Origin of the sequence: Ensifer sp. NPDC090286, from assembly GCF_044769565.1 — a bacterium.
Lineage (GTDB): Bacteria > Pseudomonadota > Alphaproteobacteria > Rhizobiales > Rhizobiaceae > Ensifer.
The window spans coordinates 1-56,067 of sequence record NZ_JBIVYF010000011.1 but is presented as its reverse complement, the minus strand read 5'-3'; the positions used below and the strand labels follow the sequence as shown (position 1 = coordinate 56,067).

Here is a 56,067-nt window from a genome sequence, read left to right as displayed (position 1 = left end):
CGATGATCGTACATGACCCGAGCGCTTCAACAGCCGGCATACGGCGAACGATGACGTGCTTCCTGGCCATCCGACGCATGCTGATCGCCAAGGCGACCGAGATCGCGATCGGGAGGCCCTCTGGGATTGCGCTCACGGCCAGGCCGACCGCCATCATGAAGAGATCACTCGGTGCCATCTCGCGGGCGATGCCGACAAATATCAGCAAGACGACGACGATTGCGACGACCAAGGCAATGAGTTTCGAAAAGCCCTCCAGCCGGATCAGCAAGGGCGATTTGGCAAGCGGCGCCTTTGCTATGTCGCTTGCGATCTTGCCTATTTCACTGTTTTTGCCAGTCGCTGAGACTATGCCACGTGCGCGGCCGCGTGTGACCAGCGCACCGGCATAGGCGACGAAGCTTCGTTGCTTTTTGCCTGTGGTTGAGACCGGGGTTGGCGACTTTCGAACTGGCGACGACTCGCCTGTTAACAAAGACTCGTCGCAAAACAGACCGTCGACTTCGATCAATTGCATGTCTGCCGGCACGCGGCCGCCGGATTCCAGTGCGACGAGATCGCCCGGCACGACCAGTCGTGTGTCGAGCTCAACCAGATGCCCGTCTCGCACGACGCTGGCTTTGGGCTGCTCGAGTTTTCGCAGCGCCAATGCCGCCTGGCCGGCAGAGTGTTCCTGAATGGTTCCGACCGCAGCGTTTGCAACAAGGACGATCCCAATGAAGGAAGCATCCCTGACATCGCCCAGAAGGAACGACACCAGCACCGCTGCAAGCAGAATATAGATGAGCGGGCTGCGGAACTGGCGGATGAAGGTAGAAGCCACCGACCCCGCCCGCGGTTCGGGCAGGGCGTTTGAACCGGTCTCGGCAAGCCGAATGCGCGCTTCTTCGCTCGTCAGCCCGGCATAGCCGCTATCGTCCTCATTGTGCCGGGCGAGGCTGCAGATCATCGTATCGGACATCGTGAGCCCCTTGTGGCAAAGGACTAAAGGGGCCTATTTGTTGGAAACAGTCAGATAGTCCGTAACCCCGCTCACTCCTTTTGCGGACCAGGCAGCCTGCTCTGCCGTGATACGTTCACGCTGACTTTGGACCTTGCCGCGCAAGGTCACGTGACTACCGGAGACTTCGACCTCGATGTCCTCGGCCTCGATTTCGGCATTGCGCCTCAAGGCCTGTTTGATGCCGTGGCGGATATCGACGACATCCATCCGGGGTCGGATCCTTAGCTGATTGTCTATCCCTGTGACGCCGGAAAGTTGCCGCACGGAGTATTCAGCCGCAGAGCGCTGGAAATACCAGTCAACGGTACCGACGAGGGTGACGAACCCTTGTTCCACCTTGACATGGATATCGCTCGGCTCGGAAATAGCCGCCCCCCAGTCGAGGATCTTCAGGACACGGCTTGCGATTTCGTCATCGGCTGCCTTCTTGTGCGCGGGCAGCCGCACTACAATTTCCTCCGCAATCGCGCGTACGCCCTTAACCCGTTGAGCAACCCGCTCGGCGGCGTGCTTTTCGGCAAAGCTGTGGACGTGGCCGGTCAGGGTCACGATGCCATTCTCCACCGCCACGCCGATGTTTGCGGCGTCGATGCTGGGCTCGAATTCGAGTTCGTCGAGAATATCCTGTCTTAGACTGATGTCGCTCATGGTGGTCTCCAAACGTGTCATCATCCAGTTTGCGCCAAAAGTATGCGCCATCGCCAGGCATCGGTCTTTGAGGGGCGTCAAAGCGTCAGGACGCTTGTGGACCTAATTTTGAGGTATTCGTAGAAGGAGGTGGATCATGCTTGTTAAGGAAATGTCCCGCCACGATTGCAGCAGTGTTATTCAGGAAGGCCATGTGGCGCGCCTTGCCTGTTGTCTGGACGACAAGCCCTACGTCGTGCCAATCACCTACGCCTACGCTGGAAATTGTCTCTACGCATTTTCCATGCCTGGGCAGAAGATCGACTGGATGCGCAAGAACCCAAATGTCTGCCTGCAGGTAGACGCAGCCTCGGGAAACGAGTGGAAGAGTGTCGTGATCTATGGGCGCTATCAGGAACTTGCCCCGACCGGTCAGTGGCATCGCGAGTATATCCACGCCTGGTCCCTACTCGAAAAGAGAGCGAATTGGTGGGAACCTGGTGGGTTGAAGCCGGCTCCGCAAGAAGTATCCGGCCATTACCCGCACCTCTTCTTCAGTATCGATGTGCTGGAAATGACCGGGCGCGCATCCTATGCTGCCGAGACGTGATGCTAAAAAAAGTGCGCCGCTTGAACGAAAGCGGCGCACTATTCTTACGACTGGTGATTACGACCGGTCCAGCCGGCAGGTCAGTGTATCATCAACACCGGCACCGACGGTGCCTCGATCATGGCTTTGGTCACGCCGCCGAACATTCGTTCGCGCAGCCGTGAGTGGCCGTAGGCCCCCATGACAATGAGGTCTGCCGCGGTGTCGAGCGCATGCTGCGAAAGGACTTCGTGAACTTGACGCCCAGCGCTCGAAAGCCTGTCTACGGTGACCTTGATGCCATGTCTTGCGAGATAGGTCGCAACATCCGCTCCTGGTTCTTCGCCGTTTCTTGCCGGCGCCGCCTTGGGATCGACAAGCACGACGTTAACGCCGTCAGCGTTCTTCATCATTTCGAGCGCCTCGCGGGCCGCTCGTGTCGCTTCAATGGTGGAGTTCCAGGCAAGGAGGATCTTTTTCGGTGCCAGTGTCACCGATTGGCGGTTTCCAGACAGAAGGACTGGCCGAGCGGAACGAAAGAGCGCGCCTTCAATCGCATGCGCGCGAAGCCGCGAACTCGCCTTGAGGCTTGTCCCGACCAATGTCACGTCGGCGTAACGGGCCCGCTCTCCGATCTCATCCTCCACCCACGCTTCCTCAGGGTAGCTCCCATGGACATCAAACGAGACGCCAAGGTCCTCAAGGACTGAGCGGGACTTCATGACGGCGTCTCCGAGTTTCTCGGTGTCGCCTTGGCGCACGTCCAGCCACGCAACCGACATCGCGGCGTAGTCACCGAGGGGCACGGGGGCGGCAAGCTTCGCGAGAAAGACGGAGAGATGCGCGTTCCCGGCCACGCAAAGATCTGCCGCGGTTCTCAGATCGACATCGTAGTTTTCGGCATCGGCAACGAGTAGAACCGTTTTGTACGTCATGGTTTGGCCTCCAGAAACAAGTTGGGCTGGTTTCCAGTCTACGCAACGGGCCGCCCATGACATTGACGGCCGTCAAAGAACAAAAACCTAAACAGTGCACAGGCGCCAATCGCCACAGGAACGGACCTCGTGAAACGACTGAGATTTCCAACGCAAAGTGGTAGACGACAGCATCACGGAAGGGCCGTGGCGGTGGATCGCACGAAGCCGGTCAGTCGAGCAATTGCCGAAGCTGCCGGGCAAGTTCGGCGGCCGTATAGGGTTTCAGCAACCATGCCGAGCCGTCCGGAAGGTCCGTGTCGGTGACATTCGCCGCGGCATATCCCGAAGTGAGAAGGATCTTTATCCCTGGGCGGAATTTGCGAACATGGTGGGCGAGCTCGGCGCCGGTCATGCCGCCCGGCATGACCATATCCGTGAACACCAGAGATACTTCCTGGTTATCGGCGAGAAGCTGGAGCGCCTGCGTGCCGGTTTCGGCCTCCAAAACGCTATAGCCGGCGTCCAGAAGTCGCGCCACGACGATGCGCCGAACGCGCGCGTCGTCCTCGACGACGAGGATGGTTTCGTGCCCGTGAGGCAGCTCGGCGGTTGAATGATCCAGCACCGTTCCGGGCTTCTCGTCCCGAGACTTTCCCGTCCCTGCCGGCAAAAAGAGTCGCACGCTCGTGCCTCTGCCCGGCTCGCTGTAGAGTTGAACGTGCCCGCCAGACTGCTTGACGAATCCATACACCATGCTGAGACCGAGCCCCGTACCGGCCCCAGTGACCTTGGTGGTGAAGAACGGCTCAAACGCGCGCCGGCGGACATCTTCCGACATACCGACGCCCGTATCGCTGACGGTGATGAGGACATATTGTCCCATGCGGACGTCCGGATACATGAGGACGTAGTCTTGATCCAGGCTCGCCTTGCAGATCTCGATTGAGAGACGGCCGCCCGATCGCATTGCATCACGCGCGTTCAATGCCAGGTTTAACAGCGCATTTTGAAGTTGCGAGACGTCGACAAGGACGACGTTGTCAGCGCCGCGGACCATTGTGGACAACTCTATCGTCTCACCAAGCGTTCGCCCCAAGAGGTTGGCAAAGCCGCTTATGAGCTCACCAACGTCAACCAGCTTCGGAGCAAGCGGCTGGCGTCGGCCAAAGGCCAGAAGTTGCGCCGTGAGCTTTGCGCCGTCGTCGGCTGCCGCCTGGGCTTCCCGTAATAGAGGCGCCAGGTTTTGATCGGTAAGACGAGCTTCAATCATCTCCAGGTTACCGATGATGACCGTAAGCAGATTGTTGAAGTCGTGTGCAAGGCCACCGGTAAGTTGTCCGACGGCTTCCATTTTCTGTGCCTGTCGCAACTCCTCTTCGATGCGTTGACGGCTGGTCAGATCCCGTATGAAACCGGTGAAGATACGGCCTCCGGGGGAACGGGCCTCGCCAACCGACAATTCCATAGGGAAGGTCGTGCCGTCTTTGCGCATGCCGGTGACCACCCTGCCAATGCCGATAATTCGTCGCTCGCCGGTGCGCAGGTAGTTCTCGAGGTAACGGTCATGAGCCTCGCGATCGGGTGTCGGCATGAGCATCTTGACGTTCGACCCACGCACCTCGGTTTCCGAGTATCCAAAAAGCCGTTCGGCCGCCGCGCTGAAGGATGCTATCAACCCCTTCTCGTCGATCACCACCATCGCTTCGGGAACGGTGTCCAGGATAGACTTGAGATGAAGTTCTCTCGACGCGAGATCGGCCTGTGCGTGCTTCAAGTTGGTGATGTCACTATCAAACTGAGCAATGGAGCTGCTTTGACCGTTGGGAATGCTGGCCCAAAGGCTCGCAACGAAGACCGTTCTGCCATCCTTGCACTTTTGCGCCAGTTCGCCGGACCAGGAGCCGTTTCGTCTAAGATGCGCATGGATATCGGCGGACGGCTCGGGAAATGCGGTCGCAAGCAAGTCGTGGACCACCTCGCCCTCGGCCTCATCCCGTGACCAGCCGTAAAGCTGCTCGCAACCCCGGCTCCAATGCCTGATCTTCCCATCGGCTTCGAGCACGATCAGGTTCGCCCCCTCCAGGAGGCTGACGACTTTCCCGACCGTTGTTTGCGTCATCGCCAACCGCCACGTTATCGAGCCAGACCTGCTCGCTGCATCTTGCCGTCCATTGGAGCCAAAGCGAAATCGGTGTCGTCGCCGTCTGCAATCGATTGAAGCAAATGCCATTTCAAAACTATGATCGAGCGCCGGTCGGGGGCAATGATAATGCCCTTGCTCGCAAATTTCGTTATGGTTCGAGATACCGTCTCGATCGTCATATTCAAGTAGTCGGCTATATCGAGCCGCGTCATTGGAAGATCGATGAAGGCGGTCCGCTCACCCTCGCTGTCTCTGGCCATAAGAAGCAGGAAGTTTGCAACTTTCTCGTCAGCACTGCGGCGAGACAACAACACCGCCTGGTCCTGCGCCGCCGTCATTTCGTCGCAGAGCTTGGAAAAAAGCTGCGCGCGCAGGTGCGGTTGGCGCGCGACCTCGTCTTCGAAGCGGCGACGGGGGTATCGACGCAATCTCACCTCGGTTATTGCCTCGACCGTATAGAGGTAGCGGTCCTTCTGAGAGACCCCCAGGAGATCACCGGGGTGCAAGAACCCCACGATGACCCTGCGGCCATCCGCAAGCAGGCGTAACGAGCGCAAAAGACCGTCTTCCACCTGGAATACGTACCTGGCATCGTCCCCTTCCCAGAAAAGTGCCTGGCCCGGCGCAGCTTCAACGACAGGCTGCAGACTGAAGACGGAAGACAAATCCGGGGGAGCAAAGGAGCAGTCCAAGGTGCCTGGCCCGCCTTGCTTAACAACTGACTGAAGGGTCATCGCGCATCCTCCACCTGACGCTGAGTGAGGAGGATTTCAACATCCTCGCGTGAACCGATATCGACGCGCCTGCAACAATTGGTGTTATAGTGTGACAGATTGTAATAGCGTTTCGGGGCTTATCAAATTCGGTGACGGTCATGGCAAACGCTCGAAAGGAGCCGGAGCAAGTACTCGTCGTGGACGACGATCCACGCATAAGACAGATGCTGGCACGCTATTTCGAGGGAGAAGGCTTTAGAGTGAGCCTGGCCGGCGACGGCAGCGAAATGCGTAACAGGCTTGAAAAAACGCAAGTCGACATAATTTTGCTCGACCTGGGGCTTCCCGGCGAGGACGGATTGTCACTCGCCCGAGAACTTCGCATCCATTCCGATGTCCCCATCATCATGCTGACTGGCCGCGACGATGTCGTTGATCGCGTGGTGGGCCTTGAACTCGGCGCTGACGACTATGTCACGAAGCCCTTTCATCTTCGCGAAGTCCTTGCGCGGGTCAGAGGGGCGCTTCGCCGTCGACGCCCTCCGGCCGCGATTGTCCCGGAGGTCCAGGCGGGTGAGACCTTCTGCTTCGAAGGGTTCCGTCTCGACGTGAGCTACCGTCGGTTGACGTCGCACGACGGCCGCGAGATCGCCTTGACGACGGGTGAGTTCGACATGCTCTGCACGTTGGTGAGACATGCCGGTCGCGTGCTCAACCGGGAGATATTGATGGACCTGACGCGGGGCCGGACGCTTGAAGCTTTCGACCGTGTGATTGACGCCCAGATTGCCAGGCTGCGCCGAAAGATCGAGAAGGACCCTCGTCGCCCGGAACTCATCAAATCTGTGAGGGGGGTCGGCTACGTGTTCAGCGCGCGGGCAGTTAGACAAAACGCTTAGCAAGTCGCCTAACCAATACCCCTCGCAATGCGCAAGCATACCTAGCGAAGCGGGATAACGATCCCGTCGAACGCCATTTCAAGTTCCTCAGGCCCGACCGGCCACCGGTCCGTTCGCAGACTGGCGATGTGAATGGCGTTACAGTGTTTCTCGCGTGCTGCCGTTCTTATATATCGAAGCAGTGTCTCGCAGACCCCGCGCGCATCGGCGGCAGTGACGATGGCAAAGACCGGGACGGAGAGGTATCGGCCATATCGCCCACTGTGTCTGGCGCGAAGAATGGCAATCCCCCTGACGTAACCGCGCGGATCCTCGGCAACGGCAATGTCTTCGACATAAGGAGACGGATAATTCCGCAGAAGCGTTCTTGCACAAAGCTGTCGCCACGCTACGACATCGATGTCGTAGCCGACGGCAGCGACCAGGCAGTACGCCCGCTCGACCTGCGAAGCGTCGATTGGGCCGACGACATAAGCGGGAGCCATGATGTTCTTCCCCGGCAACTGGCCGTTCCTTTCCTCAAGAGTTTTCCCACTGGCTCGATCCCGTCATTGACGAGCGTCAATGCCAGCGGCGGTGATCTGGATTTTATTTTATGTCAACAGTTCTGCGCTCAGGAGTATGCGCCATGCCGGTTGATCTGCGCGGTCGTAGCGTGCTCACCCTTGATGAGTTGAGTTCGGATGAGCTTCGCTTCCTGCTGCAGCTCGTTGCAGATCTCAAGGATGCGAAGCGGAACGGGGCCGAGGCGCGGCGATTAAGCGGGAAAAACATCGCCCTGGTGCTTGAGCGCGACTCGGTCCATGCACGTGCTGCCCTCGATGTTGCCGCTCATGACCAAGGGGCAAATGTTACGGTGCTTGGACCCTGGAGCGGCTACGGGCGCCGTCGAGAGCCGATCAAGGACCTGGCTCGCTTCCTCGACCGGCTTTATGATGCGATCGAGTACGTCGGACATTCCCATGAAGCGGCGGAAGAGCTTGTCGAGTGGGCTTGCGTGCCTGTGTTGAATGGAATGACGGACCAGTCCAATCCTACGCAGGCACTGGCCGACCTCGTGACGATGCAGCAATCGAGCGACAAGCGTCTCGACGATATGATCGTGGCCTTCCTTGGGGACGGAAGCAGCAACGCGGCAAGATCGCTGGCTTTGGCAACGTCGAAGCTTGGCATCGACCTTCGTATCGTGTCACCGCGAACTTATTGGCCAGAGGCGCCTTTTGTCGAGCATGTGACGTCAATGGCAAAGGACAGTGGGGGCCAGATCATGGTGCTGGAGCACGTGGGGGCCGGAGTGCTTGGCGCCGACTTTATTTGTACGGCTCCCTGGTTTGGCGAGGGAGATGTGCGTTGGGCCGAGCGGGTGAGGCATCTTGCGCCCTTTGCCGTCAGAGAGAATGTGATGGAAGCAACGGACAATCCGCACACAAAGCTGATGCACAGTCTGCCCGCCTGGCACTGCCGCGAAGATGCGGGTGGAGCCCGTATAGCCAAGCGTTTCGGGGTCGAGTGCATGGAGGTGTGTGATAGTGTCTTTGAATCCAAGTCGTCGATCGTCTTCGATCAGGCGGAGAACCTCATGCCCGCAACCAAGGCGCTCCTTGTCGCCACGCTTGCCGATTGATCGCGCAGCAGCTGCGAGCGTCTGTGATCCCTGAACCAGGGGCCTGGAAACAGGTCGTATCCGGGTTCTCAAGCTGGCGAGAAGAACGAGGTTTATGCAGATGATCGCTCAACCACTCCTCCATTTTCACGGAGCCGCAGGCACCGTTACCGGTTCTTGCCAGCTCATAGAGTTTGGCGAAACGAGAATTCTGATCGATTGCGGGCTGTTCCAAGGATCCAAGACGGAAAAGGAACTCAACTATCGACCGTTCCCCTTCGATGTCGATCGGATCGACGCGGTCATCCTGACGCATGCCCATATCGACCACTCCGGTCTCTTGCCGAAGCTCGTCAAACTTGGCTATGGGGGGCCGATCTTCGCAACGCCAGGAACCACCGATCTGTGTTCTGTCATGCTTGCGGACTCCGCTCATATCCAGGAAAGCGAAGTCGAGCAACTTAATCGCCGTAACCTGAGGCGCGGGCGCGGCACGGTCACGCCGATATATACCGCGCGTGACGCAGCCCTGGCGGTCACCCTGTTCAGACAAGTACGTCTCGGTGTTTGGGAGAGCGCGGCCCATGGCGTGCGCTTTCGGTTCTGGAATGCGGGCCACCTGCTCGGCTCGGCGTCGGTTGAAGTCGAGCTTGCAACCTCTCCATCGCCCTTGAGACTGCTTTTTTCGGGGGACATCGGCCCCCGACACAAGCTTCTCCAGTATGACGCGATCGCACCGACCGGCTGGGACTATGTCGTGTGCGAAAGCACCTACGGGGACGTCGAGCGGGAAGATGCCACCGACGAGATCAGGCGGCGAATTTTGCAATTGGAAGTGCTGGAAGCCACTCATCCAAACGGCGCGTTGATTGTGCCATCCTTCGCGGTGGAACGAACCCAGGAACTTCTCACCGATCTCGTCTACCTGATGGACGCGAACAAGATCGAAAAATGTCCGATCATCATCGACTCGCCCCTGGCGACACGCGCGAGCGAGATCTTTCGAAGGCACGCACGTGAACTCGAGAATGGGGCCCTGCTTGCAAAGGCTCTGCAAGCAAGGAACGTGCGCTTCACCGAGACGCCCGAGCAGTCGAAAGCAATCGATCTGATGAAAGGCTTCCACATCGTCATTGCCGCCAGCGGAATGTGCGAAGCAGGCCGGATAAGGCATCGTCTGAAGAATTGGCTTTGGCGAGACGAAGGCACTGTGCTGCTCGTCGGCTACCAGGCCGCAGGCACCTTAGGACGTATCCTTGAGGATGGCGCCGGCGTGGTACGGATTCAAGGCGAGGACATCCGCGTGCGTGCACGCATCAGAAAACTGGACATCTATAGCGGGCATGCCGACGGCAGGGAGCTTGCGCAATGGGTGAAGTCGCGCGAGCCGATCGGCGCGGGTGTTTTCCTGGTTCACGGCGAGGATGAGGCTCTGGAAGGACTGAGGCAAAGGCTCGAAACGTTCTTGCCGCAGGAGAAGGTGGTTCGTCCGCGGTTGGACGCTGTGTTCCGCCTGGAAGCGAAGGGAGCCGTCGAAATATCCGAAGACGTCGTCCCGCCACGCATCGATCCACTTCGCATCGGGCGAACGGACTGGAACAACGATTTGCAATCGCTGGTGCTCGACTTGCAAGCGGAACTGGCCAAGGCAGCCGACGACAAAGCCCGAGGCGTGGTCATTCGCCGCGTCCGGCGGGCACTGAATGAGGACGCTTGAGCCGCGGCGCGGGCCAGCGACCAAGTGAAACGACTTGGAGCAGGCACGTTGGACACGATATCATCAACCGGCGAGCGCCATACGATCCTGATCCGCATCGATCAGTTGGCGCGCCTGTTCAACTCGCTTGATCCAACACCCTTTCACGAGCGGGATCTGGACGAAGACGCGGAGCGCTTCATCGTCGAGTGGGCAGAGGAGGCCCCTAAGGAGCGACAAATCTCGATTGTTGTGCAGCTGCCTCTAGGGGAGGCAGACGCGACGATGTCACGTGTCGTCAAGGACGCGATGCGGTATAATTTTGAAAGCCGTGCCAGGCAGGCAAGCCGCGAATTGCGGCAGCTTCTGAGGGAGGGTCGGCGCGCCCTGTTCATCGGCGTTCCGATCCTTGCGTTCAGCTTGATCGCAAGCCAGCTCCTGGCCAATCTGTTGGGTGGGAGCGCATTCTCGCGTGTCGCCAGCGAAAGTCTGGTTATTTTCGGTTGGGTGGCAAATTGGCGTGCGCTGGAGATATTTCTTTACGACTGGTGGCCAATCACCCGTCGCGGCCAACTCTATCGTCGTCTGGCTGAAGCTGATGTTCAAGTGTTAGCCTACTGAGAGCGGTCGTCCTTGATGCTCGTCAATGCGCAAGCTGACACAGATGAGATCCTGACACCGTCAGTCAGGAGTGCAGGATATGCAGAATTTGCCAAGGTTCCTGTTTGCGACCGTGATCTTTGCATTCACAGCTTCGTCGGCACCTGCAAGTGGAATGAACGCTCAGTTCTCCGATGCGTTGGTGCGGGTAAGGCCGGCGGTCGTTGGAATCACCACCACCGCCAGCCGCGTTTTGACGAACGATTTGTTGAACGATGCCAAGGTTCGCCAGATTCTGGGTCTGCCTGATGATGTCCTCATCGTACAGAGCGGCGCAATCGTTACCGGCTCCGGCGTGATCATCGATAGCGAGCAGGGTTACGTCGTCACAAACAGCCACGTGATCGCCGACGCCGACGACATCGCCGTCACGTTGGAAGACGGGCGCGTACTGCCGGCCGAAGTTGTAGGCAGCGATGTGCCAACCGATCTTGCCGTAATCAAGATTGAAGCACCGGGTCTTACCGCCCTGGACTGGGGCCGATCGTCCGTTCTGAAGGTTGGTGACTTCGTGGTCGCGGTCGGCAGTCCTCTTGGTTTGGAGCAAACGGCAACCTTCGGGATCGTAAGTGGTCTGGGGCGCTCTGGTCTGGGTATCGACGAGCACGAGGACTATATTCAGACTGATGCAGCTCTCAATCCCGGAAACTCGGGTGGTGCGCTCGTCAATGCAGCAGGCGAGCTTGTGGGCGTGGTACGCGGGGCGCTGCCGCCAGATGAAGGTGCCCAAAGCATCGGTTTTGTCATTCCATCCGAGTTCGCCTCCAGGATCGTCAGCGCTCTCGTCAAGGACGGGGAAGTCCGGCGCGGATGGCTGGGTATTTCAGTCACCCTTTCACAGGGCGGCGACCAAGCGGGGCAAGATCTGGTCGTTGACCGGCTCGCCTGCAATTCGCCCGCCGAGAGGCGGGGGGTGAAGCTCGGCGATACCGTTACAGTGGTCAACGGCCATCCGGTCTTAACGCAGGCCGCATTCAAGAATGCAGTCAGGCTGCTGGCGCCGGGCGCACGGGTCGCTCTTGCTCTTGGGCGCGACGGGAAGACGCTGAAATTGGAAATGACGCTTGCCGATCCTAAGGATGTGCAAAGCGCTCCGATCCATCGCTCTTTAGACTCCGTCACCCTTGCCTTGCCGGGGCCATCGCCTTCGCACGCATGCCTGCCCAATGGGCCGGTGCTCCTGGAGGTGCCACCCGACAGCGTGGCATATGCAGCCGGGCTTAGAGCGGGTGACTACCTGACATCTATCAACGGTGAGCCGACGATCTCGTCGCTTCGCATTGAAGACCTGTTGGATGCCGCAGACGACAAGGCTTCTTTCGATGTCCTGCGCGCAGGCACAGCCTATAGAATTGCGGTTCCGTAAGCGCGCTTCTTCGACGAAGGGCTTCGTAAGACGTGTGAGAGCGGGAGAGAGTCATGCAATGGTCCGTCAAGATTGGATCCGTCGGGGGAACGGAAATCCGCGTGCACCTGACCTTTTGGCTGCTGCTCATCTGGATCTGGGTGATGCACTACCGGATCGGCGGCCCGCCTGCCGCCTGGGAAGGCGTTGCCTTCGTCATCAGCGTCTTCCTCTGTGTGGTGCTTCATGAATTCGGGCATATCGCAGCCGCGCGAAGTTTTGGCATCAAGACACCAGACATCACTCTCCTACCGATTGGGGGTCTTGCACGCTTAGAGCGGAACCCGGCCGGCCCGTTCGAAGAGTTCGTGATTGCCATTGCAGGACCGCTCGTCAATGTCGTGATTGCTGGCCTCCTTGTTATTTTCATCGGAGGCGCCGTTGGCTGGGAGCAGCTGTTGGCTCCGCAGGATCCGCGCATCGATTTCCTGGCGAGGCTTGCGGGCGTCAACATCTTCCTGGTCGTATTCAACATGATCCCGGCCTTTCCGATGGATGGCGGGCGGGTCTTGAGGGCAGTTCTCGCCTGGCGGCTGTCGTGGGCGCGTGCGACGACGATTGCCGCTCGCATTGGACAAACCATCGCCGTGGCGATGGGAATATTCGGTATCTTCTTCAACCCACTGCTGATCCTCATTGCCATCTTCGTCTATTTCGCCGCCGAGACAGAAGCTCAGAGCAGCGAACTCGAGGCCATCTCCGAAGGCACGCGCGTCTCTGACGTCATGATCACCAGGTTCGCGACACTTGGATCTCAAGCCCGTGTCGGCGAGGCGGTAGAGCTCCTTCTTTCGACCAGCCAGAGCGAGTTTCCCGTTGTTGACGAAGCCGGCCGGTTTGAGGGGTTGATGACGCGTGAAGGCATCGTCCGGGCGATGAGGGAAAGAGGCGCGGGCGCGTCGGTGATGGACGGGATGCGTCGCGACGTCCCCACGCTCGATGAACAATCCCCGATAGACGCAAGTTTGAAGCTCATGCAGGAGGCAAGCGTGCCAGCCGTGCCGATAGTCGATCGCAACCGGCGCGTTGTCGGGCTCATGAACTATGAAACCATTGGGGAATTGTTGATGCTTCGCAACGCCGATGAGCGTTTTCGGCCGCGCGGACGCGATCGCCGGTCGCCCTAGCCATACCGGTTGCTTACCATCGCTCGACGTCTGCCCCCGCCCACGCTGTCTCTAGGTACCAAGCCAGCCGCGTAATATCACTTCCAATCAGTTAGGACACCACAACCTTCTATTCAGCAATACCGAGCATCGAGACTGTCAACTGGCCCATTGTTCTCCCGCATTGCGCATAAGAAGGGCCCCCGTCGCATGCCAAAATCCAGCAATCGCGTGGAATTCCCGGCTTCATCGCTGTTCCTTTCTCTGCGATAGGGCGCCCAATCGCTCAATGTGCCATCAGAATCGGCAAATTTGCTTCCTTGAGCATGGATTTCGTGACGCCTCCGAGGATGAGCTCGAGCAATTTGGAATGCCCGTAGGCACCCATGACAATCATGTCGGCGTTGATGTCCACTGCGTGCCTTAACAGGGTATCGGTCACGAAATGACCTGAACTTGGCAGGGTTTCGACCGACACGTCGATATCATGGCGCGCGAGATAGGTCGCGATATCAGCTCCCGGCTCATCGCCGCTTACTCTCGACGCAGCGACCGGATCGACCATGGTGACATGAACCGACTGCGCCATCTGCATCAGTTCGAGCGCCTCTCTTGCCGCGTGTGCTGCGCTTGGACGTGAATCCCACGCCAGAAGGACTGTCTTTGGCCTAAGGGTCACGTTCACGTCAGGCGGAACGAACAGGACAGGGCGCCCCGCATGAAAGAGCCCGCCGCTGATGACCTGCGGCTTCAATTCGTCATCCGCAAAGATGCCGGGGCCGGCCACAACCAGGTCCGCGTAGATGGCTCTTTCGCCGATATCGTAGGCTGGGCCGGCGATTTCAGCATAGAGGCTGTCGACGTCAAACGACAGCCCGGCTGCGATGAAACGTTCGCGAACCTTGGCGACGCGATCGTCAAGCTTATTAAGCTTGCGCTCGCGCACTTCCAGCCAGCTCGGCGACAGCGTCTCGTAGCGCCCCGTTGGTACACGCGCCAGGGCGACGAGAAGGGCTATGATGTGAGCATCCACCTCGCTACCAAGCTTCATCGCTATCTGAAGATCTTCCTCCTTGGGCTCTTCGCCCAACAAGTTCAATATCGTCTTGAATGCCATCACTGCCTCCTTTCGCGTGCCGCTTCGCAAAGCTTTTCCCCTGCGAAGCGGGACGCTCGTTTGCTAAGCGGTTTTCACCTGGATCTTGCGATCGTTCTGTTGGGCCTCTTTGGTCTTCGGTATGGTGACGGTGAGCACACCTTTCGAGAAGATCGCCGCAATGTCGTCGGCCTTAACGCCGTCAGGCATCTTGAAGGTGCGCTGGAACGAACCGTACCGCCGCTCGGAGAGCACGTATTCCTTGTCCTTTTCTTCCTTCACTTCCTGCTTTTCGCCGCGGATTGTGAGGTTCCCGTTGGAAACCTTCACCTCGATATCCTTCTCCTCGATACCCGGAAGCTCGGCGGTAATCTCGTAGCTGGCCTCCTTTTCGACGAGATCCACGGCCGGCGCGACAGCCCAGGTCGACAAAAGCGAGGTCCGCGGGAAATGGACCGGTTCAAAAGGCCGGCGCCAGAAGGTCGGGGCGAAGTCATCAAACAGGCGGTCGATTTCGGAGCGAAGACCTTCAAATGGCAACCACGATTCCGAGCGGGAACGGGGCGCCTTCTCTTCTTGCTTGATGGGAAGTTTGGTTGCTGTCTCAGCCATGGCTGCATTCTCCTTTCGCGTACACATTGGACGTGACCGGCGACATGGCGCGGGCGGATTTTCATCTCCTACCGTCCCCTGACGCTAGGCGTCGCCGACCAGCAGACATGACGATTAGAGCGCGTTCTCGGACGCGGCGCATTGACGGCCGTCAAAAGGCACCGGCCCGGCGGTTTGATGAAGCGCAATGCAGGGCACTCGTCACCGTGTCGTTATTGCACGAATGATCGTTTTCCGGGATATCGAGATGACCAAGCGAACCAGACTGCAAATGATACAGGCAGCCTTCTTGAATTGGCTGATGCTGATCCTGCTCGTTCTCATGATCGCGTCAGTCTGTAGCGTCCTTGTGATAAAGGGAATTCTTCTCAAGGAGCGGCAAGTGAGCCTCGGGGCACCGCAAGCCTTGGCGACCGCCTTCCTTGCGCGACAGTCACCGGATCGAGCCGCTACCGCCCACAACGTATGAGGGTCTATGCGTCGGATGTATGTCGTGTGGCGGCTCTCAACCGAGGCGCCGTGCCAGAGCGACCGCCGCACCTTTCAAAATCGCGTCGTCGCTGCGGATGAGGAATATCGGAACCTGTGCCAGCCAGGAAGAGCGTCGGCCCTTCGCCTCGAACGCGGCTCGAAACACTTCAAGCTTCAGCCGCCGTTCCATTCTTCGTGGATTGGCGCCCCAGAGGTAGATGCCACCGCGGGCATCGTAAAGGAGAGCGACGTCGCCAGCGAACCTGGCCAGCCACGTGGCGAAGTAGTCCACCGCCTTTGCTGCCACCCTGTCACTCCCGTTTAAGGCCGCGTCGATGATGCTGAGCGCCGGCAAGCCGCGGACGGCCTGACCCGCACTTTCGAGCAACAGTTCGTAGACATGGCAAAGGCCGGCGTCGGATAGAAGGTTTTCAACGGAGACGTAGTCCGTATCGCAACGGATCCGCTCCAGGAGGTCAAATTCGCCGCGCGTGTGAGGGGCGAACGAGATTCCTCCCGCGTAAGTGCGATGGGCGCTCCATGTGGCGTCGGTCGAGGTCAGCGATGTCACGCCCAACGCCTGTCCCATGCTGATGATTGCCCTCGGAGCGGCTGCGTCCCCCTGTTGTCCGCTAATGACTCTGATATCGTGCGAAGTCAGGTGGGGGAGGGCCAACGCCAGCGCGTCGAGGGTCTCGACCGTTACAACCGGCGTTCGAGAACGGCCCCAGTCGAGTTCTTTCGCCAAGACATACTGAAGGTCCTCTTCGTGGGAGATGGGGCCGCCGTTGATAACCGCTACTCCGATTGCGCAAGCGGCGACTGGCGTCGATCGGATGTACGCGGCAAGCGCATCGGTCACGCAGGAAAAGGCCTGATTGTCGAACTGGACGTAGTGGTCAATCGAGAGCCGATCGTAATCCGTCACCGCAAGGCGCGTATGTGTCTCGCCGATCTCCGCGACGATTGCTTGGCGTGCGAGTTTTCCCACAATAGTCCCTCCACAGTTGTTCGCATAAAATATGAGGGAATTCGACCAAGTGTGCTTTGACGGCCGTCAAGGCCGGTATCAGCCGTGGCGCCTAAAATTCACCAGCTGTGAATCGAGGAGGCGCAGATGGCATCCGTGATTTGGTTCGAAGATGTAGGACGGGATGATATCGGCGACGTCGGCGGCAAGAACGCCTCGCTAGGCGAGTTGATCCGCAGCTTTTCCGGGACTGGTATCAAAGTTCCCGGCGGGTTTGCCACGACGGCGCAAACCTATTGGCGCTTCATCGATTTCAACAACTTGCGCGAGCCCATCCGCGCGCGCTTGGAGGCCTGGGAATCCGGTAGCGAGACCCTCGGCCGGGCCGGCGCGGCAATTCGCGAACTTATCCTGGAAGGTCGCTGGCCGGCCGAAGTGGAAGCCGACGTGGTATCAGCCTACCGAAAACTGTCCGAAAGGACAGGTCGCGGGTCTGCGTCGGTCGCGGTGCGCTCGAGCGCCACTGCCGAAGATCTTCCGACGGCGAGTTTCGCCGGGCAACAGGAGACCTACCTCAACATCGCCGGCGAACAGGAACTCATGGATGCCTGCCGTCGCTGTTACGCTTCCCTTTTCACGGACCGCGCCATCAGTTATCGCCAATTGAATGGTTTCGATCAGATGAAAGTTGCGCTGTCGATTGGTATCCAGCAGATGGTCCGCTCGGACCTCGGCAGTGCCGGCGTCATGTTCTCGATCGAGACGGAGACCGGCTTCGACAAAGTTGCTGTCATCAACGCCAGCTGGGGCCTTGGCGAGTACGTCGTCAAGGGGAGCGTCGATCCGGATGAGTATCGTGTCTTCAAGCCGCTGCTCGGCCTCACGGACCTCGTGCCGATATTGGAAAGACGGCGCGGTTCCAAGGAACGAAAGCTCGCCTACGGTGACGTGGCATCACCGACGCAAGACGTTTTGACGGGCAGCGAGGAGAGGGCACGGCTCGTCTTAAGCGACGAGGAAATCGTGAAACTGGCCAGCTGGGCCGTCGCCATTGAGGCGCACTATGGATGTCCGATGGACATCGAATGGGCGAAGGACGGTCAGACTGAGGAGATTTGGGTTGTCCAGGCCCGGCCGGAGACCGTGCAATCGCAGGCGGCGACCAATCTTCTTTCGACCTACCGCGTCAATTCCAAGGGCCGAACAATCACCAGGGGGCTTGCGATTGGCAACGCCATGGCGGCGGGGCCCGTATGCTTTATTGATCATTCGAGCGACGCTGATCGCTTTGTCGATGGCGCCGTGTTGGTTGCAACGACCACAGACCCCGATTGGGTTCCGCTGATGAAGCGTGCTTGCGCCATCGTCACAGACCACGGGGGCCGAACGTCGCATGCTGCGATCGTCAGCAGGGAACTTGGCCTTCCTGCCATCGTGGGTGCCGGAAACGCAACGCAGTTATTGCGTCCGGGCGAGACAGTTACTGTATGCTGCGCGGAGGGAGATGAGGGCACGGTCTACGAGGGGCGGGCGGACTTTGCGGCGGAACAGATACTCCTTTCCGACATACCTCAGACGCGCACAAAGGTGATGTTGAACCTTGCTGATCCGCAGGCTGCATCCAGGTGGTGGAGATTGCCGGCCGACGGCATCGGGCTTGCGCGAATGGAGTTCGTGATTTCGAATTCCATTCAGGTCCACCCGATGGCACTCGTGCATTTTGACGACTTGCGGGACCAGGCCGCCAGAGAAATGATATCCGATCTGACGCGGGGATACGCAGACAAGACCGACTACTTCGTGGACAGGCTTTCAACCGGCCTGGCGCGGCTTGCCGCCGTCGCATTTCCAAAGCCCATCATTATCCGCCTGAGCGATTTCAAGACCAACGAATATGCTGGCCTTTGCGGCGGGTCGCAGTTCGAACCGCAAGAAGAAAATCCGATGATCGGCTTTCGCGGAGCCTCCCGCTATCATTCACCCCGATATCGGGAAGGGTTCGTGCTGGAATGCCGTGCCATAAAGCGCCTTCGAGAGACTATGGGCTTTCGAAATGTCGCGCTCATGATCCCCTTCTGCCGCTCTCCGCAGGAAGCAGAAAGAGTGCTCGACACAATGGCAGAGAACGGATTGAAGCGCGGCAATGGGCTTGAAATTTACGTAATGTGCGAAATCCCTTCCAACGTCATTCTGGCCGCGGAATTCGCCCGGTATTTCGACGGTTTTTCCATCGGGTCAAATGATCTCACGCAACTGACGCTTGGAATCGACAGGGATGCCGAGGAGCTTTCGTCTCTCTTCGACGAACAAGATCCGGCAGTAAAATGGATGATACGCAAGGTCATCGTGGAGGCAAAGGCGGCTGGAGCCAAGATCGGGCTATGCGGACAGGCACCCAGCGATCATCCCGCATTCGCGGCCTTCCTCGTAGACTGCGGAATTGACTCGATCTCGGTCACGCCCGACAGTTTCGTTGCTGTGAAGCGGACTGTTGCGGCTGCGGAAGAAATTCGGAAACGAGGCTTAGAGGATCGAGGCCAATGATGCCTGCCCCTTCATTCCTCAGCTTCGAGTTGTTCGGCTGCCACAAAGAGGAGCGCGCGCATTTTCTCTAGCATCATCGCCTTGTCGACCGGCACGTTGGCAGCATGCAGGTCGCCGAGCACCTTCGCCAAGATGTCATCATCGCCAGGTTCGGCATAACCAGCCTTGACCACCTCTTCCACATAGTCGGATGTATCCGCGCGCCCGATAACCTGAGCTGCCCATTTCGCCAAGATACGATTGCGTCGATCGCGGACCCGGATCGCCATTTCGAAATCCAGCAAATACTTCTCTTCGAGAGCCTTTTGCCGTTCGTTCAATGCGCTCATCACGATGCTCCGATCTTCGGGGGGCTAGGCTTGCATGCCGGCTTCGACAAGGCCGTTCTTTGCCGGCTCCGGCAGCTCCGTCATAGTGGCTTCGGTTAACAATAAAACGCTTGCGACCGAGACCGCATTTTCAAGGGCTACGCGGACGACCTTGGTGGGATCGATTATGCCGGCAGACATCAGATCGACATATTCCTTCCGTCCCGCGTCGAAGCCGTAGTTGCCTTCCCCCTCCATCATCTTCGCCACGACAACGCCGCCATCGGTGGAGGAATTCTCGGCGATCTGGCGCGCCGGAAGCTCAAGCGCGCGTTTGAGAATCTGGACGCCCGTGCGCTCGTCACCTTCACACGTTCCTTCCTCTACGGCTAAAGCATTGATGCATCGCAGGAGAGCGAGCCCGCCGCCAGGCAGAATGCCTTCGGCGACAGCTGCTTTAGTCGCGCTGATAGCATCATCGAGCGCTTCCTTCTTCGACTTGAGTTCGGCTTCCGTGGCCGCACCCACCTTGATGACGGCAACGCCGCCCGAGAGCTTTGCCAGTCGCTCCTCAAGTTTCTCTCGGTCGTAGTCGCTCGTCGTCGTTGAAATCTCCCGCCTTAGCTGTTCGGTGCGGGCGTGAATTGCCTTCTCGTCTCCCGCTCCACCTATGATGGTTGTTGTATCCTTTGTAATGACCACCCGTTCGGCACGACCAAGCTGATCAGCGGTGACGGTTTCCAGCTTGATCCCCAGTTCCTCCGAGATCAACTGACCGCCAGTGAGTATGGCTATGTCCTGAAGCAGCGCCTTTCTTCGATCGCCGAAGCCGGGTGTCTTCACCGCGCAGTTGCGAAGCGTTCCCCGCATCTGGTTGACGATCAATGTGGCCAGCGCTTCCGTCTCGACGTCCTCTGCGAGGATCAGCAAAGGGGTCCCGGATTTGGCAATGCCCTCCAGTAGGCCGACACAATCTTTCAGCGACGTGATCTTTCGATCGAAAAGCAGAATGACAGGATTTTCGAGCGCCACTTCCATCCGCTCCATGTCGGTGACGAAGTAGGGCGAAAGGTAGCCGCGATCAAACTGCATGCCTTCGAGTACATCGAGGACCGTCTCCGTTGATTTTGATTCCTCGACGCTGATCACCCCTTCGTCGCCGACTTTCTCCATCGCTTCTCCAATGAGTGCGCCGATGTGCGTGTCGTTGTGCGCCGAGATGGTTGCGACCTGCTCCTTTTCAAGCTTTGAAGAAACCGGCCGCGAATTCCGCTTCAGTTCTGCGATGGCGCACTTGAGCGCACGGTCGAGACCTCGCTTGATATCGATCGCGCTTGCGCCGGCCACGACGTTACGCAGGCCGTCAGCGAAGATCGCATGGGCAAGAATGGTCGATGTGGTCGTGCCGTCACCCACGATTTCACCGGTCTTTTCCGCCGCCTGCCTTAACATCCGCGCGCCGAGATTTTCCTCTGGGTCCTTGAGATCGAATTCCTTGGCAATTGTGACGCCATCGTTGCAAACGATCGGTGAACCCCACTTTCTCTCAATCAGTACGGACTTGGACCGAGGTCCAAGTGTGACCCGAACCGCATCGGCAAGCTGAGCTGTCCCCTTCAGGATCTTCTCGCGCGCGGCTGAGTGGAAAAGGACTTGTTTGTGCGCCATGGCTCCAATCCTCCCTTTGCCTGTGTCTAGCACGCGGGAGGTCAGCCAACCTTGATGGGCGTCAAAGACATCGACGCTGGCGATGCCGGGCCTTTGACGGTGGTCAAGGCGAGACCCATCGATCAGTGTTTTCATAAACCGACCGGGTTTCCAAATTGGGGGTCGTAGCAATGATTTACAACACGATACTGGTAAGCTTGAGCGTGCACGAAAGTGTTGCCAGACAGCTGAAATTTGCCCGTGACGTCGCGTCGCACTTCGAAGCAACACTCGTCGGTTTCGCTGCCGGCGACATTCGCATCATAACGGCGGCCCCTCCCGGAGTGGTGATGGATGATGAATTCATGCGTCTCGAAGCGATCGATATCGAGCGCCACCTGGAGACGCTGAAAAAAGAATTCGAGGCGGAAGGCGGAGACGTGGATTTCTTGCGGACGAGCGTTGGTGATCCGACGAAGGAACTCGCGGCTGCTGCTCGATTGGCCGACCTCGTTATCGCGGGCACACCGCAAGTCGGTAACGAGCAGGTTGATATCGGTGAACTGATCCATTCGGCGGGTCGCCCTGTCCTCATCCCGAGAGCCGATCTTGAGCCGCTCGCTGCCCATAAGGTCGTCGTGGCCTGGAAGGATACGCGTGAGGCCAGGCGCGCCGTGGTCGATGCAATGCCTTTCCTCGTTCATGCTCGCGAGGTGCTTGTCGCCTCAGTCGAAGATCAGGCAAAGCATCACGCCTTGGAGACACTCAATGATGTTGTCCGCCACCTGATCCATCACGGTGCACGAGCCCGCGGAGAGATCTTCAGCTGCGATGCTCCTTCAGATGGCGAGGCCCTGATCGGCATTACCAAGCAATTTGGTGCGGACCTGATCGTTTCGGGAGCATATGGCCACAGTCGTCTGCGCGAGTGGCTGGTCGGAGGCGTCACCCGGTCGCTGCTACGCGAAACCAATCTCAATCGCCTGATGTCATCCTGATTGAGCAGGCGGCTCGCACGGTATTCATTCGAGGTGTGCGGGGATCGATCCCGCACTGACCGGGAGCTCACGAGGAGGACTATTGATCCGCGTCAACGCCAGATCGACGCGCGGCGCGCATAATAATCAAAGTCTTTTACGTCCGACAGCGCGGCGCACAATCGGCGCTGCCTTTCGCCATTCAAGCGAGGCAACATGCTCGTTCAAGACCAGACCGATGCCACGGCATTCTTAGGCGACCGGCGCACACACGGAGGCGATGTGGTCGAACACATCGAAACTCATATCTCGCATGTCTTTCTCGCTCACGACCGCGCCTTCAAGATGAAACGCGCCGTCAAGCTGCCCTACGTCGATTTTTCAACGCCGGAGCTTCGGCTGAAAGCCTGCGAACGGGAGGTCAAGCTCAACGGGCCCGCAGCTCCGGGTCTTTATCTTGGCGTCCGAAAGATCGCGCGCGACCGCGCGGGCAGGCTTCACTTTGGCGACGGCGAACTTGTCGAGCCGGTCGTCGAGATGGTTCGCTTTGACCAGAACGCACTGTTCGATCGGATGGCCATGGAGGGACGGCTGACCGCGAGACTGCTGTCTGAAGCGGCGCGCATGATCGCCCGCTACCATCATGTTGCACCTGTAGTTCATCGAGGTTCGGGGTCTGCAAACATTGGTGCGGTGCTTGCCATCAATACGGCTGGCTTCGGTACCAGTCAGGTCTTCGAAGAAACCGAAGTCACCGCTGTTACACAGCGTTTTGAAGCAGTGCTTCGAGAGTTTGGGCCGATTCTGGATCGCCGAGAGGCGTCCGGTAAAGTCAGGCTATGCCATGGGGACTTACACTTGCGCAACATTTGCCTCATTGACGGACAGCCTCGCTTGTTCGATTGCATCGAGTTCAACGATCAGATCGCCACGATCGACACACTTTATGACCTCGCCTTTCTGTTGATGGACCTGTGGCACAGGGGGCTCCCGCAGTTCGCGAACCTGGTGATGAACCGCTACCTTGATGTATCCGATGACGAGGATGGATTTGCACTGCTGCCATTCTTCATGGCAATCAGGGCTGCCGTCAGGGCTCACGTGACCGCTACCCAGGTCGCAGAAGACGCCAGTGCGGTGCATCTTGTGTCAGAGGCGCGTTCCTACTTTGAGCTCGCGCACGCGCTTCTCACCAAGGTTCAGCCGCGCCTCATCGTGATCGGAGGCTTCAGTGGCTCCGGCAAGACGACCGTAGCGGACGCTCTGGCCGCTGAGCTCGGCGCACCTCCGGGCGCGCGCATCATCGAGAGTGACCGCGTTCGCAAGGCTTTCTACGGAGTTTCAGCAGAGACACGCCTCGGTGCGGACGCCTACAAGCCAGATGTATCGGACAATGTCTATTCCGAAGTGGTTCGCCGCAGCCTGACGGTATTGAAGGCAGGCGGCTCGGTTGTAGCGGACGCAGTGTTCGATCGCGCGCGTAACCGCAGCCTCATTGAGGTTGCAGCGAGAGCCGAAGGCATCCCGTGCGAGGCTGTCTGGCTGGAGGCCAGCGCGTCCATGCTGCGACAGCGCGTGGCTACGAGAAACAAGGGTCCTTCGGACGCGGATCTTAGCGTTCTGGCTCAGCAATTGTCTGGCGAGGGGAAGCCGCTCAACTGGCGCGTCGTCAATGCGGAACAGCCGGTCAGCGACATTGTTCGCGACATCCTCGAGCCTGGAAAGGTCTCGCAAGCTTCCGGACGCATCACCTGAACTGGACTTGAAATGCGACAACCGTTTCACCGCGCAGCGACGACACACGCTTAAGTCCATCCTAAACGATGGGACCGACCTCACGCTGAGCGTCAGGCATTGCCATGTCTGTCGGTAGCAGCAGAACGCTCAAGCCCTCACGCCGCCCAACGAGCGCCTTCTAACCCGAAGCACCCGCTGTTGTCGCTAATCGCGGCCGCTAAGGCTTCAACGCTGTTGCGATTTGATGTAAGCGACGAGATCTGCGATTTCGGCGCGTGTAAGCGACAGATCTGGCATACGCGAATGCTGCGGCGCCGACAGGAAAAACCGCAGACGCGCTTCATCCAGGCGTTCGGACTTCCTGATTTGCGAAAATGGCGGAACAGAATCCGATCCGGCTACCTGCCGCGGTGCAACCACGTGGCATTCGTCGCACCATCGGGCGGCGATGGCGCGCCCGCGGGCAAGATCTGCTGCAATGCTTGGGCTCCACAGCAGCAATGTAACAACCGCAGCAAGTTTCAAGGTTCGCGCTGTCAGCAAGCCCGTCGTCATCACATTGTCGCCTGTGCGGCCATGTTTTCGACGACGCGCCTTTCTTCTTCTTGCAGGCGCTTCGCCGTTTTCCGCATCGAGGTCGTGCCGATGTCCGCAAGCCGCGCTCCTTCCTTGAAGTAATCGAGAAATGTCTGTTGCCAGAAGCCGGACCAGACATCGAACAGATCAGGTTCCCGGTCATACGATTGGCAATGCTGAAGCAAGTGCAAATCGCTCTCCAGACGGTTCTGCAGGAACTGCAACGCCTCGATCTGATAGCGAAGAGTGGCTTCGACAGTCGCCGCCTGCATATGCCCCAATGATCCTAGCGCGCCCCAAAGCTCGATAGAGAGGGCTGACGATGACGGGAGGAACCAGGAAGGTGCTTTCAACGGCTGCCAATTTGCTTGTCGCATGGATGTTTCTCCAAAACTGTCACAATCTCGGTTAACGGCACTCACTCGTTGCCATGGCCGCGGGGGCCGAAACGCTCTGCAGTTCATGGCACGCTAATAGAGCGGGATGTGCGCGTCCTTGATGCGGGTCAAAATACCCTCATTCAAATGCGACCCGGAAATGCTCGGGTCTGGCTGGTTCGTGCATTGATCGGCGTCAATCTCCCGCGCCGGCTTTTCGGATATGGTTTATAGCGTCTTCGCCTTTGATCGGAGTCTGAAATGCACGCTGCCGACATCATGACCAGAAAGGTTACTTTCGTAAGCCCTGACCATGGTGTGCGGCACGCTGTGACGCTCATGCTCGACAGGGGAGTCAGCGGCTTGCCGGTATGCGATGACAGTGGGAACCTCGTCGGCATGCTGTCCGAGGGCGATCTCATCCAGCGCTCCGAATTGGGACCGGCTGTGCTGGGAGGGAGATATTTGCAAAGGGATCCCGAAACTTACATACACAGGCATAGCTGGCGCGTCGGTGACGTGATGTCGTTTCCCGTCGTGGCAGTGGAGGCGGATACATCGGTGGACCAGATTGCCGCCTTGATGGAAGCCCATTCCATAAAACGCGTACCAGTCGTCCATCAGGGCCGCTTGGTTGGCATAGTCAGCCGTCGTGATATTCTTAAGGTGATCGTCGCGGAAAAACCCGAGAAATCCGTAGCTGGCGACGAAGCCATGAAGCGCGCAGTGCTGACGCGCCTGTCTTGCGACCTCGGCATGGAGCAGGGCGCCATCGAGGTGAAAGTCGAGGCCGGTGTCGTGGCCCTGACCGGCTTTGTCGAAAGCGGCGTTCAGCGGCTGGCTGCTCGGGTTGCGGCCGAGACGGTGTGCGGCGCCGGATGGGTGCGAAATGAATGGCGCGTTGCCAACGGAGCTGACTGCAAGACCGTTGATCAGGCTCGTTGAACGATGTCCATTCTTGCGATCGCGCTTAACCCTACCATTGATGTTTCGAGCCAAGCGAGGCGCATTCATCCAACTGTCAAGGTTCGAACTCACGATGTGCTTCAACGGCCTGGCGGGGGCGGGGTCAATGTCGCTAGCGTCATCTCCAGGCTTGGCGGCAACGTGGAATTGGTGCTGCTGGCGGGCGGCGCCACCGGGGCGATACTCACGGACGCCTTGGCGACAACGGCTATCCGCCTTCATCCGATCACGATAGACGGCCCCACGCGCATTGCCTTCATGGTCCATGAAGAAGAGACTGGGCTTGAGTACCGCTTTGTGCCGGACGGCCCCGAAATTTCCGCAGGCGACGTAAACTCGGTCCTGAAGGCGGTTGGCCAGTTCCAGGGAAATTATCTCGTGGCGAGCGGAAGCCTCCCGCGCAACGCTCCCGCCGATCTCTATGCGGAAATTGCCAGACGTGCCGCGAAAAAAGGTACGAAGGTGATCCTAGATTGTCCGGGAATGACATTGCGCGACACATTGGGCAAGGCTCCGTTCTTCCTTATCAAGCCGAGCCTTGAGGAGTTGGAAGTTCTGGCCGCGTGCCGACTGGACGAAGATGGGGTCACGAAAGCTGCATCGGCTTTGGTCAGGGATGGTGTCTCAGAGTTCGTCGCGGTGACCCTGGGCCGTGAGGGTGCACTGCTCGCCGGCGCTTTCGGCACCCTAAGAGCGCCATCGAAACATGTCATCGCCAAGTCCACAGTGGGCGCGGGCGATAGCTTCATCGGCGGACTTGTCTGGTTCCTGGACGCGGGTGGGCCGGTCGAACATGCATTTCGGTTCGGTATCGCTGCGGGCGCGGCGGCGGTTATGGCTGCGGGAAGCGAACTTTGCAGGCGCGAGGACGTGTTTGCCAACTATGGTGAGGCCTGGTTGCCAAACAGGCCCGGCTAGGCCAGCCGATTTGATCGGCGACAAAGCGGGGCATCCTCAAGTGAGCTACCTTGATACTCGGTCGCTCGATCAGTCGGGCGATTGCTTGCGCGGGCAGCGGCGCTGGAGGAACCGGAAGGACATTTTTTCGGCCGCTGCAGCGCCGTAAAAGGCAGATATGCAGAGGTCGGGAGCAGCCGGTTCGCTCGCGTTTCGACCGCTGATCAAGAGGAGTGACAAAAATGACCAGTCGCGTCCTAGTTCGGTCCGAATGGCAGTTCTTTTTTGATCGCATGGCAAAGGCCCTTCGAGGAAAACGGGCGCATGTCGAGATTACCGGCGCTCGACTGGGTGACCAGATCCAGGCGAAATCGGTCCCCTTGGTCGGCATCACGTACGATCCCAAGGGAGATCTCCTTGAGATTGCCATGGAAGGGCTTGATCATCTCATTCACAAGCCGGCCAGCATAGCAGTTCTCGAAGGGGTCGACGGGCTCAGTGGCGTGGAGATTGTGGATTCAGATCAACATCGCCAAATCATCACGTTGACGAGCCCGCTCAGGCTTTCCGCTCCGAACGATTGACACCAAAGCCGCGCGAATGAGTTTCGAAGCGCGGCAGTCACTTTCGCCTATATCGTGGGAGTTGAGGTGTGTGATGAAGGCGATGGTGCTCGAACAACCCGGGAGGCCATTGGTCCTGAAAACCCTTGCCGACGTGCCACCTGGCCCTGGTGAGATGCGAATACGCGTGGAGGCCTGCGCGGTCTGTCGCACTGATTTGCACGTAATAGACGGAGAACTCGAGCATCCCAAACTTCCGCTGGTGCCTGGCCACGAAATTGTCGGGGTCGTCGAAACGCTGGGTGACGACGCCGATCCGTCTCTTCTTGGAAGCCGTGTTGGCGTGCCATGGCTTGGCTTCACTTGCGGCCACTGCATCTATTGTCGTGCCGGCCTGGAGAACCTGTGTGATCAACCGCTCTTCACGGGCTATACGCGCGATGGCGGGTTTCCCACCCACGTCGTTGCCGATCAACGCTTTTCCTTTGGCCTTGAGCTCGCAGACGACCCAGTGGCTGTTGCTCCACTTCTCTGTGCCGGCCTCATTGGCTGGCGGGCGCTGAAGAAGACAGGAAATGCAAAGCGCATCGGTCTCTTTGGCTTCGGCGCCGCGGCCCACATCATTGCCCAGATCTCTGTATGGCAAGGGCGTGAAATCTATGCCTTCACCCGGCCCGGTGACATTCAAGCCCAGCGCTTCGCAATCGGTCTGGGCGCAAGCTGGGCGGGTGGATCGGACGAGGCGCCGGACGTATTGCTTGATGCCGCCATAATCTTTGCGCCAGTGGGTCCACTCGTCCCAACGGCGCTACGCGCAGTGCGCAAAGGCGCGCGCGTCGTGTGCGGCGGCATACACATGAGCGACATTCCTCAGATGCCCTATTCGATCCTCTGGGGAGAACGCGAAGTCGTTTCGATAGCAAATCTCACGCGGGCCGATGCCCGCGAATTCTTCCCTATCGCCCGGAACGCCAAGGTCAAAACGCACACGGTTGTCTATCCGCTCGAAGGAGCGAACGAAGCCCTTGAGGATCTCCGCCATGGCAGATTGAACGGGGCTGCCGTCCTCGTTCCCTGATCGGGAACGAGGATGTTGACCAAATCGATGCTGCAGAACCCAGTGCGCCGGCAAATTCGCATTCGGGCCGCCGACGATTGGCGGGCGCCTCTGAGAGGTGCGTTGGACGTGGTTGCATTTGAGTCAGCGCACCGCAACCGACGAGAACCCGTATGTCGGAACGACGCAGCTTCAACCTGGTGCCGACTTGTGGCCGGAGCGTTGGAACCGAAATCTTGGCCATCGTGCCTTCCAGATGATCGCATGACGGTCGCGGCGCCTTTTGCGGGGACACTATTCGAGGAGGCAAGGGACTCCGACGCGACGACCTTTAAATGTCGCAAATTGCCTTCAAATCCCAGCGTTTGCTCAATTCGCGACAATCTCGAAGAGACTGCGGTACAGCATGTATACGGCAACGATGAAGATCATCAGGGCAAACAGAGTATTCAACACGCCCTTGTACACGGCAAGTCGGCTCGCCGCGGCGGTGCCCATCACGCCACCAACCACGCCGCCGGAGATGAAGGCGGCGGCAAGCGTCCAGTCGACGTAACCCGATGCAGCGTAACTTAGGGCCGTCGTCAAGCCGAATGCGGAGACAGCCACGAGGGAGGAGCCGACGGCGAACAGAATAGGCATGCCGGTAGAGGCCATCAGGCCCGGCACGATCAAAAAGCCGCCCCCGATCCCGAAAAAGCCTGAAAACATCCCCGTAAGCCCACCGAAAGCGATGACTTTCGGCGCGTTTTCACGCGAACAACGCGCCCCCGGATCGCCCTGCGCCTCTCGGCGTTTGAGCATCAGCCCTCCGACCCCGATCATGAGCAAAGCAAACAAGGCGAGCAAATGCTGCCCTTCCACCAATTTTCCAAGGAACGAGCCGACATAGGCTCCGACTATTCCCGATAGGCTGTACATGATGGCGCAGCGCCATTTGACATGACCGAGGCGCGCGTGGCCGATCAGGTTGGCGAAGGCATTGACAGCAACGGCGAGGGCACTGGTGCCGATCGCAAGGTGCGGGCTCGACACTCCGACCAAATAGACCATCAGTGGAACAGCAAGGATGGATCCGCCACCGCCAAACAGGCCGAGCGCCAATCCGACCAGTCCGCCGGACAGCCCCCCCAGCCCGTATTGGATAGGTTCGAGAGACATTTCGAAGACCTAACATGAATTGCGATGGTCTGGCCGAGCCGTTCGAGTCAAGCTTTCGGGACCATCTTTACAGGTTATCGGGCGCTTCCCCTGGACAGCGACGCTGTCGCCTCGAAGGTGAAGCGATAGAGGATCATTCCGGCGACCATCGCCAGGACGAACAGCCCTGCCTGCCATCGGCCCGTAGACAAAGCGGCGATCGCAGGGCCTGGGCAGAGACCAACCAGTCCCCACCCGACACCAAAGAGTGCCGCGCCGGCCACGAGGCGGAGATCCAGCGCACGCTTCGTCGGAACATGAAACGTCTCGTCAAGCAGTGGCGCGCGCCGGCGATTGCGGACAATGTAGGCGAGCGCCGAAGGGATGAGGGCGCCGCCCATTACAAAACCAAGCGATGGATCCCAGTCGCCGGCGATATCGAGAAAGGCAAGAACGCGTGCGGGATTGATCATGTCGGAGACAACAAGCCCGGCGCCAAAAAGCAAACCACAACAAATGGCGGCAAACACTCTCGCAATCATCAGGCACTGGCTCCTAAAACTAGACGCATCGCAAACACCGTGGCCGCAGCGACGGTCATGAAGATCAATGTTGCGACGATCGAGCGCGGCGACAGCCGTGCAAGTCCGCAAACACCGTGGCCGCTGGTGCAACCCGAACCAAGGCGTGTGCCGAAGCCAACAAGCAGTCCGCCGACGAGAAGGAGTGGCACGGATGAGGTCACTTGGATGTTGGGCGCGCGCGCGATCGACGATGCGACAAAGGCCCCAACAAGAATGCCTCCGAGGAAGCCAAGGCCGAGTTTGCTGATACCAGAACCCGTCAGGCCGAGTGTTGAGGCGACGAGCCCGGAAATCCCGGCGATCCTCCCCGTCGTCAAAAGATAAATCCCGGCAGAAAGGCCGATGAGAAGGCCGCCTGCAAGCGGCCAGAGAAAGCTAATCTGGTTCATTTTTGCTCACAACACGTTCAGTGGGATCTTCAGGTACCGCACACCATTGTCTTCAGCCGGGGGCAACTGGCCCGCGCGCATGTTGACCTGCACCGAGGGCAAAATGAGCTTCGGCATCCCGAGCGTTGCGTCGCGTTCGGTGCGCATTTTGTCGAATTCATCTTCGCTGACGCCCTCACGGACATGGATGTTTCCCGAACGCTGTGCGCCAACCGTCGTCTCCCAGGCGTAATGTTCGCGGCCGGCGGCCTTGTAGTCATGACAGAGATACATCCGGGTTTCATCCGGGAGTGCCAAGATGCGCTTTATCGAACGATAAAGCTGACGCGCATCGCCGCCAGGAAAGTCGCAACGTGCTGTCCCGTAGTCTGGCATGAAAAGCGTGTCGCCGGGGAAGATGGCGTCACCGATGACATAGGCGAGACAGGCTGGCGTATGTCCAGGCACGTGCAGGACCCGCGCATCGAGTTCCCCCACCATAAAGCCATCGCCGTCGTTGAAGAGCTGATCAAATTGACTGCCATCCCGCTGAAACTCGGTGCCGGCATTAAAAATCTTGCCGAACACCTCCTGGACGCGGACGATTTCCCGTCCGATCGCAAGATGCCCGCCAAGTTCAGCCTGAAGGTAGGGGGCGGCCGAGAGGTGGTCGGCGTGGGCATGGGTCTCCAGGATCCAGCGGACCTCGAGACTTTCAGCTTTCACGTAATCAATGAGCGCCCTCGATGAGATCGTGTCGGTGCGCCCTGAAGCCGCGTCGTAGTCCAGCACGCTATCGATGACCGCACACGCCTGCGAGAGCGGGTCCCGCACAACATGGCTGACCGTGCTGGTTTGCTCGTCGAAGAAAGACCTCACTGCAGGACGTTTGCTTGGGTCTACCAGCGCTCTCTCGATCACCTGGTGGGCGTGATGCAGGGCTTGATCCGAACTATGGCCCGTCATGGTCTTTTCCATCCGTTGACTTGATTTATTTATTAGGTACATACTTACAATAAATAAGCAAGTGTTATTGCCTGGATTTGTATTCGGATTGCCGTTATGCAGATCGAGCCGGCAGCAGACAGGAACCCATATGACCGAGACGATGCCCAAGCCCCTTGCCTTGCACTCGCGCGCGCCCGACTTTTCGGCGCGCTCCACGGCAGGGCAGATCACCCTCTCGTCCTATCGGGGCCGCTGGCTGGTCTTTTTTGCCCATCCAGCAAACTTTACGCCCGTATGCACCAGCGAGTTCATTGCGTTTGCCCGCGCATCGCCGGAATTCGAAAGCCTTAACTGCTCGCTGCTTGGGCTCTCGGTTGACAGTCTCTATTCGCATATCGCCTGGGTCCGCGACATTCGCGACCGGTTCGCAGTGAACGTCACATTCCCGATCGTGGAAGACCCGTCCATGGCGATTGCGACGGCTTATGGGATGATCAACGATGCTTCCGAAAGCAGCGCGACCGTCAGAGCGACATTCGTGATCGATTCGCAGGGTGTCATCCGTGCGATTATCTCGTACCCGATGAATGTAGGCCGTTCGGTTGACGAACTGCTGCGTCTCGTCGCCGCGCTTCAAGCCAGCGAGCGAGAGGATGCATCGACGCCGCAGGGATGGCGTCCGGGTGATCCGCTTCTCGATCCTGCACCCACAATGGATGCGCCACAGGAGCTCGTTCGGCCGGGCGAGAGTTGGTATTTTCGCGAGAGGCGGACATGAGCGTCGGAATCCACGGTTCATTGGAAACGTTGGCGGAGAAGGCGCAGGAAGCAGCCGAATTCGTGCGGCACTTCAGCAACGCCAACAGGCTGATGTTGCTCTGTCACATCGCTCAGCAGGAAAGCTCGGTGGGCGAGATTCAAGAGGCGCTGGGCATCAAGCAACCGGCCCTTTCGCAGCAACTCGCGGAGCTACGACAGGCAGGCCTCGTCAAGACACGGCGGGAGTCTCGCCAGATCTACTATACGATCTCCGACGGCCGGGCCGAAGCGGTGATGAAACTGTTGTTCAAGCTCTTCTGCGACCCAAAAGCAGATCTTGGCGACCAACGCGCGGTGGGCAGCCCAGATGCCACCACACCCATTCGAATGGACGCAGCCCACTTTGCCCGCGTTGAACCGGTAGGGCCGCCGGGCCAAGGATAGGCAGCGGCCGAAGCCATCGAAATGGACGCGTTTTTGGAGTATCCTTTGCGGATGTGTCCTAAGCGTCGCGACGATGGAGCCAAGAAAGGCAGTTGCCGGCCCGGTCTCGTGCCGGCGCCACCTCATCCATCTCACCGCACAAAGCCGCTGCCAGGACAGACGATCAAGTCGGTGGCGGACGACCCACACGCGCCCGACAGGGTCGAGGCTATTTTGCGGAGCGAAAGCTACCGCTTGGCGATCGACGACCCTGGCTTTCTCGATCGTGATGATACGCGCGGCCCCAGGCTTCAGATGGACTATCTAAAGCCGGAACTCCTGCTGCGCCAGCACGGGATCGAGGGGACTATCGTTGTCTTCGGCAGTACGCGTCTATGTGAGCCGGACGCAGCACGTCGCAATGTCGAGAGCGTTCGCCAAACCCTTGGGGAAGGGGAAGACGGTGCGGGTTCATGCCAGCGGCTACAGGTCGCGGAACGGATCCTCGACAAAGCAAGGTTTTATGATATCGCCAGGGATCTCGGGCGAATGGTTGGCCGAGCCAATTGCGCCAATCCTCAGCACTCGATCGTTGTCATGACAGGTGCGGGCCCCGGCATAATGGAGGCTGCCAATCGTGGCTCTTTCGACGTTGGCGCACCATCTGTGGGCCTCAACATCAGTCTGCCGCGCGAGCAGTTCCCCAACCCTTATGTCAGTCCTGAACTCTGTTTTCGGGTTCACTATTTCGGGGTGCGAAAGCTGCATTTTCTACTACGCGCAAAGGCCCTTGTGGTGTTCCCGGGCGGCTTCGGGACGCTCGATGAGTTGTTTGAAACACTCACACTTGTCCAGACGCGCAAGATCAAACCGATACCGGTCATTCTCGTCGGCGAAGAATTTTGGCGCCGGGCATTGGATATAGACTTCCTCGTGGAAGAGGGTCTCATCGACGAGGAAGACCGACACCTATTCTGGTACGCTGAATCAGGCGCTGAAGTGTGGGATGGTATTTTAAGTTGGCACAGGGCCGCCGGCACTCCGCTGTATCCGCAGCAAGAAGACGACGATCACCTCGATTGAATGCGGTTCCTCGCCGTCTGGCCGTCGACCCAACGGCGCCCATCAAGCCAAAGGCTAGGACGTCAAGCGCGCATGAGATCCTTGCGGATGAGCATCAGTGTCGCGTCCTCGGGATACGGCACCGCCGTGAAACCCTGTTCCCGCTCCAGTTCGATAGCCTCGTAGTTCGCGCGGCTTTCAAGTGACTCGATGGACTTGGCGCCGCAAGCTTGCGCGTAGCGAGCCGCGTGACGCAGCATTTCCCAGGCAACGCCTCTGCGCTTGGCTTCGGCGCGAACGGAGATCGCCACTTCCGCTATAGCTGTCGAACTGTCGCAGGCAATCATTGCCGTCGCGATGATCGTTTTGTCGTCCTGCCCGAACGCGAGGAAATTCTCCGTCGTCCGGTGATCGACCCTGGTCATCGACAGAAGGCGTTCCTGACTCACTTCGCGGATTCCGCCCAAGAATCGGAACCGAAGGTCCTGCGGCGTCACGTGAGCAAAAAAATCGGCGAGAAGCGCATCATCCTCGGCACTTACCCGCCGGATGTGAAGCGCAAGGCCGGTGTGCGTCAGGAGATCGCAGCTCCATTCGTCGCTCACTGGCGATCGAGACTGCAATCCCCGTTTTCCTGTCGTGTGCGCCGACGCCGCCTGCGCCGTGTCAGTCTCGATGATCACCTTTAAAGCTCCGGTGCTTTCAGCATGAGCGAAAGTCTCGTAGGCATCAGAGATCTGGTCGAGGTGAAACCGATGCGTGATAAGCTTCTTCGGGTCAATCTTGCCAGATTGCACAGTCTTCAAAAGCAGTGGAGTGCTGACAGTGTCCACCAATCTGGTCGTGATCGAGATGTTCCGTGACCACAGCTTTTCAAGGTGCAGGTCCGCCTTGACGCCATGTACGCCGATGTTGGCAATCACGCCGCCCGCCGCAACGATCTCCTGACAAAGCTCGAAGGTCGCCGGAACGCCAACGGCTTCTATTGATGTGTCGACGCCCTTGCCTCCGGTTATTGCGAGCACTTGCCGCCAAGCATCCTCGCCACTCGCGTTAATGGCTTGCGTCGCGCCGAAGCGCCTGGCCATCGCGAGCCGGTTTTCATCGAGATCGACCATGATGATTTCCGCAGGTGCGTAGAATTGCGCAGTCAAAAGTGCTGCCAGCCCGATCGGCCCAGAACCGACTATGGCCACCGTGCTGCCCGGCTGTACCTTGCCGTTGAGGACCCCGCATTCAAATCCCGTCGGAAGTATATCGCTGAGCATGACGAGCGCTTCTTCGTCGGCACCTTGCGGGATCGGATAGAGGCTGGTGTCGGCGTGGGGAATGCGGACATATTCGGCCTGTGTTCCGTCTATGATGTTACCCAGGATCCAGCCGCCGGTGACACAGTGGGAAAACATGCCTCGTCGGCAGTTGTCGCATTTGCCGCAGGACGAAATGCAGGAGATCAGGACCCGGTCTCCCTTACTGAATTGACTGACGCCCGCGCCTGTTTCCTCGACGATGCCCACACCCTCGTGCCCGAGTATCCGGCCGGCGGTACAGGTCGGCACATCACCCTTGAGGATGTGTAAATCCGTGCCGCAGATAGTGGTCCTTGTCACCTTTACGATGGCATCGCCCGCGTCGGTAATCGTGGGAATTGGTCGTTCCATGAGGGACGTGCGTCCCGGCGCTTCGTAGACAAGAGCCTTCATCGATTTTCCCCTACATGGCGCCCGGTGTTACCTGTGGACGCCGACGATTGTGTACCCGCTGACCCAAACCTTCTTTGATGAGCGTCAAAGTGGCTGAAGGGCGCTTGAGCTTCGAAAATGGTCTTCGCAATGCGGCCGGCTTCTGAGGCCCAACAGGTAAGGATCGCCGCTGAGAAACTGATGGAGTTGGAGGTCGGCGCGAAGACGTGCGCGGCCTACGGCGAGAAAAACGCGTTCCGGCTTGCGCAACGCAACGTCTATCGGGAACGGGACTGGGAAACACGTGCAGGGACGGCCGAGCCGCGTGTCCCGATGCTTCGTGCCGGCAGCTATTTCCCGAGAAGGAGCCCCCGCCGCATGGCGTGATCGTCACCCGTAACCCGGACGCTCAAGCGAAGTTGACGCGGCCACGGCGGCTATTTGATCCGAAGCCATCATCTCACTTTCAAAGGATGCTATCATTCACTGATCGCAAGGCTCGGGTCCTGGGACCTGGCTCTCGCCGTTATCGTTTAACCCGAACCAAAGGAGAACACGATGATATCGACAAAATTCGTGGGCATGGCCGCGGTAGCCATGTTCATTCCCCTCATTTTCACTGTCCCGGTCTTTGCTCAATCCGGAGATGGTGAGGCCACGGCCCCCGAAGCGCAGCAGGATCAGTCGCAGATGATGCCTGGGATGACGATGGGCGGCCGCCAGCATCGAATGATGGGCGGAATGAGACCCATGCACGGCCACATGATGAAGATCATGTTCGCGATCGCGGATGCCGACGGGGATGGGGCGTTATCCTTCGAAGAGGTTACAGCCATTCACAAGCGCATCTTTGACAGTGTGGATGCCAACAACGACGGCAAGGTGACCCCTGAAGAGATGCGTACATTCATGCAAGGGCAGTGACCGCGGTGGCGGCTGCTGCCGCAAGGGTGGAGGTTTAAGTTCGGCCCCGATGGATTTCTTTGCAACCACGGACGGAGACGAGGCTTTTTTTCCCATTCTGTGCGCCCCCTGTTAAAAGCGGTTGTGCAGCATCGTTCCCGATTATCAATTTAGAGCCTTGGTTCTTGCGAGCAGTGACAGTCTCTGAGAGACCGGCAATTTGCCGAAGGTCGCAGCAACGCCCAATCAGGATTTTTTGGATCGACCTCCCAGATTCCACCGTGACGGTCTTTACCATGCAATGGCCTCGGGCTTGGCGTTGATACCGTCAGATCGACGTTGGCGATTGCGTCGACTGCATGTCCTGGCAATGCTCCAACGTGGCGAGGCGTCTCCACGGCCTCCGATAAGTCGATCATGATGAGTGGAAGTGGTCCGTTGAGGTCAGCCGCCAGCAATGCCGCCAGCCCGATCGGCTCGCAAGCGAACTGGCTTGGACGCGCGTCAAAAACGGACGCCACGGGAGGCGATTGGGCATTCACGGCCGATAGGGTCGTTGATCCGCGTCAATGTCTGAGCGACCAAAGCCCGGTAACACTGGACAGCACGCCGATGCCCGCCGAATCGATGTTTGGATTGCCAAAGCGATCTGCAAAAGCCACGGGATATGGATCGTGATGCGACACGACGAATTTAAGATCCAAACTGTACCCACCCGTTGCCTCGGAAACACTTCGGCGCGCATCTCCGGAACGCGCCGACGTTTGATGCGAATATCGCTCACGCTCGTATTCGAGTTGGCGACACTGGTGCTTTTTCTATTCGCGGGCTCTGCTCAGGCCTCGCATTGCAAGAGCTGGCCGGCGCCGGGCGTGAACTGGAGCGGCTGCAATAGGAGTCACCTCATGCTAAGGGGGGCCGATCTGGAGGGCGCAAACCTTTCCGGTGCGGACATCAGCATGACCGACCTTCGTGATGCTGACTTAAGCGCAGCCAATTTTGAGAAAGCGAAACTCGTACGAGCTTCGCTCGCCGGGGCTATCGCGAAGACGGCAAACTTCACACGCGTTGAAGGCCACCGCGCGAGCTTCGTCCGTTTTTCGGCTGAGGGAACCACTTTTAGCAGCGCAGAATTGCAGCGCGTTGACTTCAGCCAAGCACAACTGATCGATGTCAACTTTGAAAAATCGGAACTCGGCCGCGCCAAATTCAGCGGCGCAAGACTTCAAGACGTTCGATTTTCGCTCGCAAACCTGTCTCGGGTCGACTTCACCGGCACATCATTCGTGGGATCGACAGCATTCGACCGCTCTATTCTCTTTCTGACGCGTATCGAGGGAAGCGATTTGTCCGGAGCAACCGGGTTGCGGCAGTCTCAGATCGATTTAGCGTGCGGCGACGCCTCCACAAAGCTTCCGCCCGGCCTTTTCCCGCCGACGAGGTGGCCTTGCATGTTTGATTGAGATCATTTGGTGCATGGTCGCAGGGCAGGGGTGCGAGCATGCGAGGCGAAGCTACCGCCGGCGGGTCCATCATTGCTTATTCGGGCGGCTTCGTCCCCGCGAAGGCAAAGAGTGCCACATGCTCGCCACGTCCGCCCAATGGCTCCTGGCCAACCGCGACCCATGCGTTCTGTTGTCCGGCCTGCATAACGACCGCCTCGGAGGCAAGCAGCGGGGCATCGAAACGCTTGGTAGCCTGTTCTATCTTGGCAGCGACATTGACAGTGTCGCCAAGCACCGTGAATTCAAGGCGATGTTCGTCACCGACAAGTCCATAGTACATCTCACCGCTGTGGATGCCGATCCCGACGCGGATAGGCGGATTGAAGCCGCGCTTGGCGTTCCATTGGTCCACAAGCGCAAGTATCCGACAAGCGCAGGCTATCGCCCGCGCGCAATCATCCACCCGAGGCTCTGGAATACCGAAGACAATAAGAGCGCCGTCACCTATGAATTTGTCGATAACTCCGCCCGATGCCTCGGTCGCCCGCATGACGCGCCGTCGAAAGGAAGAGATGAAGACGGACAGTCTCGCGGGGTCTAGTTTTTCTGCGTAGGCTGTGAACCCCCGTATATCGACAAACAGGATCGTGCCCTGCTGCCGGCGACCTTGCCGCCAGGTTGCTACGTCATTCTCTCCCACCAATGGCGCAATTTCTGCTGGCAGGAAACGAGCGAGGTTTGCGCGCTTGGCTGTCTCGCGTGCTATGCGGATCAAAAGCCGACGAGAACGTGCCATTGCCAATGCGGTTACCAAACCCATCAGCAACAGCATAACCGCTCGCATTATATAAGGAGGAAGGGAAAGCAGGCGGCTTACGCTCTGTCCCTCTGTCGAGTCCGCGATGCCTTCCAGGCTAAAGCCAAGCCCTGCCACGACGCTGACCACGGCAATCATTGCTGCTGACGTGGCCCATAATTGAACGAGTGGCCTATATCGAAGCGCGCCCACTGAGAGAAGGAGGGGTACGGCCCAGATCGTCGGTATGATCACCACCCAGTTGCCCCCCAGACCGGTGTCCTTCAGTGCAAAATAGAGACTGGCTCCCACGATCGCTGCATCGCCGGTCACCAGCGCAAATGCCATCCAGGGCCTGAACTGACGGCTAATCACGAGCAGGAATGATGTGACGCCGAGACCTAGAAAGGCTGCGACGGTAGTCAGCGCCGTTACGCGAAGTTGGGTCAAGTTGAGCCCTGGAGCGAAGTCGGCGGCTTCGGAGGACACGAGGAAACCACTTGCGAACAATGCAAGGCCCACCGTGATCCGAACCCATCCGATCGTGTACTCGGCCTCGTTCTCCGATTCCCAAAAGGCGCTTTCGACGGGCGTGCTCGTCAGTTCACTCCGTTGTCGATCTAAGCGATTTGCACCTTGAAACTTTCTCATGGATATACCCTCCGCAGGGCGGTTGCTGTCTCAGATATAGCTCAGCAGATCCGATTGCGTGAAGGGCGGACAGGAGCCGCATCATTCGGTAGGACTGTCGTGGGGGGATGCAGGCCAACTCACCGACACGGCCTTCGCCGGCGGCCGCCCGCACGCTTTAGTGTGTTGTTTTTGTTATGTTTTTACAAGAAATCAGGTAACATAGGTTATGGAACTTCAGGGGAGCTTTAAGCATTCCACCCAAAAATCAACAACCTTCAACGTCGTCATTTCATATGGCCAAGGATTTTACGCACCTCGACCGCATATGAGTTGAAGCGCGCGACATCGGCTTACCTAGCTGCTCGATTGCCGCATCGCCCCGCCTGATCGGGATCGACAGAGATCGCCCAATCTGACCGTCGAACAACTGCATTGACGCTTCGTTGCGGTTCGCCAACGTCCTAGGTGACGCCGTGGTGTGATCGACCTCACGGTGCGAGGCATTCCTCGCAAATGCCGCAGCCGTCGGCGTCCATGTGCGAGGCGAGCCGCTTCTTTTGGCAACAGAGGCACGTCACCGTATTTCGGACGTCTCGTTCCTCGCGCTTCGGAGGAAGAATTTCCATCTCGTAATCGGAACGTGAACGCGTTGCCAGTCGGTCCATCTCGAGGCTCCATGTCGAGGATCGCACCAGAGATAGGAAGCTTTAATGTCAGCGCAAGATACGATTGCGACGGCAAAGGGGCACGGTGACTGGGTCAACCCGCCCAATCTTCCTGTTTGCTTAAAACCGCTGGAGCATCTCTCTAAGCAACGCATTTTCCCGTCGAAGCCGTCGCGCCAGAAGCCCCTTCAGTCTGCGGTTTTCTTCTTCGAGCCCGGCAAGCTCGTCGACCGTGACTTCCGTTGGCGAAACCGTGGCCTCCCCTTGGGCGCGACGCAAGACACGCGGTCGGCGCGGACGCTTTGGAAGCTGTGGCGCGGCCAGAGTTGCCGACGCAATCTCGACCAACGGGGTAAAAATTTCTTCGACGCACTGCGGCAGGACAGCTGTTTCCTCCGCCACGGCAGCAACGCTGCCGCTTTGTGAGCCCTGAGCCATCGTTCTTTCTACATCCGCGCTCGGCTCACCACTTCGCCGGGGAGCGGCGTTGCCCGCTTCACCGTCGGCGTCAAACAGATGCGGCGCTGAAACTTCGGCCTCGCGCACCAGCGCCTTCAGATCGGTGTCGCCCCAGATCGAGGTTGGCCGAACGGTCGACCGCCTGCGACTGGACTTCACTTCGACGATAAAATTCCGCTGCTGTGGCTTCATAGATATCCAAGGGTCAAGAGCGGCAAGTCGCGGCATCGCGCATCAGAATCGCTCGAGCAGCTTCCTGAGCTGGGCGTTCTGCAAAGACAGCTTTTCCGCGAGGTCCCGCCTTAGTTGCTTGATGTCGCCGTCCAGTGCGGTAGCTTCATCGAAAAATGCCGACTGCGGCACGTGGACGTCGGAGTTTGCTGCTCCATACTCGACCTTGGCGGCTACCGCAACTTCAGCGGCATTCGATTTCTTTGCTCGTATTTGCCGTCTCGACGGTTTTCTTTTGGGCCGATCGATCCGCTCGCTGGTATCGGCCGACTTTGGCGAGGCAGACGCCGTATTATCACCGGCAGGCACATTAGCAGCACTATTCGCCGCTTCAGCGCCCGGATCGCTTGCGACCTCAATTGGCGCCACCCCCAACGCAGTTGCTGGCTCGTCAGGTACTGAGGGGTCTATAGCAAAACCAGGGTTGGCAGGTGGCGCGTGCGGGTACTCCGTCTCGGGTTTCGTTGCTTCCTCTGCCGCTCCGGCAGCTCTGCCTCGCGACGCCAGATCAAGCAAGAACTTCCATGGTGATTTCATGACGCCTCGTCACCCTGGGCATACGACGCCCATCCCAGATAAATGTGAGGACGATGGCCGATCGCGCAACCGATCGGCCTTTCACGACGTGCTTCAAGCAATTCCGAGCCGCTTGCGCAGATCGGCATTCTCCGCCCGCAGCTTCTCACTGAGCGCCTTGCGCAGCCGCGCATTCTCTTCCTCGAGCTGAAGAAGATCCGCGATCTCGCCCAGCACCGAGAGTGGCTCCTTCGCCGACGATTTCGACGCAGTGCCTTTTTCGGTGTTCTTCGCCATACCCTTTTTCTTAGTGACCTCCGGCACTGCCACGGCCCGTGCCTCCTTGGGCTTGCGGCCCCGCTTGGCGGCCGGCGCGACGCTTGGCTCTGAAGTAGACACGTCCGCTACTTTCTTCGCCCGCGGTCCGCGTTTCTTCGGCGCCGTCACCTGTGCCGGAGCTGTTGCTTCCGTGACGACGGCGGCGTCATCAGGTTTGTTTTCGTCTGACATGCGTTTTTTCCCTCTCATAATCTGTTCGACTCTTCCAACGAGCAAGGCCCAGTGTCAATGAGCACGCTGGCAACACCGTCGAGACTTCGTTAATACCGACGCCACGTCGCGTGACGCTGGCGTGTGAAAAAGGTCAAGGTCACGACCGCTCGGCCAAGACAGGACGCGAATGACAACCCGTAAAGACATCGCCGATCGTGTCATCGCCAAATGGCGCGATCAGAATTTTCCGATCGATGACCATCCTGAATTCCATGCTCTCGTGCAATTCTGGATCAACGGCGACATATCCGTCGACGATATGAGGCGCCGTTATCTAATGCTGCTCCAGGAGCGCGATAGCTTGAAAACGTGCGAGTGAACGCCCGCAATTTGGAATGATAACGTACTGGCGGGCGCTCGGCATAGCTTTGCCGGCATGCCCCCTCATGCGAACCCGAGGGCATGACGCCGCCTTGGGAACAGAGAGCCCCTTCAGACGTTATCTTTTGTTTTCAACCCGCAAGAAAGGGAAGCTACCGGGAGGAACACCGGTAAGCTCTATCGGGTGGTACCCGTGAACCTGTTAGGCCAGATCGCCTCCGACCTGAACTTGATGCTTCGCCGCCCCGCGCGAATGCAGTACGCGGCCCTATGCTACCGTCTTAACAATACGAGCGCTCCGGAGTTCCTCTTGATTACGAGCCGGGACACGGGTCGCTGGGTCATTCCAAAGGGATGGCCGATGAAGAGAAAGAGCGCCCATGAGGTCGCAGCCCGCGAAGCTTTTGAAGAGGCCGGCGTGAAAGGCAGGTGCCAGATCGCCCCCCTCGGCCACTATTTTTACAGGAAGCGAATGGACGGCGGTTTCAACATTTCTTGCAGGGTTCAGATCCACGCTCTGGAAGTCGTCCAATGCTGCGCAAACTTTCCTGAGAAGGGCCAGCGACGATTGGCATGGTTCGACTACAGGGAAGCGGCGCGGCGCGTGGTCGAGCCCTCTCTGCGCGACCAGATGCTTCGCTTTGGCCAGGCCTGCGCTTCTCGGCTTTTGATCAGCCGGAAGTAACCGAAGTCCGAGGTCCCTGGGAGGGACATTGCACTCCCTGACACGGAGAAAACAGGAGCGAACGGGTTTCGCGCTCAGGAGATGCGCTTAACAACCGGACGGCAAAATTCTGCCGCAAGACGCACGCTTCGGCAATTTCTTGCCGGAAGCCGTCAAGATGTGGGGAACCTTTCCCTGAAGAGCCGCCGTGTTTGAGTTGGCCCAGTTCTTGCTGACACTTTCAATCGGATGCAGACGGGAGACACTGCGTCACGAACAAACGGGAGGAATTTGCATGAAAAATGCCATGAAACGGGCCGCGATCGCGGCGCTGACAACCATTTCCATTGCCACGACCGCTGCTTCAGCGCGGGCCGACGAATTCGTCAACGTTCTGACCGGCGGAACTTCCGGCGTCTACTATCCGCTCGGGGTCGCGCTATCGAAGATCTATGGCGAGAAAATCGAGGGTGTCCGCACACAGGTCCAAGCGACCAAGGCCTCTGTCGAAAACCTGAACCTCTTGCAGCAGGGCCGCGGCGAGATCGCCTTTGCACTTGGGGATTCCGTCAAGCTCGCCTGGGAAGGCAATGCCGAGGCGGGCTTCAAGGCGCCCCTCGACAAGTTGCGCGGCATCGCCGCGATCTATCCGAACTATATCCAGATCATGGCGTCGAAGGAATCCGGAATTGCGACGCTTGCCGACTTCAAGGGCAAGAGCCTTTCTGTCGGCGCTCCGAAATCGGGGACCGAGCTCAACGCGCGCGCGATCCTCGGGGCAGCCGGCATGAGCTATGAGGACCTCGGAAAAACGGAATACCTGCCGTTTGCCGAGTCCGTCGAGCTGATGAAGAACCGTCAGCTGGATGCCACGCTCCAGTCGGCAGGCCTTGGTGTTTCGTCGTTCAAGGATCTTGCGACTTCGCTCGACGTGCAGATGGTTTCAGTTCCTGAAGATATCGCCGCCAAGCTCGGCGCGCCCTATATCGCCGCAACCGTTCCGGCCGGTACCTACCAGGGTCAGGACAAGGACGTCCCCACGGTTGCCGTCGTCAACTTTCTCGTCACACACTCGCAGGTGTCCGACGAGACCGCCTATCAGATGACCAAACAGCTTTTCGAGAACCTGCCGGCCATGGCGGCCGCCCATAAGGCTGCCGAGAAGATCAAGCTTGAGGATGCGGTGAAGGGCATGCCGATCCCCCTGCATCCGGGTGCGGAGCGTTTCTACAAGGAAAAGGGGCTGCTCTAACAGCCTTAACATCGTCCGTGCGGTGTTGGAGGATGCCGCACGGACGTGTGCTTTCCCAGCGGATATATCGGGAGGAAACATGCACGATACCATGACACCGGCCAGCGGCCCGGCCGTCGATCTCACGAAGCACGATGCGCTCGCGGGTGGATTTCCAAGGACAAGCGAAGGGCGGTTGCTCTTTGCGATCGCCTTCCTGTTTTCCATCTTTCAGATCGCCACGGCCGCCCATCTGATCGATCCACCGAGTCAGCTCGTGCGCGCTATCCACGTCGGCTTCGTCACGGTGTTGATATTCCCGCTGCTCGCCGCCATGACCGGCAAGGGTAAAGTAGCACGCATAATGGCCTGGGGTTTGTCGGTGCTGGGAATGAGTGTCGCGTTTTACCAGTGCTATGAGTATGCGGATCTTCTGGTGCGGGCTGGCGACCCGCTGCCGATCGATATCTTTTTCGGCGTGCTCGGCATTGCTGTCGTCTTTGCCGCCGCGTGGGCACTGATGGGCCCGGCGCTGCCCGTCATCTCCGGCATATTCCTGGCCTATTGCCTGTTCGGCGAGTACCTGCCCTCCCCGCTCGATCACCGGGGCTACGGTTTTTCTCAGGTCATCGACCACATGGCCTACGGCACCGAGGGCATCTACGGGATCCCGACCCTGGTCTCTTCAAGCTACATCTTTCTGTTCATCCTCTTCGGCGCCTTCCTGGAAAAGGCGGGCATGATCCAGCTCTTCAACGACGTCTCTCTCAGCCTGGTTGGTGCACGGCGCGGCGGGCCGGCGAAGGTATCGATCATTTCTTCCGGACTGATGGGCACGATTTCAGGCTCTGGCGTGGCCAATGTCGTCACGACCGGGCAGTTCACCATCCCTTTGATGAAACGGTTCGGCTATCGGCCGGCCTTTGCCGGCGGTGTCGAGGCGACCGCCTCGATGGGCGGCCAGATCATGCCGCCGGTGATGGGGGCCGTGGCCTTCATCATGGCAGAAACGCTTGGTGTGGAGTATCACGAGATCGTCAAGGCGGCGCTCATCCCGGCGATCCTTTATTTCGCTTCCGCCTTCTGGATGGTGCATCTGGAGGCCGGAAAACAGGGGCTGCTTGGACTTCCGAAAACCGAACTTCCTTCGGCGCGTGCGGCAATCGCCAAGGGCTGGTACCTGATCCTGCCGCTTGCAGCGCTCGTCTGGCTGCTTTTCTCTGGCTATACGCCGCTGTTTGCCGGCACGGTTGGCCTCGGCTTCACGTTGCTGCTCATCCTTGGCAGTTCACTCGCGCTCGGGATCAGTTCAACGATCATCCGCGTCATTTTCTGGGTAGGCCTCGGCCTTGTCGCAGCCGCATTCTTCCAATTTGGCATCAAGATCATCATGGTCGCACTGACCGCGCTCGTCCTTGCCAACGCCTTTCGCCAGGGCGGTAGAGAAACGCTTCTAATCTGCCGCGACGCGCTTGCCGAGGGTGCCAAGACGGCGCTGCCAGTGGCGATCGCCTGCGCACTCGTCGGCATCATCATCGGCACGATGACTTTGACGGGTGCCGCAAACACCTTTGGCCAGTTCATCGTCTCAGTCGGCGGCAAAAGCCTCTTTCTGTCCCTGCTGCTGACGATGGTCACCTGCCTTGTCCTTGGCATGGGCATTCCCACGATCCCCAACTACATCATCACCTCGTCGATTGCCGGCCCCGCACTTTTGGAACTCGGCGTGCCGCTGATCGTCAGCCACATGTTCGTGTTCTACTTCGGCATCCTTGCCGACCTCACACCGCCGGTCGCACTCGCCTGCTTCGCGGCTGCGCCGATCGCACGCGAAAGTGGCCTTAAGATTTCGATCGAGGCGATCAAGGTTGCCGCCGCCGGGTTTGTCATCCCGTTCATGGCGGTCTATTCGCCCGCGCTGATGCTTCAGGACGGCGGCCCGCTCGCGGCGAGCCTCGGCTACCCGGCAGCGGTCGCATACATCGTCTTTAAGACGGCTCTTGCCATCGGCCTTTGGGGCGCTGCGGTCATCGGATTTGCAGCGGTTCGGCTTTCCGCGTTCGAACGGGCGCTCGCGACCGCTGCGTCTTTCAGTATGCTTGCAGCCCTGCCGGCGACCGACGAAGCAGGCTTCGCACTCGCAGCCGTCTTCGCGATTCTTGTCTGGCGAAAGGCCAGGTCTGCGAAAGTGGAACCGGCGGCAAGGACGCCGAAAACGACATGAGCGCCCTGCTTTGCATCACCGGCGGCAAGGCGATCACGGTTGCAGCCGGTCTCTTTACCCTTGGCTGGACTCATTCCGTAGAAAGGACGGGCTGGCAGGAGAGTTGGGCAATCACCGCGGATGGGTTGGTTCTACAGGAGGCCCGTGTCAAGGGATCGGGGGCCGGGATGGAGCCCGGCGAAGGCGCCCGGTTGGAAGATGGCTGGTGGGTCTGGCAGCCGCACCTGCCGCCTTTGCCCGAGCTCGTGTTGGCCGCTTCAGGCGCCACTCTTTCCGGTTGGACGCTCTGCGATATCGGTAGCTGTATCGAACTTGGCCGGCGGGGCGGCGAGCCGATCGTGCTTCGTCCCTGCAGCCAATGAGGAGTGCCCGGCAAAACGTTCGTGCTGAGGAGGGAACCGATATCCTCAGTGTGCCGTGTGAGGATCGAGCGCAATTCTCCGGTTCTCGCGACGCGGAAGTGACGTTAGACTCCGTGGTCCAAAGACACTGGAAACGGATCGACCCGAGGATGACGCGCACTATCGGCCGCATGACGATCGCAATGCTCGTTTTGACGTGTATCGCGCCATTCGTTGCCTACTACGTCGCAAACGGCGTCGCGCTCGGCACGCTGGAAAGCCAGCTTCAGCGCAGCCTGGTTCTGACCAACCGGACGATTACGACGGAAATCGAACGTTTTCGTTATCTGCCGGTGGTGGTGGGCGAAGATGCACGCATCCGCGCGCTGGCAAAAGGTGAACGCACCGCGCCGGTGCTTGCAGCTGCCAACGACTATCTCGAAACGATCGTGCAGCAGGCCGGACCTGCCGAGCTCTACATCCTCGACGCAAATGGCATAACCCTGGCTGCAAGCAACCACGCGACGCCGGAGAGTTTTGTTGGGCATGATTACAGTTTCCGTCCCTACTTCCGCAAAGCAATACGCCAGGGTGAGGGACGATTCTATGCCATCGGCGTGACGACGAAGAAACCGGGATACTTTCTGGCCTCGCGCATCGACCGCGCCGGCCAGCCGCCAATTGTTGTCGTCGTCAAGGCGGACCTCTCTCCGCTTGAACGCGCCTGGGAAGCCGCCGGCGTTCAAACCGCGATTGCGGACCGTTTCGGCATCGTCTTTCTCTCCGGCAATCCTCTGTGGAAGTATCGGCCATTGGTACCGCTCGGGCAGCCGGCCACCTCAAGACTGGCCGAGGAGCGCACTTACGAGGGTGCCGACCTTGCAGCGACAAGCCCCATCCTTCCCGCTGACACCGGCTTGCCCGAAGGCGGACCGGAAGAGCCGTCCGTTCGCATAGCTGATGAACGGGGACAATTGCTTGCTCGCTTCTCGGCGGTTGAGCAGGGCGGCTGGCGGGTGCTGGCAGCAACGAGCATGGAAGATACGGCAAAACTCGCTGGATTTTGGGCACTCGCAACGCTGATTGGGGGACTTCTTGCAACAGGGGGCCTCTATTTTCTGCATCAGCGCACCCAGATCATCCGCGAGCGGCTGCGCCAGGGTGAAACGCTCGAGCGCATGGTCGCCGCGCGCACTCAGGACCTTGCCAGCGAGATTGAAATGCGCCGAAAGACCGAAAGGGAACTGCGACGCATGCAGGAAGAAATCATCCACTCGGAAAAGATGGCCGCACTCGGCCGTATGTCTACCGCAATCGTGCATGAGGTGAGCCAGCCGCTCGCCGCACTCGACGCCACGCTCGCGACGACGGCGGTGCTTGCGACCAAGAACGAGCCGGAAGCAGTCGGGACAAAGATCGTTGACGCGCGCTCACTCGTAAAGCGCATGCAGCGCACCGTCAAACACCTGAAGACCTTTGCCCGTAAGGACGCCTCCGAGCTCGAGGAGGTCGCGATCGATACGGTCATTCATAACGCAGTGGAACTGGCCGCCCCGCGTGCGAAAGGTCTGGGCCTGACGCCTCGGGTCGAAGCGCAGGCCCCTTCCCCCGTCGTAACAGCTGTCGCGCTCAAACTGGAACAGGCGATGTTGAACCTGCTGCTCAACGCGCTCGATGCGGTCGAAGGTCGTGCCGATCCTTCGATCATCATCCGGCGAACTCAGGACGATGGACGCGTTGAGGTACACATCGTTGACAACGGCACAGGCATCGCTCCCGAACTTCGCGAACGCGTCCTTGAACCATTCTTCACCACCAAGCTGACCGGAGAAGGCCTGGGCTTGGGGCTGTCCATCTCAACGACGATCGTTCGGGAATGCGGCGGCGAGATCCGTTTCCAGGAGGCGCCCGGCGGTGGAACCTGTGCGACGATCTCCGTACCTCTGCGGACCCCTCGTCCTCACAATCTGGAGGCCGCGCAATGAACCGCGGGCGCGTATTCCTGGTAGACGACGATCCAGACCTCCTCAAGGCCGCAACGGACTGGCTGACCATCAGTGGCTTTACAGTCGACGCTTTTCATCGGGCGGAGGAGGCATTTCAGTTCTTCCTGAGACAGGTGCCGGACGTGGTGGTGACAGATGTTCGCATGCCAGGCGTCGACGGAATGACGCTGCTGAATTCGATCGTCTTGCAGAGGAGTGATGTGCCGGTTGTGCTTATCACAGCGCACGGCGACGTAAACGTTGCGGTGCAGGCTATGAAGCATGGGGCGGAGGACTTTCTCGAGAAGCCCTACGACGCCGAGCGCCTGCTCACGGTTCTCGATAAGGCCATCGAGAAGCGACGGCTGACGGACGAGATTGGACGGTTGCAGGGGCTGGTTGGCGAACGGCAGGAGATTGGAGGCATCGTCGGCGACAGCGCGGCGATCTGCGACTTGCGCGCGCGCGTGGCAACACTTGCCGATGTCGACATCGATGTCCTTATCGTTGGAGAAACGGGTACGGGCAAAGAACTCGTCGCGCGTGCCCTGCACCAGCAAAGCCGCCGGTCCTCCGGTCCGTTTGTCGCGATCAACTGCGCTGCGTTGCCTGACAGCATCTTCGAAAGCGAGGTCTTCGGCCATGCCAGAGGTGCCTTTACCGGCGCAATCGCGGAGCGTGAAGGGAAGTTCGAACATGCGGGCGGCGGAACCCTCTTTCTCGATGAAATAGAGTCGATGCCATCGGGACTGCAGGCAAAGATCCTGCGGGTGTTGCAGGAGCGGTCGATCGAGCGGCTCGGCGAGAACCGGTTGCGCCCGGTCGATGTACGTATCGTGGCTGCGGCAAAAACCGATCTGTCGGCCGACATTGAGGCCGGCCGTTTCCGTGAGGATCTTTTCTACCGATTGGCAACGGTGGATATCCGCATTCCGCCTCTGCGGGAGCGCCGGGAAGATATCGGCCTGCTCTTCGTCCATTTTGCAAACCTGGCGGCGCGCAGATATGGCCGCCCCGAGCGGGCCGTCGCGCCTGATACGACCCGACAACTTCAGCGCAGGGAATGGCGCGGCAACGTTCGCGAGCTAAAGGCCCTTGCGGAACGATTTGCCCTTGGATTGGACGACCCAATGCCGCCTGTCGAAGCAAATCCGCAAGAAGTCTCCGGTCTGTCGCTGCCGGAGCGGCTGGCCGCCTATGAGGCTCGTCTGATTTCGGAAGCGCTTGAGTTTAACGGCGGCAACACATTGCGTGCAGCCGCAAGCCTCGGTATTCCCGTCCGCACGCTCAGCGAAAAAATGAACAGACGGGGTCTCGAGGGAGCGCGCAGGAGGCGTCTCGACCACGGACAGGTGCCGCAATAGAAGAGCCTTCCTGAACCGTTTCCATTCGCTTCGATCTAATGGCAGTGGCGGCCACAGGCCAGGCCAATCATCTCGAACCATTCTAGCTCCTTTGGGCTTACTTTTTAAAGTAGATGATGAAGTCGATCATGTCGCGAACGGTTACGATCCTGTCCAGTGAGGCATCGGTGATGTAGACGTCGAACTCCTCCTCAATCGCCGTGGCCAGTTCGGAAATTTCCAAGGAGTCTGCCTGGAGATCGTCTACGAAAGAGGTGTCATCCCGGACAGCTTCCCTTCTAATTTCCAATAGTTCGGCGACAATCTCTTTCACGCGGCGGCTGATATCGGATCTGGCGGCCTGCATGACTTCTCCGCGGCAATGGTGCCTATTGCATAAGTAATACGAAAAGCCAGTTTGCGGGGCCGGTCAAGCTTCATGGCGCGGTGGCGACCAGCTTCGGGCGCGATGTTCATGACCATCGCGATGGGGCGACCTCGGCCGCCCAAAACGACGACAGCCCGTCTGAAGTCATTTCAGACGGGCTGTCTTTGGTTGCTCAAGCGTCCAAGCCGCAAGCTAAAGGATGCATTAGCTGCTGGTCTGGACATCCGCAACCGAAGGCAACTCCTTCAGATCCACCAGCGCACCGGCGCAAGTGTCAGCGGCATCGGGTACCGGCGTGGCTAGGCCGTCAACCATTGCCCACCCGCCGTTCTTGATGAAATCGTCCCGCTCCCAGCTGGACTTCGATTTCAGTTCTTTCAGATTGTCGGCCGCGTTGACGGCGGAGATGAAGTTATGAACGCAGATATCGGAGATTAGCTCTGCACGAGCCACCCTTACCGCCTGCTCCCTGAGCATCTCGGCTCGTCCGGCGGTAGTCCAGCCGCCCCACGTAAAGCCGACGATCATTGTCAGTATTGAAGCACCGACTATGGACCAGAACCACATTGTCTTCGAGGGTTGATACGCCGACCAACCGTCACTCTTCGCTTCGGACACCGGAATCTCCTCCATTCAATTTTTATATCATATCATGATATAATCTTGATGCAAGGAAGTCCGCGCGGCTCTATGGGCTGCCAGCATCCGCAAGCTTGATCACATCGTCGGGGAAAGAACTTCATCTTGGCTGATCCAGCAGAGCATCTGCACGCCTGATACCCAATCAGAGTTAGCCGTGCACGACCGCAACGCCGCCGCCGATCCGACACGACAACCATGGCCCGGGAACGCTAATGCTGAGCTGAACCGATAGGTCGAGGACATCTCGTCCGCCGCTCTTCGGCCCTGAGCGGCGGGATACTAAAAGTGCCGGTCAGCGACCATGACAAGCGTTGCGCAAGCCGTCCGGCGCACCGCTTCCCTGCCGCCGCTACCTCATGTATCCGGATATGCCAGCCGGCAACTCTTGCCTAGCTTTTCATAGCCTCTGTTGCACTCCCAATCATTACCGGAATAGTCGAGGTGAGCATTGCCAGGCACTTCAATTTTCGTACAGGAGGAGTTGAACCGATAATATCCCCGCTCGCATTTCCATTCTTCACCTGACGATGTCAGGTATGCGTGTGAGGGAACTTGTATTACGCGACACGCGTCACCTTCTTGTGTGTAGCCGCGCCTGCATTTCCATCCGGGCCCATAGCCTGCAAAATCGGGGTACGCGTTCTCCGGCACCCTCACCTTTTCGCAAGCGCCACTACTCTCCCTGTAACCTCGATTGCACGCCCAGCCCGGCCCATGGCTACTGTATGTAGCGTGTGCATTTTGGGGGACGATGATCGGGTCGCATTGGGAGCCACTCTTTAGGTACCCCACCTCGCACTCCCATCCATCCGAAGCGAACTCGTCAAGGTACGCATGGGCGGGAACGCTCACCGCAACGCATTGATTGAGCTCCTGGCGAAAGCCCCTCTTGCATTTCCAGCCGTTTCCCCAGTCACGCAAAAAAGCGTTCTTAGGGATTTCTATCGCATCACAGGCGCGATCAATGCGCCGGTATCCATGATCGCATTCCCATCCATCGCCGTGCTGGACTGGGTGAGAATTGCGTGGCGCGTCCGGTTTTTGGGCGAACGCACCTGCGGTGCTAAGCCCCAGGGCGCAAACAAGCAGGATGAAGCGTGGGGCTTTTGAGAGATCGGCATTTCGTTCCAAGAGAACTCCTCCGTGCGTTTTCAGCCAGGACATTCCCACCCGGCACAAAAGTATCGGTTGTGGCGCAGCCTCGTGATTGCAGGCGATAAACTCGCCTAAGGAGGGGAAAGAATAACAACCGTTCAAGACCACCGCGGATCCGGACAATTTGACGATTTTTTTATGGCTTTTCTGTGATTGCAAATATTTAACCTAACTTGTGTAGCGCTCAGGAGCGACATTTGCGCTATGCTTGGAGCAAAATAATTCAATTATTCTTATTGTGCCGACATCCGTCACTTCACATCAAAAACAAATGCTAAATTGATCTACCAAAAGACGCAAATATTAATCAACTAAGTGTGATGAGGTTTGCGGAATCGGTAAAACTTCAAGTCGCCCGCACCGCAGCTTGAGACAAGGACTTATGTGAAGTGGAAATATCCAGGCTGTCGTTGGAGTTGTCACGCTCTCATACCGCGAAGCTGCGCCACATTGATCGAATGAAATTCTCTCGCGGCGGGCCCCCTCTCGGAGCGGAAGACACGTGCAATCTATTCAGGCGATTTTGGCGACCGCCGAAACAGCTGATCCCAGATATCATACCCCGCAGGGAGAATTCCGATCAGCAGCGCAGCCGCGAGATCGATGCGTGGCACGAATGTCAGGATGACCGAGCAGAAGGCGACAAGGGCCAGGAACGCGACGAGTGCAAAGGTCCGGCGTCTGTTCATCGGTCTTTCCCAATCGATTCCTGGGCCGAGAAACGCATTATCTCGGCCCTCCATAGAGTACATCCGGCAGCATGTAGACGATGCTCGGGAACAGATAGATGACCACCATGCAGAACACGACGATCAACATATAGGGCATCATGCCGCGGAAGATGTCGGTCAGCTTAACATGCGCGGGCGAAACTCCCTTCAGGTAATATGCCGACATCGCCATCGGTGGCGATAGGAACGCCGTCTGCAGGTTGACTGCTACGAGGACGCCGAAAAACAATGGGTCAATCCCGAAATGCGGCAACAGCGGAATGAAGATCGGGATGAAGATCACGATGATTTCAGTCCATTCCAGGGGCCAGCCGAGAATGAAGATGATGATCTGGGCCAAGATCAGGAACATCAGCGGCGACATATCCAGGCTGGTCACGAAATCACTGATGAATTGTTGACCGCCGAGATAGGCGAATACCGACGCAAAGGTCGCTGAACCGACGAACAGCCAGCAGACCATCGCGGTCGTTCGCGCCGTCAGATAGACCGACTCCTTCAATCGCTGCCAGGTGAGAGCCCGATAGGCGGCCGCAAGCGCAAGCCCACCCAACGCACCGATTGCGGCGGCTTCCGACGGGGTCGCCAGGCCGAAGAGAATGGCACCGAGCACCGCAAAAATAAGAAAGGTGAGCGGCGCAAAGGATGTAAGCATCATCCAGGCGAGCTGGACCGGCGTATGCTGCCCCACGTCCTCCTTCGTTGGCCGCGGCGCCAGGTGCGGCTGCAGGATTGCGCGGCCGACCACATAGACAAGATAAAAACCTGCCAAAATGATGCCGGGCAGGAGCGCCGCCGCGTACATGCGCACGACCGAGATTCCGGAGGTGGCCGCATAGACGATCAGCAAAATGGAAGGCGGGATCAGGATGCCGAGCGTGCCACCTGCACAGATCACGCCTGTCGCATACCGCACATCGTATCGTGCTTTCAGCATCGCCGGCAGGGCGAGCAGCCCCATCAACGTCACCACGGCCCCGACGATGCCGGTAGCGGTGGCAAAGAGCGTACAGGTGGCCAGGGCAGCGACCGCCATCGAGCCTGGCACCCGGTGCGTGACGCGGTAGAGGGTCGAGAACAGCCGGTCGACGATGTTGGCCCGCTCAACGATATATCCCATGAACAGGAACAGCGGAATGGCCGTCAGCACATCGTTCTGGATCACCGAATACGTCTGGTTGACGAACAGATCGAAAATCCGGTTGTTGAAGAAGCCACCAACCCAGGTCTCCGCCAGCGTGAAGGTGTCGGCGCCGGATTCGAGCGCGCGATCGTAGGCGCGCCACATGCGGGCCGCATCGTAGTAGGCATAGTATCCGAAGCCGACACCCAGTGCCATCAAGGTGAAAGCCACCGGGAAACCGAGGAAGATGGCAAGGATCAGGATGAGAAGCATCCCGACGGCGATGTGTGCATCCGTCATTGGGGGTCCCGATCCCGTGGCTCGCGTCCAGAGTCAAGTTGCGGCGACGAAAGAAAGCCCTCTTCGTCGGACTTGAGCACGTCCAGGCTTTTCGTCTCCAGCAGCACCTTTTCCAGTTCTTCGACATCCTCGGCCGCTTTCGGCCACTCTCCCGTCCGCATGCAGAGAATGCAGCGGAAGACCTGCGCCACGCCTTGCAGGAACAAAAGAATACCGGCGGCGACGATCACGGACTTGAATTGGAAGATCGGCACACCGGCCGGGCTGTTGGAACTGACCTCCAGGTAGCGCCAGCTGCGCTCGGCGTACTTCCAGCCCGAGAAGACAAGTGCGGTTATACCCGGAAAGAAGAAGATGAAATACAGCACCAGTTCCAACCTGGCCTGCGTGCGCGGTTTCCAGAGCCGGTAGATGAAGTCGCCGCGCACATGGCCATCACGCGATAGGGTATAGGCTCCCGCCATCATAAACAGCGTTCCATAGAGCATGTAGCTCAGATCGAAGGCCCACGGGGTCGGAGCACGGAAGAGATAGCGTGCGACAACCTCATAGCCGACGCCGAACGCCATGATGAGGATTCCCCATGCGAATACCTTGCCGAACCACGCCGACAAGTCGTCGGCGAATGCGATGTAACGCAGCATAGAGGCCCCCATCCCGTTCATCAGAAGGAGGCCCGGAACTCCGGGCCCTTACGACTTATTTTCCGAGGTTCAGTTTTCCGGGAAAATAATGCTCGTAGGCGAGTGCTAGATCGGCCGAATTCATCAACTCGTAATATACGACCCTCTCAACCCACTGCCGCTGACTGTCGAGCACCTTCTTCATGAACGCATCCGCTTCAAGCGTGGGGATGATCTCATCCCAGGCCTTCAGCTGCGCATCCAGGATTTCCTTGGGCGTGCGATGCACGGTTACGCCATGTTCAGTCTGGAGTTTTTGTAGGTCGCTTGAGTAGTTGTCCATCGCGGATGCGGTATTCGCGGTGCTTGCGGCTTCCACGCCATACTCGAGTATCGCCTGCAAATCGTCGGGAAGGTCGTCAAATACATCCTTGTTGAAGAGGAACTCGAAGGATTCGCTCGCCTGATGATAGGACGACAGGATGTAGTTCTTGGCGACATCCTGCGAACCAAACCGTAGATCCGACGACGGGTTGTTGAATTCGAAAGCGTCGATGACGCCCCGCTCCATCGCCGGCACGATCTCGCCGCCCGGAAGTTGAGCAACGCTCATGCCGATGTTCTGCATGAGATCGGCGGCAAGCCCGACCGTACGATATTTGAGACCGTTGACGTCGTTCACGGTCGCGACCGGATTCTTGAACCAGCCGAACGGCTGCGCAGGCATCGGAAAGCCATAGAAACCATAGAGGTTCAGACCCATGATGTCCTGGGTGAGTTCCCGGTAGAGGTCCTTGCCTCCGCCTTGATGGAACCATCCGAGCATGGTGGTTGCGCTGCCGCCGAATACCGGCCCTGTACCGAAAAGAGAGGCTGCCTTGTGCTTGCCGTACCAATAGACCGGAACGGTGTGGGCTGCGTCGATCACGCCGTCATTGACGCCGTCGAGCACCTGAAACGCGCCGACAACCGTGCCGGCGGGCATAAGTTCGAATTTCAGGCGTCCGCCGGACATTCGCTCGACCCGTTCGACGTACTGGCGAGCAAAATCCATCCAGATATCCGACGCGGGCCAGGATGATTGCATTTTGATGACGGTTGGGGCCTGGGCCAGCACGGGCGGCGCAGCAAGAGCGCCAATCGCAGTTGCTCCGACAAGCGTCGATGCTCCCAGCAACTCTCGACGCGATACGTTCCTTTTTTTCATTGTTCTTCCTCCCTGGATTGTCTCCTAATTCTCCTGCATTCAATGATTTTGGCTGCTTCGGCGAAGAAGACTCTCACCCTCTTCGCGATCAGTTCCGATAACTAATTGTTCTAGTTTGCCAATTATGCACACTTTCCGCAATTCTGACAGCCGTTCAACTGTTGTTGAACGCTTGATCGCGCTAGCCCCGCCAGACTTCGTGCAGAGCATGGAGTGTCCAGCGTCCAGATACTTCAGAAGAACCTCGCAACCTCGAGTGGTTCCCCCTGGCCATCCATTGGACTCGGCACGTTTCATTGAACCCATCGTTGCCTACGATGAATCTATTCCAGCGCTTCAACATTGGTAGTTCGAACCCGATTTTGTCTGGAGGTCAGAAATGAACATCAAGAGCCTTCTTCTCGGCTCCGCTGCAGCTCTCGCAGCAGTTTCCGGCGCGCAGGCAGCCGACGCAATCGTCG

The 56,067-nt window shown here is 58.7% G+C and carries 55 protein-coding genes and 2 pseudogenes (1 of these 57 only partly in view); 28 read left to right on the top strand and 29 right to left on the bottom strand.

The window, feature by feature from the left end:
- Positions 1-961: the 5' portion of a cation-translocating P-type ATPase gene (locus ACIQUG_RS33260; RefSeq protein WP_402326620.1), read on the bottom strand. 1,721 nt of this gene lie to the left of the window's left edge; only the first 961 of its 2,682 coding nucleotides appear in the window; its start codon is at positions 959-961; its stop codon lies beyond the left edge, outside the window.
- Between the two features lie 33 nt (positions 962-994).
- A complete protein-coding gene (locus ACIQUG_RS33255; RefSeq protein WP_402326618.1) occupies positions 995-1,651 on the bottom strand; it encodes a BON domain-containing protein in 657 nt (218 codons plus the stop codon).
- A 136-nt stretch (positions 1,652-1,787) separates the two neighbouring features.
- Between ACIQUG_RS33255 and ACIQUG_RS33250 the strand changes: the two genes are divergently transcribed.
- Positions 1,788-2,240 carry a pyridoxamine 5'-phosphate oxidase family protein gene (locus tag ACIQUG_RS33250; RefSeq protein ID WP_402326616.1) on the top strand — a complete coding sequence of 151 codons (453 nt, stop codon included), beginning with the start codon at positions 1,788-1,790 and terminating at the stop codon, positions 2,238-2,240.
- An 80-nt stretch (positions 2,241-2,320) separates the two neighbouring features.
- Here ACIQUG_RS33250 and ACIQUG_RS33245 read toward each other — a convergent pair whose 3' ends face one another.
- From ACIQUG_RS33245 to ACIQUG_RS33235, 3 genes are all read right to left on the bottom strand, one after another.
- Positions 2,321-3,154 (bottom strand): universal stress protein, encoded by an 834-nt coding sequence (locus ACIQUG_RS33245; RefSeq protein ID WP_402326679.1) that lies wholly within the window; start codon positions 3,152-3,154, stop codon positions 2,321-2,323.
- 211 nt (positions 3,155-3,365) lie between these two features.
- Complete coding sequence (locus tag ACIQUG_RS33240; RefSeq protein WP_402326615.1) at positions 3,366-5,255, bottom strand: PAS domain S-box protein; 1,890 nt, start codon at positions 5,253-5,255, stop codon at positions 3,366-3,368.
- A 14-nt stretch (positions 5,256-5,269) separates the two neighbouring features.
- Positions 5,270-6,013 (bottom strand): Crp/Fnr family transcriptional regulator, encoded by a 744-nt coding sequence (locus ACIQUG_RS33235; RefSeq protein ID WP_402326613.1) that lies wholly within the window; start codon positions 6,011-6,013, stop codon positions 5,270-5,272.
- Between the two features lie 140 nt (positions 6,014-6,153).
- Between ACIQUG_RS33235 and ACIQUG_RS33230 the strand changes: the two genes are divergently transcribed.
- Positions 6,154-6,894 (top strand): response regulator, encoded by a 741-nt coding sequence (locus ACIQUG_RS33230; RefSeq protein ID WP_402326612.1) that lies wholly within the window; start codon positions 6,154-6,156, stop codon positions 6,892-6,894.
- Positions 6,895-6,935: 41 nt separating this feature from the next.
- Here the strand turns inward: ACIQUG_RS33230 and ACIQUG_RS33225 are convergent, their stop codons facing one another.
- Positions 6,936-7,379 carry a hypothetical protein gene (locus tag ACIQUG_RS33225; RefSeq protein WP_402326611.1) on the bottom strand — a complete coding sequence of 148 codons (444 nt, stop codon included), beginning with the start codon at positions 7,377-7,379 and terminating at the stop codon, positions 6,936-6,938.
- A gap of 143 nt (positions 7,380-7,522) precedes the next feature.
- Between ACIQUG_RS33225 and ACIQUG_RS33220 the strand changes: the two genes are divergently transcribed.
- The 5 genes from ACIQUG_RS33220 (at position 7,523) to ACIQUG_RS33200 (ending at position 13,385) form a co-directional block, all read left to right on the top strand.
- A complete protein-coding gene (locus tag ACIQUG_RS33220; protein ID WP_402326610.1) occupies positions 7,523-8,518 on the top strand; it encodes an ornithine carbamoyltransferase in 996 nt (331 codons plus the stop codon).
- 100 nt (positions 8,519-8,618) lie between these two features.
- Positions 8,619-10,214: an MBL fold metallo-hydrolase gene (locus ACIQUG_RS33215; protein WP_402326677.1), complete on the top strand. Its 1,596-nt coding sequence runs from the start codon at positions 8,619-8,621 to the stop codon at positions 10,212-10,214.
- Positions 10,215-10,262: 48 nt separating this feature from the next.
- Positions 10,263-10,814 carry a hypothetical protein gene (locus ACIQUG_RS33210; RefSeq protein ID WP_402326608.1) on the top strand — a complete coding sequence of 184 codons (552 nt, stop codon included), beginning with the start codon at positions 10,263-10,265 and terminating at the stop codon, positions 10,812-10,814.
- 79 nt (positions 10,815-10,893) lie between these two features.
- The gene (locus tag ACIQUG_RS33205) at positions 10,894-12,219 is read left to right on the top strand and encodes a trypsin-like peptidase domain-containing protein (protein WP_402326607.1); all 1,326 of its coding nucleotides are present in this window, start codon (positions 10,894-10,896) and stop codon (positions 12,217-12,219) included.
- Between the two features lie 53 nt (positions 12,220-12,272).
- Positions 12,273-13,385: a site-2 protease family protein gene (locus ACIQUG_RS33200; RefSeq protein WP_402326605.1), complete on the top strand. Its 1,113-nt coding sequence runs from the start codon at positions 12,273-12,275 to the stop codon at positions 13,383-13,385.
- A gap of 265 nt (positions 13,386-13,650) precedes the next feature.
- Here the strand turns inward: ACIQUG_RS33200 and ACIQUG_RS33195 are convergent, their stop codons facing one another.
- The 3 genes from ACIQUG_RS33195 to ACIQUG_RS33185 all read right to left on the bottom strand — a co-directional run bounded on the left by ACIQUG_RS33195 (position 13,651) and on the right by ACIQUG_RS33185 (position 16,534).
- Positions 13,651-14,481, bottom strand: a complete 831-nt coding sequence (locus ACIQUG_RS33195) for a universal stress protein (RefSeq protein ID WP_402326603.1) — start codon at positions 14,479-14,481, stop codon at positions 13,651-13,653.
- Between the two features lie 63 nt (positions 14,482-14,544).
- Positions 14,545-15,072, bottom strand: a complete 528-nt coding sequence (locus ACIQUG_RS33190; RefSeq protein ID WP_402326602.1) for an Hsp20/alpha crystallin family protein — start codon at positions 15,070-15,072, stop codon at positions 14,545-14,547.
- A gap of 505 nt (positions 15,073-15,577) precedes the next feature.
- Positions 15,578-16,534: a glucokinase gene (locus ACIQUG_RS33185; RefSeq protein ID WP_402326600.1), complete on the bottom strand. Its 957-nt coding sequence runs from the start codon at positions 16,532-16,534 to the stop codon at positions 15,578-15,580.
- 126 nt (positions 16,535-16,660) lie between these two features.
- Here ACIQUG_RS33185 and ppsA point away from each other — a divergent pair, with 126 nt between their 5' ends.
- On the top strand, positions 16,661-19,057 hold the full coding sequence (ppsA, locus tag ACIQUG_RS33180; RefSeq protein ID WP_402326599.1) for a phosphoenolpyruvate synthase: 2,397 nt from the start codon (positions 16,661-16,663) through the stop codon (positions 19,055-19,057).
- Positions 19,058-19,068: 11 nt separating this feature from the next.
- On the opposite strand, the gene ACIQUG_RS33175 is transcribed toward ppsA, so the two are convergent.
- Positions 19,069-19,386 (bottom strand): ATPase inhibitor subunit zeta, encoded by a 318-nt coding sequence (locus ACIQUG_RS33175; RefSeq protein ID WP_402326598.1) that lies wholly within the window; start codon positions 19,384-19,386, stop codon positions 19,069-19,071.
- 24 nt (positions 19,387-19,410) lie between these two features.
- Positions 19,411-21,033: a chaperonin GroEL gene (gene groL, locus ACIQUG_RS33170; protein ID WP_402326676.1), complete on the bottom strand. Its 1,623-nt coding sequence runs from the start codon at positions 21,031-21,033 to the stop codon at positions 19,411-19,413.
- Between the two features lie 170 nt (positions 21,034-21,203).
- Between groL and ACIQUG_RS33165 the strand changes: the two genes are divergently transcribed.
- Together ACIQUG_RS33165 and ACIQUG_RS33160 are read left to right on the top strand one after the other, a co-directional pair.
- Positions 21,204-22,010: a universal stress protein gene (locus ACIQUG_RS33165; RefSeq protein ID WP_402326597.1), complete on the top strand. Its 807-nt coding sequence runs from the start codon at positions 21,204-21,206 to the stop codon at positions 22,008-22,010.
- 195 nt (positions 22,011-22,205) lie between these two features.
- On the top strand, positions 22,206-23,744 hold the full coding sequence (locus tag ACIQUG_RS33160; RefSeq protein WP_402326596.1) for an AAA family ATPase: 1,539 nt from the start codon (positions 22,206-22,208) through the stop codon (positions 23,742-23,744).
- Between the two features lie 207 nt (positions 23,745-23,951).
- Here ACIQUG_RS33160 and ACIQUG_RS33155 read toward each other — a convergent pair whose 3' ends face one another.
- On the bottom strand, positions 23,952-24,281 hold the full coding sequence (locus ACIQUG_RS33155) for a c-type cytochrome (protein ID WP_402326595.1): 330 nt from the start codon (positions 24,279-24,281) through the stop codon (positions 23,952-23,954).
- Positions 24,281-24,679, bottom strand: coding sequence for a hypothetical protein (locus ACIQUG_RS33150; protein ID WP_402326594.1), 399 nt, complete (start codon positions 24,677-24,679; stop codon positions 24,281-24,283). The genes ACIQUG_RS33155 and ACIQUG_RS33150 overlap by 1 nt, the downstream gene beginning before the upstream one ends.
- A gap of 261 nt (positions 24,680-24,940) precedes the next feature.
- On the opposite strand from ACIQUG_RS33150, the gene ACIQUG_RS33145 reads away from it, so the two are divergent.
- The 4 genes from ACIQUG_RS33145 (at position 24,941) to ACIQUG_RS33130 (ending at position 28,183) form a co-directional block, all read left to right on the top strand.
- Positions 24,941-25,624, top strand: a complete 684-nt coding sequence (locus tag ACIQUG_RS33145; protein WP_402326593.1) for a CBS domain-containing protein — start codon at positions 24,941-24,943, stop codon at positions 25,622-25,624.
- 3 nt (positions 25,625-25,627) lie between these two features.
- Positions 25,628-26,563 (top strand): 1-phosphofructokinase family hexose kinase, encoded by a 936-nt coding sequence (locus ACIQUG_RS33140; RefSeq protein WP_402326592.1) that lies wholly within the window; start codon positions 25,628-25,630, stop codon positions 26,561-26,563.
- Positions 26,564-26,784: 221 nt separating this feature from the next.
- The gene (locus ACIQUG_RS33135; protein ID WP_402326591.1) at positions 26,785-27,126 is read left to right on the top strand and encodes a DUF5335 family protein; all 342 of its coding nucleotides are present in this window, start codon (positions 26,785-26,787) and stop codon (positions 27,124-27,126) included.
- A gap of 73 nt (positions 27,127-27,199) precedes the next feature.
- Positions 27,200-28,183 carry a zinc-dependent alcohol dehydrogenase family protein gene (locus tag ACIQUG_RS33130; protein WP_402326589.1) on the top strand — a complete coding sequence of 328 codons (984 nt, stop codon included), beginning with the start codon at positions 27,200-27,202 and terminating at the stop codon, positions 28,181-28,183.
- Positions 28,184-28,531: 348 nt separating this feature from the next.
- Here ACIQUG_RS33130 and ACIQUG_RS33125 read toward each other — a convergent pair whose 3' ends face one another.
- The 4 genes from ACIQUG_RS33125 to ACIQUG_RS33110 form a co-directional block, all read right to left on the bottom strand.
- Positions 28,532-29,323 (bottom strand): sulfite exporter TauE/SafE family protein, encoded by a 792-nt coding sequence (locus ACIQUG_RS33125; protein ID WP_402326588.1) that lies wholly within the window; start codon positions 29,321-29,323, stop codon positions 28,532-28,534.
- A gap of 74 nt (positions 29,324-29,397) precedes the next feature.
- The gene (locus tag ACIQUG_RS33120) at positions 29,398-29,844 is read right to left on the bottom strand and encodes a DUF6691 family protein (RefSeq protein ID WP_402326587.1); all 447 of its coding nucleotides are present in this window, start codon (positions 29,842-29,844) and stop codon (positions 29,398-29,400) included.
- On the bottom strand, positions 29,844-30,275 hold the full coding sequence (locus tag ACIQUG_RS33115) for a YeeE/YedE family protein (protein WP_402326586.1): 432 nt from the start codon (positions 30,273-30,275) through the stop codon (positions 29,844-29,846). Before ACIQUG_RS33115 ends, ACIQUG_RS33120 begins: the two co-directional genes overlap by 1 nt.
- Before the next feature lie 6 nt (positions 30,276-30,281).
- Positions 30,282-31,220, bottom strand: coding sequence for an MBL fold metallo-hydrolase (locus ACIQUG_RS33110; protein ID WP_402326585.1), 939 nt, complete (start codon positions 31,218-31,220; stop codon positions 30,282-30,284).
- A 130-nt stretch (positions 31,221-31,350) separates the two neighbouring features.
- Between ACIQUG_RS33110 and ACIQUG_RS33105 the strand changes: the two genes are divergently transcribed.
- Genes ACIQUG_RS33105 through ACIQUG_RS33095 form a run of 3 tightly spaced genes read left to right on the top strand, consistent with a single transcriptional unit; the run spans position 31,351 to position 33,467 of the window.
- Complete coding sequence (locus ACIQUG_RS33105) at positions 31,351-31,980, top strand: peroxiredoxin (RefSeq protein WP_402326584.1); 630 nt, start codon at positions 31,351-31,353, stop codon at positions 31,978-31,980.
- The gene (locus ACIQUG_RS33100; RefSeq protein ID WP_402326583.1) at positions 31,977-32,405 is read left to right on the top strand and encodes an ArsR/SmtB family transcription factor; all 429 of its coding nucleotides are present in this window, start codon (positions 31,977-31,979) and stop codon (positions 32,403-32,405) included. The genes ACIQUG_RS33105 and ACIQUG_RS33100 overlap by 4 nt, the downstream gene beginning before the upstream one ends.
- Positions 32,406-32,426: 21 nt before the next feature.
- A complete protein-coding gene (locus ACIQUG_RS33095) occupies positions 32,427-33,467 on the top strand; it encodes an LOG family protein (RefSeq protein WP_402326580.1) in 1,041 nt (346 codons plus the stop codon).
- A gap of 62 nt (positions 33,468-33,529) precedes the next feature.
- Here ACIQUG_RS33095 and ACIQUG_RS33090 read toward each other — a convergent pair whose 3' ends face one another.
- Entirely contained in the window at positions 33,530-33,871 is a 342-nt protein-coding gene (locus ACIQUG_RS33090; protein WP_402326674.1) for a GNAT family N-acetyltransferase, read from the bottom strand.
- A gap of 246 nt (positions 33,872-34,117) precedes the next feature.
- Positions 34,118-35,149: pseudogene (locus ACIQUG_RS33085) on the bottom strand (zinc-dependent alcohol dehydrogenase family protein); the annotation flags it as partial.
- A 162-nt stretch (positions 35,150-35,311) separates the two neighbouring features.
- Between ACIQUG_RS33085 and ACIQUG_RS33080 the strand changes: the two are divergent.
- The 3 genes and pseudogenes from ACIQUG_RS33080 to ACIQUG_RS33070 form a co-directional block, all read left to right on the top strand.
- Positions 35,312-35,512, top strand: a pseudogene (locus ACIQUG_RS33080) (transposase); the annotation flags it as partial.
- A 213-nt stretch (positions 35,513-35,725) separates the two neighbouring features.
- The gene (locus ACIQUG_RS33075; protein ID WP_402326673.1) at positions 35,726-36,052 is read left to right on the top strand and encodes a hypothetical protein; all 327 of its coding nucleotides are present in this window, start codon (positions 35,726-35,728) and stop codon (positions 36,050-36,052) included.
- A gap of 884 nt (positions 36,053-36,936) precedes the next feature.
- Positions 36,937-37,494, top strand: coding sequence for a pentapeptide repeat-containing protein (locus tag ACIQUG_RS33070; protein ID WP_402326671.1), 558 nt, complete (start codon positions 36,937-36,939; stop codon positions 37,492-37,494).
- Positions 37,495-37,570: 76 nt separating this feature from the next.
- Here ACIQUG_RS33070 and ACIQUG_RS33065 read toward each other — a convergent pair whose 3' ends face one another.
- The 4 genes from ACIQUG_RS33065 to ACIQUG_RS33050 form a co-directional block, all read right to left on the bottom strand.
- Positions 37,571-38,923 (bottom strand): adenylate/guanylate cyclase domain-containing protein, encoded by a 1,353-nt coding sequence (locus ACIQUG_RS33065; protein WP_402326578.1) that lies wholly within the window; start codon positions 38,921-38,923, stop codon positions 37,571-37,573.
- Between the two features lie 767 nt (positions 38,924-39,690).
- Positions 39,691-40,221, bottom strand: a complete 531-nt coding sequence (locus tag ACIQUG_RS33060) for a hypothetical protein (RefSeq protein ID WP_402326576.1) — start codon at positions 40,219-40,221, stop codon at positions 39,691-39,693.
- Between the two features lie 42 nt (positions 40,222-40,263).
- Complete coding sequence (locus ACIQUG_RS33055; RefSeq protein ID WP_402326574.1) at positions 40,264-40,797, bottom strand: hypothetical protein; 534 nt, start codon at positions 40,795-40,797, stop codon at positions 40,264-40,266.
- Positions 40,798-40,890: 93 nt separating this feature from the next.
- Positions 40,891-41,286, bottom strand: coding sequence for a hypothetical protein (locus ACIQUG_RS33050; protein WP_043617750.1), 396 nt, complete (start codon positions 41,284-41,286; stop codon positions 40,891-40,893).
- Between the two features lie 169 nt (positions 41,287-41,455).
- Between ACIQUG_RS33050 and ACIQUG_RS33045 the strand changes: the two genes are divergently transcribed.
- The 7 genes from ACIQUG_RS33045 (at position 41,456) to ACIQUG_RS33015 (ending at position 49,458) form a co-directional block, all read left to right on the top strand.
- On the top strand, positions 41,456-41,647 hold the full coding sequence (locus ACIQUG_RS33045; protein ID WP_052201817.1) for a hypothetical protein: 192 nt from the start codon (positions 41,456-41,458) through the stop codon (positions 41,645-41,647).
- Positions 41,648-41,842: 195 nt separating this feature from the next.
- On the top strand, positions 41,843-42,334 hold the full coding sequence (locus ACIQUG_RS33040; protein WP_043617752.1) for an NUDIX hydrolase: 492 nt from the start codon (positions 41,843-41,845) through the stop codon (positions 42,332-42,334).
- 286 nt (positions 42,335-42,620) lie between these two features.
- Positions 42,621-43,565: a TAXI family TRAP transporter solute-binding subunit gene (locus tag ACIQUG_RS33035; RefSeq protein ID WP_043617889.1), complete on the top strand. Its 945-nt coding sequence runs from the start codon at positions 42,621-42,623 to the stop codon at positions 43,563-43,565.
- A gap of 79 nt (positions 43,566-43,644) precedes the next feature.
- Complete coding sequence (locus ACIQUG_RS33030) at positions 43,645-45,768, top strand: TRAP transporter permease (protein ID WP_402326572.1); 2,124 nt, start codon at positions 43,645-43,647, stop codon at positions 45,766-45,768.
- Positions 45,765-46,130, top strand: a complete 366-nt coding sequence (locus tag ACIQUG_RS33025) for a DUF1850 domain-containing protein (protein WP_043617757.1) — start codon at positions 45,765-45,767, stop codon at positions 46,128-46,130. The genes ACIQUG_RS33030 and ACIQUG_RS33025 overlap by 4 nt, the downstream gene beginning before the upstream one ends.
- Positions 46,127-48,094: an ATP-binding protein gene (locus ACIQUG_RS33020; RefSeq protein WP_402326571.1), complete on the top strand. Its 1,968-nt coding sequence runs from the start codon at positions 46,127-46,129 to the stop codon at positions 48,092-48,094. The genes ACIQUG_RS33025 and ACIQUG_RS33020 overlap by 4 nt, the downstream gene beginning before the upstream one ends.
- Positions 48,091-49,458 carry a sigma-54-dependent transcriptional regulator gene (locus ACIQUG_RS33015; protein ID WP_402326569.1) on the top strand — a complete coding sequence of 456 codons (1,368 nt, stop codon included), beginning with the start codon at positions 48,091-48,093 and terminating at the stop codon, positions 49,456-49,458. The genes ACIQUG_RS33020 and ACIQUG_RS33015 overlap by 4 nt, the downstream gene beginning before the upstream one ends.
- A 97-nt stretch (positions 49,459-49,555) precedes the next feature.
- On the opposite strand, the gene ACIQUG_RS33010 is transcribed toward ACIQUG_RS33015, so the two are convergent.
- Entirely contained in the window at positions 49,556-49,804 is a 249-nt protein-coding gene (locus ACIQUG_RS33010; protein ID WP_402326567.1) for an acyl carrier protein, read from the bottom strand.
- 225 nt (positions 49,805-50,029) lie between these two features.
- The gene (locus ACIQUG_RS33005; RefSeq protein WP_402326565.1) at positions 50,030-50,443 is read right to left on the bottom strand and encodes a hypothetical protein; all 414 of its coding nucleotides are present in this window, start codon (positions 50,441-50,443) and stop codon (positions 50,030-50,032) included.
- Positions 50,444-51,301: 858 nt separating this feature from the next.
- Between ACIQUG_RS33005 and ACIQUG_RS33000 the strand changes: the two genes are divergently transcribed.
- Entirely contained in the window at positions 51,302-51,577 is a 276-nt protein-coding gene (locus ACIQUG_RS33000) for a hypothetical protein (protein WP_402326563.1), read from the top strand.
- A gap of 554 nt (positions 51,578-52,131) precedes the next feature.
- Here ACIQUG_RS33000 and ACIQUG_RS32995 read toward each other — a convergent pair.
- From ACIQUG_RS32995 to ACIQUG_RS32980, 4 genes are read right to left on the bottom strand one after another with little or no spacing between them, the layout of a single operon-like run.
- Positions 52,132-52,311, bottom strand: coding sequence for a hypothetical protein (locus ACIQUG_RS32995; RefSeq protein ID WP_402326561.1), 180 nt, complete (start codon positions 52,309-52,311; stop codon positions 52,132-52,134).
- A gap of 37 nt (positions 52,312-52,348) precedes the next feature.
- Positions 52,349-53,776: a TRAP transporter large permease subunit gene (locus ACIQUG_RS32990; RefSeq protein WP_402326559.1), complete on the bottom strand. Its 1,428-nt coding sequence runs from the start codon at positions 53,774-53,776 to the stop codon at positions 52,349-52,351.
- A complete protein-coding gene (locus tag ACIQUG_RS32985) occupies positions 53,773-54,420 on the bottom strand; it encodes a TRAP transporter small permease subunit (protein WP_402326558.1) in 648 nt (215 codons plus the stop codon). The genes ACIQUG_RS32990 and ACIQUG_RS32985 overlap by 4 nt, the downstream gene beginning before the upstream one ends.
- Before the next feature lie 55 nt (positions 54,421-54,475).
- Positions 54,476-55,606, bottom strand: a complete 1,131-nt coding sequence (locus ACIQUG_RS32980) for a TRAP transporter substrate-binding protein (protein ID WP_402326557.1) — start codon at positions 55,604-55,606, stop codon at positions 54,476-54,478.
- Positions 55,607-56,067: the final 461 nt, after the last annotated feature.

Coding starts and splice junctions, on each gene's coding strand:
- ACIQUG_RS33255 (WP_402326618.1), bottom strand. CDS start 1,651: ATGAGCGACATCAGTCTAAGACAGGATATTCTCGACGAACTCGAATTC.
- ACIQUG_RS33250 (WP_402326616.1), top strand. CDS start 1,788: ATGCTTGTTAAGGAAATGTCCCGCCACGATTGCAGCAGTGTTATTCAG.
- ACIQUG_RS33245 (WP_402326679.1), bottom strand. CDS start 3,154: ATGACGTACAAAACGGTTCTACTCGTTGCCGATGCCGAAAACTACGAT.
- ACIQUG_RS33240 (WP_402326615.1), bottom strand. CDS start 5,255: ATGACGCAAACAACGGTCGGGAAAGTCGTCAGCCTCCTGGAGGGGGCG.
- ACIQUG_RS33235 (WP_402326613.1), bottom strand. CDS start 6,013: ATGACCCTTCAGTCAGTTGTTAAGCAAGGCGGGCCAGGCACCTTGGAC.
- ACIQUG_RS33230 (WP_402326612.1), top strand. CDS start 6,154: ATGGCAAACGCTCGAAAGGAGCCGGAGCAAGTACTCGTCGTGGACGAC.
- ACIQUG_RS33225 (WP_402326611.1), bottom strand. CDS start 7,379: ATGGCTCCCGCTTATGTCGTCGGCCCAATCGACGCTTCGCAGGTCGAG.
- ACIQUG_RS33220 (WP_402326610.1), top strand. CDS start 7,523: ATGCCGGTTGATCTGCGCGGTCGTAGCGTGCTCACCCTTGATGAGTTG.
- ACIQUG_RS33215 (WP_402326677.1), top strand. CDS start 8,619: ATGATCGCTCAACCACTCCTCCATTTTCACGGAGCCGCAGGCACCGTT.
- ACIQUG_RS33205 (WP_402326607.1), top strand. CDS start 10,894: ATGCAGAATTTGCCAAGGTTCCTGTTTGCGACCGTGATCTTTGCATTC.
- ACIQUG_RS33200 (WP_402326605.1), top strand. CDS start 12,273: ATGCAATGGTCCGTCAAGATTGGATCCGTCGGGGGAACGGAAATCCGC.
- ACIQUG_RS33195 (WP_402326603.1), bottom strand. CDS start 14,481: ATGGCATTCAAGACGATATTGAACTTGTTGGGCGAAGAGCCCAAGGAG.
- ACIQUG_RS33190 (WP_402326602.1), bottom strand. CDS start 15,072: ATGGCTGAGACAGCAACCAAACTTCCCATCAAGCAAGAAGAGAAGGCG.
- ppsA (WP_402326599.1), top strand. CDS start 16,661: ATGGCATCCGTGATTTGGTTCGAAGATGTAGGACGGGATGATATCGGC.
- ACIQUG_RS33175 (WP_402326598.1), bottom strand. CDS start 19,386: ATGAGCGCATTGAACGAACGGCAAAAGGCTCTCGAAGAGAAGTATTTG.
- groL (WP_402326676.1), bottom strand. CDS start 21,033: ATGGCGCACAAACAAGTCCTTTTCCACTCAGCCGCGCGCGAGAAGATC.
- ACIQUG_RS33165 (WP_402326597.1), top strand. CDS start 21,204: ATGATTTACAACACGATACTGGTAAGCTTGAGCGTGCACGAAAGTGTT.
- ACIQUG_RS33160 (WP_402326596.1), top strand. CDS start 22,206: ATGCTCGTTCAAGACCAGACCGATGCCACGGCATTCTTAGGCGACCGG.
- ACIQUG_RS33155 (WP_402326595.1), bottom strand. CDS start 24,281: ATGACGACGGGCTTGCTGACAGCGCGAACCTTGAAACTTGCTGCGGTT.
- ACIQUG_RS33150 (WP_402326594.1), bottom strand. CDS start 24,679: ATGCGACAAGCAAATTGGCAGCCGTTGAAAGCACCTTCCTGGTTCCTC.
- ACIQUG_RS33145 (WP_402326593.1), top strand. CDS start 24,941: ATGCACGCTGCCGACATCATGACCAGAAAGGTTACTTTCGTAAGCCCT.
- ACIQUG_RS33140 (WP_402326592.1), top strand. CDS start 25,628: ATGTCCATTCTTGCGATCGCGCTTAACCCTACCATTGATGTTTCGAGC.
- ACIQUG_RS33135 (WP_402326591.1), top strand. CDS start 26,785: ATGACCAGTCGCGTCCTAGTTCGGTCCGAATGGCAGTTCTTTTTTGAT.
- ACIQUG_RS33130 (WP_402326589.1), top strand. CDS start 27,200: ATGAAGGCGATGGTGCTCGAACAACCCGGGAGGCCATTGGTCCTGAAA.
- ACIQUG_RS33125 (WP_402326588.1), bottom strand. CDS start 29,323: ATGTCTCTCGAACCTATCCAATACGGGCTGGGGGGGCTGTCCGGCGGA.
- ACIQUG_RS33120 (WP_402326587.1), bottom strand. CDS start 29,844: ATGATTGCGAGAGTGTTTGCCGCCATTTGTTGTGGTTTGCTTTTTGGC.
- ACIQUG_RS33115 (WP_402326586.1), bottom strand. CDS start 30,275: ATGAACCAGATTAGCTTTCTCTGGCCGCTTGCAGGCGGCCTTCTCATC.
- ACIQUG_RS33110 (WP_402326585.1), bottom strand. CDS start 31,220: ATGACGGGCCATAGTTCGGATCAAGCCCTGCATCACGCCCACCAGGTG.
- ACIQUG_RS33105 (WP_402326584.1), top strand. CDS start 31,351: ATGACCGAGACGATGCCCAAGCCCCTTGCCTTGCACTCGCGCGCGCCC.
- ACIQUG_RS33100 (WP_402326583.1), top strand. CDS start 31,977: ATGAGCGTCGGAATCCACGGTTCATTGGAAACGTTGGCGGAGAAGGCG.
- ACIQUG_RS33095 (WP_402326580.1), top strand. CDS start 32,427: ATGGACGCGTTTTTGGAGTATCCTTTGCGGATGTGTCCTAAGCGTCGC.
- ACIQUG_RS33090 (WP_402326674.1), bottom strand. CDS start 33,871: ATGACCAGGGTCGATCACCGGACGACGGAGAATTTCCTCGCGTTCGGG.
- ACIQUG_RS33075 (WP_402326673.1), top strand. CDS start 35,726: ATGTTCATTCCCCTCATTTTCACTGTCCCGGTCTTTGCTCAATCCGGA.
- ACIQUG_RS33070 (WP_402326671.1), top strand. CDS start 36,937: ATGCTAAGGGGGGCCGATCTGGAGGGCGCAAACCTTTCCGGTGCGGAC.
- ACIQUG_RS33065 (WP_402326578.1), bottom strand. CDS start 38,923: ATGAGAAAGTTTCAAGGTGCAAATCGCTTAGATCGACAACGGAGTGAA.
- ACIQUG_RS33060 (WP_402326576.1), bottom strand. CDS start 40,221: ATGAAGCCACAGCAGCGGAATTTTATCGTCGAAGTGAAGTCCAGTCGC.
- ACIQUG_RS33055 (WP_402326574.1), bottom strand. CDS start 40,797: ATGAAATCACCATGGAAGTTCTTGCTTGATCTGGCGTCGCGAGGCAGA.
- ACIQUG_RS33050 (WP_043617750.1), bottom strand. CDS start 41,286: ATGTCAGACGAAAACAAACCTGATGACGCCGCCGTCGTCACGGAAGCA.
- ACIQUG_RS33045 (WP_052201817.1), top strand. CDS start 41,456: ATGACAACCCGTAAAGACATCGCCGATCGTGTCATCGCCAAATGGCGC.
- ACIQUG_RS33035 (WP_043617889.1), top strand. CDS start 42,621: ATGAAACGGGCCGCGATCGCGGCGCTGACAACCATTTCCATTGCCACG.
- ACIQUG_RS33030 (WP_402326572.1), top strand. CDS start 43,645: ATGCACGATACCATGACACCGGCCAGCGGCCCGGCCGTCGATCTCACG.
- ACIQUG_RS33025 (WP_043617757.1), top strand. CDS start 45,765: ATGAGCGCCCTGCTTTGCATCACCGGCGGCAAGGCGATCACGGTTGCA.
- ACIQUG_RS33020 (WP_402326571.1), top strand. CDS start 46,127: ATGAGGAGTGCCCGGCAAAACGTTCGTGCTGAGGAGGGAACCGATATC.
- ACIQUG_RS33015 (WP_402326569.1), top strand. CDS start 48,091: ATGAACCGCGGGCGCGTATTCCTGGTAGACGACGATCCAGACCTCCTC.
- ACIQUG_RS33010 (WP_402326567.1), bottom strand. CDS start 49,804: ATGCAGGCCGCCAGATCCGATATCAGCCGCCGCGTGAAAGAGATTGTC.
- ACIQUG_RS33000 (WP_402326563.1), top strand. CDS start 51,302: ATGGGCGGGAACGCTCACCGCAACGCATTGATTGAGCTCCTGGCGAAA.
- ACIQUG_RS32995 (WP_402326561.1), bottom strand. CDS start 52,311: ATGAACAGACGCCGGACCTTTGCACTCGTCGCGTTCCTGGCCCTTGTC.
- ACIQUG_RS32990 (WP_402326559.1), bottom strand. CDS start 53,776: ATGACGGATGCACACATCGCCGTCGGGATGCTTCTCATCCTGATCCTT.
- ACIQUG_RS32985 (WP_402326558.1), bottom strand. CDS start 54,420: ATGCTGCGTTACATCGCATTCGCCGACGACTTGTCGGCGTGGTTCGGC.
- ACIQUG_RS32980 (WP_402326557.1), bottom strand. CDS start 55,606: ATGAAAAAAAGGAACGTATCGCGTCGAGAGTTGCTGGGAGCATCGACG.